This window comes from Herbaspirillum huttiense, assembly GCF_047300815.1.
Classification (GTDB): Bacteria; Pseudomonadota; Gammaproteobacteria; order Burkholderiales; family Burkholderiaceae_D; genus Herbaspirillum; species Herbaspirillum huttiense_A.
In genome coordinates this window covers 4,893,747-4,949,648 of record NZ_CP178608.1, presented here as the reverse complement: position 1 = coordinate 4,949,648, position 55,902 = coordinate 4,893,747, and the positions used below count along the sequence as shown (strand labels likewise).

Below are 55,902 nucleotides of genomic sequence, written 5' to 3'. Positions count from 1 at the left end.
CAGACCAAGGTCATCAAGGGCCTGTCCGGCGGTATCCGTACCGACCTGGCACAGTACCGTGAGCTGGCTGCCTTCGCGCAGTTCGCTTCCGATCTGGACGAAGCCACCCGCAAGCAGCTGGACCGCGGTGCGCGCGTGACCGAACTGTTGAAGCAGGCTCAGTACACCCCGCAATCGATCTCGATCATGGCTGTCACCCTGTTCGCCGTCAACAAGGGCTACATGGACGACGTCGAAGTGAAGAAGATCCTGGCCTTCGAGTCGGCTCTGCACAACTTCATGAAGACCAGCCACGCTGACCTGCTGAAGAAGATCGAAGACACCAAGCAACTGGATAAGGATGCTGAGGCAGCCCTGGCAGCCGCCATCGCTGACTTCAAGAAATCCGGCGCGTACTAATTCTTACTGAAGCTATAAGGAGTCTTACTCATGGCTACAGGTAAAGAGATACGTGGCAAGATCAAGAGCGTAGAAAATACGAAGAAGATCACCAAGGCGATGGAAATGGTCGCGGCATCCAAAATGCGCAAGGCGCAGGACCGGATGCACGCAGCCCGCCCGTACAGCGACAAGATCCGCAACATTGCGGCCAACCTGTCGCAGGCCAATCCGGAGTACGTGCACCCGTTCATGGTTCAGCAGGATACGGCCAAGCGCGTTGGTTTCATCGTCGTCACGACCGACAAGGGTCTGTGCGGCGGCATGAACACCAACTCGCTGCGTCTGTTGACCAACAAGTTCCGTGAACTGGAAGGCCAGGGCAAGGCCATCGAATCCGTCGCCATTGGCAACAAGGGTTTGGGTTTTCTGAATCGCATCGGCGCCCGCGTGGCCGCCAACGTGACGCAACTGGGTGATACGCCGCACCTGGAAAAGCTGATCGGCCCCGTCAAGGTGCTGCTCGACGCTTACCAGGAAGGCAAGCTGGACGCGGTGTACCTGGTGTACACCAAGTTCATCAACACGATGAAGCAGGAAGCCACCCTGCAGCAGCTGCTTCCGCTGACCAGCGACAAGCTCAAGGCTGACGAGGGTGCGCACTCCTGGGACTACATCTATGAGCCCGATGTGCAATCCGTGGTGGACGAACTGCTGGTGCGTTACGTCGAAGCGCTGATTTATCAAGCCGTCGCCGAGAACATGGCCTCCGAGCAATCGGCGCGCATGGTCGCGATGAAGGCCGCCAGCGACAACGCAGGTAGCGTGATCGGTGAGTTGAAGTTGGTCTACAACAAGACTCGCCAGGCCGCCATTACCAAAGAGCTGTCGGAAATCGTCGCCGGTGCGGCTGCGGTCGGCTGATCAGCTGGCGTAGCGTAGCGAAACAGAATTTAAATTTTATCTATTGAAGGAACGAAAATGGCTGATGGCAAAATCGTTCAGTGTATCGGCGCTGTGGTGGACGTGGAGTTTCCGCGCGATGCGATGCCCAAGGTTTACGATGCCTTGAAATTGGAAGGTTCGGATCTGACCCTGGAAGTCCAGCAGCAGCTGGGCGACGGCGTGGTTCGTACCATTGCGCTCGGTTCGTCGGACGGTCTGCGCCGCGGCCTGACCATCTCGAACACCGGCAAGCCGATCACCGTGCCTGTCGGTACTGCGACCCTGGGTCGCATCATGGACGTGCTGGGCAACCCGATCGACGAATGCGGTCCGGTCTCGCACGAGCAAACCGCTTCGATCCACCGCAAGGCTCCCGCGTACGACGAACTGTCGCCCTCGCAAGAGCTGCTGGAAACCGGCATCAAGGTCATTGACCTGGTCTGCCCGTTCGCCAAGGGTGGTAAGGTTGGTCTGTTCGGTGGCGCCGGTGTGGGCAAGACCGTGAACATGATGGAACTGATCAACAACATCGCCAAGGCGCACAGCGGTCTGTCCGTGTTCGCCGGTGTTGGTGAGCGTACCCGTGAAGGTAACGACTTCTACCACGAAATGGCAGAAGCCAAGGTGGTGGACCTGGAAAACCCGACCAACTCCAAGGTCGCCATGGTCTACGGCCAGATGAACGAACCGCCGGGCAACCGTCTGCGCGTGGCGCTGACCGGCCTGACCATCGCGGAAGGTTTCCGTGATGAAGGCAAGGACGTGCTGTTCTTCGTCGACAACATCTACCGTTACACCCTGGCCGGTACCGAAGTGTCCGCGCTGCTGGGCCGTATGCCTTCGGCCGTGGGCTACCAGCCGACGCTGGCCGAAGAAATGGGCCGCCTGCAAGAGCGTATCACCTCGACCAAGACTGGCTCGATCACCTCGATCCAGGCCGTGTACGTCCCTGCGGATGACTTGACCGACCCGTCGCCGGCAACCACCTTCGCCCACTTGGACTCGACCGTCGTTCTGTCGCGTGACATCGCCTCGCTGGGTATCTACCCCGCCGTCGATCCGCTGGACTCGACCTCGCGCCAGCTGGACCCGCAAGTGGTCGGCCAGGAACACTACGAGACCGCTCGTGCGGTCCAGGGTACCCTGCAGCGCTACAAGGAACTGCGCGACATCATCGCCATTCTGGGCATGGACGAACTGGCACCGGAAGACAAGCTGATCGTCGCACGCGCTCGCAAGATGCAACGTTTCCTGTCGCAGCCCTTCCACGTCGCCGAAGTGTTCACCGGTTCCCCGGGCAAGTACGTTTCGCTGAAGGACACGATCAAGGGCTTCAAGATGATCGCCAGCGGCGAACTGGACCACCTGCCGGAACAAGCGTTCTACATGGTCGGTACCATCGACGAAGCAATCGAAAAGGCCAAGAAGATCAACTAAGACTGGCCATGCCGTCGCAGGCAGCGGGTGCATAGCCCTCCGGCGTCGGCAGGTAAGTACACATTGATTCATTGGCGCCGCTCCTGTTCGCAGGAGCGGTCCATCGACTAGGAAACGACATGGCACATACTATTCACGTGGACGTGGTCTCGGCGGAAGAAGAAATCTTCTCCGGCGAGGCAGAATTCGTCGCGTTGCCGGGCGAAGCGGGTGAACTGGGTATCTATCCCCGTCACACCCCGCTGATCACGCGCATCAAGCCAGGTGCTGTCCGTATCAAGGTCGCGGGCCAGGCACACGAGGAATTCGTGTTCGTGGCCGGCGGTCTGCTGGAAGTGCAGCCCGACGCCGTGACCGTGCTGGCCGACACCGCCATCCGTGGTGCCGACCTGGACGAAGCCAAGGCCGCCGAAGCCAAGCGTCTGGCCGAGGAAGCGCTGGTGAACCGTGACTCCAAGATCGACCACGCCGCAGCCCAGGCCGAACTGGCCGCCGCAGTGGCACAGCTGGCCGCGATCCAGAAGTTGCGTCAGAAGCGCTGATCGGCAGCGGCGTTCTTCCTTGCGAAGCACGCCTGGTCCGGTAGCATGGCAGCACAGCATCACCGTAGTAATGCAGTACGTGAAAAGGCAGCTTCGGCTGCCTTTTTTCATGCGCGCTCGGTACGCTCAGACCTGCTTTCCGCTTTCCTTTGTCCCCTCCTCACGAGCTCACAGTCATTGCTGAGCTGACCAAGCCTGCCGGTTTCGTGCACTTAGGAACAATCTGCATCAAACCTTCCCCAATGCCGCGTCCAATGACACTGCGGGCATTGCCATCCTCGGGTAAAGTGCCCGGATGGTGAAGGACAGAACCATTTGCGTCCATCCAAATCATTTATACCATTCGCCCCTTTCAATCCAGCCGGACAGGAGCCCTCATGTCGCCAGCTGTACCCGCATCTTCCGCATCCCCTTCCACGGCCAGCCCGCGCCAGCACGGCAAGCCCATCATCGCCGTGGTCGGTCTCTCCAATCGCCCCGAGCGCGCCAGTTTCGACGTGGCCGCCTACATGCAGTCAGCGGGCTATCGCATCGTGGCCGTCAACCCCATGTACGCGGGCCAGACCATCCTCGGAGAACACTGCCACGCCAGCCTGCAGGACGCCAACGCGGCCTTGGCCAGGGACGGCTTGCGCATCTCCATCGTCGATTGCTTCCGCAAGTCGGCCGACATCCCTCCGGTGGTGGAGGAGGCCATTGCCATCGGTGCCGAATGCGTCTGGATGCAGCTCGACATCGTTCACGAAGAAGCGGCGGCGCGTGCGCGAGCGGCCGGGCTGAAGGTGGTCATGGACAAGTGCATCAAGATCGAACACGCCATGGGCCAATCCCACGGCGTCTTGTAAGACCTCACCGGTGCCAACCGGAAATGATTGATAACGAAAACAGCGAGACAGCATGGCAAAGAAAATCGGCCCGCAATTCATCGTCCATCCCAAGTTCGTCCTCAAGGAAAGTGAAGCCTCCACCAAGCCGCTCTCCAGCGGCGACAAGGAAACCGACCGCGCCACCGTACAGCGCCTGGCAGCCGAGATCGGCCTGCAGCAGCAGATGCTCTACGCCGGCCACAAGCACAAGGTGCTGGTGATCCTGCAGGGCATGGATACCAGCGGCAAGGATGGCACCGTCAATGATGTCTTTGCGGCCGTCAATCCGCAGGGCATCCGCATCGCCAACTTCAAAGGGCCGACGGCCATCGAACTGGCGCACGACTACCTCTGGCGCGTGCATGCGCAGGTACCGGTGGCGGGGGAGATTGCCGTCTTCAACCGCAGCCATTACGAGGATGTGCTCATCACCCGCGTGCACGACTGGATCGACGACAAGGAGTGCAAGCGCCGCTATCGCCAGATCAACGACTTCGAACGCATGCTGTGGGAAACCGGAACGGTGGTGTTGAAATTCTTCCTGCACATTTCCAGGGCCGAGCAGAAATCACGCCTGCAATCACGCATCGATGATCCCAACAAGCACTGGAAATTCGATCCGCAAGACCTGGCCGAGCGCAAGTTCTGGGATGCCTACCAGCAGCGCTACCAGGAGGTGCTGCGCCAGACCAGCGCCCTGCATGCGCCCTGGTATGTGGTGCCGGCCGACTCCAAGACCCATCGCAACCTGCTGGTGGCCAATGTGGTGCTGGAGACGCTGCAGAAGCTCAAGCTGCGCTTCCCCGACCCCAAGCCCGAACTCAAGGATCTCAAGTTCGACTGAGGCCGGGCACGAGTCAACCGGCGCTTACTTGATCACTTCAGCCACTTGTCGAAGATGCGCTGGTATTCGCCGGTGGCCTTGGCCAGGTGCAGCCAGGTATCGACATAGGCCTTGAAGGCGACATCGCCGCGCGGCAGCAGGTAAGCCTTCTCGGCGAACTGCAGCGGCTGGTCAGGCTGCACCGGGCACAGTTCCGGATGCAGCTTGGATTGCCACAGGGTCTCGCTGGCATCGGTGACCATGACGTCGGCCTTGCCATCGATGATCTGCTGGAAGATGGTGACGTTGTCCGGATGCTGGAGCAGGGTCGCATTCTTGTAGCGGGCCTTGGCAAAGCGCTCGTTGGTGCCGCCCGGGTTGACGATGGCGCGCGTGCCGGGCTGGTCGATCATGTCGAAGTTGCGGAACTTGTCCTTGTCGGCACAGCGGATGATGGGCGCTTTTCCGTCCACCATGACCGCCTCGGAAAAGGCCGCCCGGCGGGCGCGATCGAGGGTGATCGAGACGCCGCCCATGGCCACGTCGCACTGGGCGATGAAGTCATTCATCAGGGTGCTCCAGGTGGTCTTGACGAACTGCGCCTCCACGCCCAGCGACTTGGCCAGCGCCTGGCCGAGCTCTACGTCCACGCCTTCGAAGGTCTGGTCGGGACGATAGTAGGTGAAGGGCTTGTAGTCGCCGGTCATGCAGATGCGCAGCTTGCCGGCCTTGATGACCTGGTCCAGGCGTGAGGCAGGGACGGCGTCGTCGGCGCGGGCTGCCGACAGCGTCAGGCAAAGCGACAGGGAGGCCAGGCCTGCGAGCAGGGCGGTGCGGATGATGGACTTCATGGAAGCTCCTCGTGGATGGTGATGATGGACAGGGACGGTGACGCCGGATTCGGTCCGCTTCTTGTTCATTGGACATGCATGGGACCGGCTGGAGACAGCCGCACGATCATAGCAAAACCGCGCGCCACGACCTGCATCAATATCAGCGCACGCTGATAGCGACAATTAGCCGGAAGCCATGCGCGGAGGATGAGATAATGCCGGATTGTCGTCAGACCGCATTGCAGGCCGACCATGTCCTCCTCTTCTTCCATGTCCACCTTCGCTCCGCTCAAAAACGATACTTTCCTGCGTGCGCTGCTGCGCCAGCCCACCGATTACACGCCGCTGTGGCTGATGCGCCAGGCCGGCCGCTACCTGCCGGAATACCGCGCCACGCGCGCCCGTGCCGGTTCCTTCATGGGCCTGGCCACCAATCCCGACTACGCCACCGAGGTCACGCTGCAGCCGCTGGAACGCTACCCGCTGGACGCCGCCATCCTGTTTTCGGACATCCTCACCGTGCCGGACGCCATGGGCCTGGGCCTGTATTTCGCCGATGGCGAAGGCCCCAAGTTCGAACGCCCCTTGCGCGACGAGGCGGCCATCCAGGCCCTGCAGGCCCCCGACCTGGGCAAGCTGGACTACGTCTTCAAGGCCGTCACCCAGATCCGCCGCGAGCTTGATGGCCGCGTGCCCCTGATCGGCTTCTCCGGCAGCCCCTGGACGCTGGCTTGCTACATGGTCGAAGGCGGCGGCTCGGATGATTTCCGCCTGGTCAAGAGCCTGCTCTATCGCCGCCCGGACCTGATGCACCACATCCTCAAGACCAATGCCGATGCCGTGGCCGCCTACCTGAACGCGCAGATCGCCGCCGGTGCGCAGGCCGTGATGATCTTCGACACCTGGGGTGGCGCGCTGGCCGATGGCATCTACCAGCAGTTCTCGCTGGCCTACATGCAGCAGGTGGTCAGCCAGCTGCAGCGCCAGCAGGATGGCCAGCAGATCCCCGTGATCGTCTTCACCAAGGGCGGTGGCCTGTGGCTGGAGCAGATCGCCGCCATCGGCGCCGATGCCGTGGGCCTGGACTGGACCGTCAACCTGGGCGAAGCCCGCCGCCGTGTGGGCGACAAGGTAGCGCTGCAGGGCAACCTCGATCCCAACGTGCTCTTTGCCGGCGACGACGCCATCCGCGCCGAAGTGCGCAAGCTGCTGGAGTCCTTCGGACGCCCCGGTGCCGGCAGCGGACATGTCTTCAACCTGGGCCACGGCATCTCCCAGCACACGCCGCCGGAAGCGGTGGCGACCCTGGCGCAGGCGGTACACGAGATCAGCCGTTCGCTGCGCGCCTGATCGTGCGCATATCTGTCGTTATCTGTTCATATTTGTGCGACTAGCCAAGTCCATATGCACATTCGTGCCGTTGGCAAAGGACTTATACACATACAGGCAGAATTTTTGACTGAGAATCAAATTTATTTGAATATGAAGGTTTGCGTACAGCGGTCACGCGCAAGCCTTTGATTTCATTGGTTTTATTTTTTGGTCGCGCACGCGCCATTTCGTGGGAAACCGCACCGGCCGTGGGTTGCGAGCTTGTCAATAGCCAGTTGCCCACAAAGTTATCCACAGACGCTGTGTATAAGATCCAAAAGCGTTTACAAAACCGTCGCTTATCGAAATCTTTGAAGGTTTACTTTAAGTTTGTAGGACAGTGAGTTGACAGGCTGCAAGATAAACTCGACAAAATTCTGTCGGTCAGGACTTGACAAACGCGGAGCCCATTGCCCCTTGGTGCAGACTTATGCACACAGGAAGCAAGTGGCCCATGCGTAAATCGTCCATGTAAAAATATTTTTCGTGCTTCAAGCCTCTGATGCAAGTCATTGATTTCATTGACTTAATTTTTTGCCCTCGATTTGGGCAATGCATCGCAAGCCGCAGCCAGCCTGCACGGGGCGATGTCAAGTGGCACTTGTCCCCAAAGTTATCCACAGCGTATGTGGATAGGTCCAAAAATGACGATGAAACCGAGGCTTAGCCCGGTTTTTCAGGATTGACTTTAAGTTCGTGGAACAACGCCTGCTCCAGGTGGCGCTCGATACGCCCCTGCATACCGTCTTCGATTACCGCTGGCAGCCGGCCACGCCGGAGGAACCCATGCCGGCCATCGGCCAGCTGGTGGTGGTGCCGTTCGGCCGCCGCGAAGCCGTAGGGGTGGTGGTCGGCCATGCGGACCAGACCGATTTGCAGGCCGACAAGATCAAGGACGTCATTGCCGTGCGCCACCAGTTGCCGCCGATGTCGGCGCACTGGCTGGCGCTGTGCGGCTTCGCGGCCGACTACTACCAGCGCCCGCTGGGCGAGGTGATGCTGCCGGGGCTGCCCAAGAACCTGCGCGCCCTGACCACCGTGGCGCTGGACAAGGCGCTCAAGGCCCTGGGCCGTCTGGTCGCGCCCAAGAAGACCAAGGCGCGCCGCAAGACCCGCGCCGAGGCTGAAGCGATCACCGCCGAAGCAGCAGAACCCGGCCTGCAGGCTGCTCCCGATCCGCTCGAGCTGGGTGAGGCACCACCCCTGAACCCGGCCCAGCAGCAGGCCGTGGACGCCATCGCCGGTGCCACGGGATTCGCGCCGTTGCTGCTGTACGGCGTCACCGGCAGCGGCAAGACCGAGGTCTACCTGCAAGCCGCCGCCGCCATCCTGCGCCGTGCGGCTGATGAGGCGGCACAGGGCAACAAGGAAGCGCCCACCGGCACGGCCGACCCTGGCCAGCCCGCGCCGGCCCCCGCGCAGATCCTGGTGCTGGTGCCCGAAATCAACCTGACCCCGCAACTGGAAGGCAACATCCGCGCGCGCTTCCCGCACCTGAACGTGGTGGCGCTGCACAGCGGACTGGCCGAGGGCGAGCGCGCCCGCAACTGGCTGGCCGCGCACCTGGGCCAGGCCCACATCGTGCTGGGCACGCGGCTGGCGATCCTGTCGTCGCTGCCGTCGTTGAAGCTCATCGTCATCGACGAGGAACACGATCCCTCCTACAAGCAGCAGGAAGGCCTGCGCTATTCCGCGCGCGACCTGGCGGTGTGGCGCGCGCACCAGCTCGGCATTGCCGTGGTGCTGGGCTCGGCCACGCCCTCGCTGGAAACTTGGCATCACGCCCAGGCCGGCCGTTATCGCCGCCTGGAGCTGCGCCAGCGCGCAGCCCAGCAGGCGGTGCTGCCCACCGTCAAGGTGATCGACATGGAGCGCGACAAGCCCGTCGATGGCCTCACCGCCGGCCTGATCGCCGCCGTGCGCAAGCGCCTGGAGCAGGGCGAACAGTCTCTGCTGTTCCTGAACCGCCGCGGCTATGCGCCGGTACTGGCCTGCGATGCCTGCGGCTGGATCAGCAACTGCATGCGCTGCGATGCCTTCATGGTGGTGCACCGGCCCGAGCGCCGCCTGCGCTGCCACCATTGCAGCCTGGAACTGGCCATCCCGCGCGCCTGCCCGACCTGCGGCAACGTCGACCTGCAGCCGCTGGGGCGGGGTACCCAGCGGGTGGAGGAGGGATTGGGGGCGATTTTCCCCGGCGCGCGCGTGTTGCGCATCGATGCCGATTCGACCCGCCTGAAGGGCTCGGCCCAGAGCGCCTTCGACAGCGTGCACCGGGGCGAGGTGGATATCCTGGTCGGCACCCAGATGGTGGCCAAGGGACACGATTTCAAAAAGCTCACGCTGGTGGGCGTGCTCAATCCCGATACGGCGCTGTTCTCGCACGACTACCGCGCCAGCGAACGGCTCTTTGCCCAGTTGATGCAGGTGGCCGGCCGCGCCGGACGGGCCGGGCTGTCCGCCGATGGCAGCTCGGGCGAGGTGCTCATCCAGACCCGCTATCCGCATCACCCGCTGTACCAGGCCGTGATGCGCCACGACTACGACGGCTTTGCCGGCGACCTGCTGGACGAGCGCCGCCAGGCCCATTTCCCGCCCTTCATGTACCAGGCCCTGCTGCGCGCCGAGGCGCGTGAGCTGGAGACGGCCATGGCTTTCCTGAAGGAGGCCGCCGCCCTGTTGGACGCCCCCGCCATCACCATCAACGAACCGATCCCCATGACCATGATGCGGGTGGCCAACGTCGAGCGGGCGCAGTTGCTCATCGAATGTCCATCACGCCCGGCGCTGCAAGGCTTCCTCAAGCACTGGCTGGCCGAGTTGCGGCAACTGAAGACACGGGTGCGCTGGTCGCTTGAGGTCGATCCGGTCGATATATGAAGGCAGCCCGGCGGCAGGCGGGCCCCCGGCGCATCGTGACATGCCGGGTGAAGTTTGTTGCAAAATTGACCGAAGCGCGTCCAAGCGCGGCCGCACGCTTTGTTGTGATTGCGCCATCTTTATGGAACAGAGAGCTTGCCCGTGTGCAAGCTGCTTGCTCGGGCAGCCAACATGGTGCGCCTAGCCGGTATAATCTCGGCTGCTCAACCAATTGCAAGCGATCCCTCCGCGCGGCGCAGCCTGCCAGACCAGCGCCTCGGCCGCTTCCGCTTTACCCCTCATTCCCATGCTCGCACAACAGAAACAACGCATCTCCGACCTGTTCTCGTCCGCCTTGCAGCCGCTGCTGGCTGATAGCGGCCTGACCCCGACCATCACCCTGGAGCGTCCGCGCGATGCCTCGCACGGCGATATTGCCTGCAACATCGCCATGCAGCTGGCCAAGCCGCTCAAGAAGAATCCGCGCGAACTGGCGCAAGCCATCGTGGCCGCCGTCATGGCCGACCCGGCGCGCGAAGGCCTGGTGGAGTCGGTCGAGATCGCCGGCCCCGGCTTCATCAACCTGCGCGTGGCGGCTGCCGCCAAGCAGGCGGTGGTCAAGGTGATCCACGAACAGGGCGAGGCCTTCGGCCGTGGCAGCCTGGGCGCCGGCAAGAAGGTGCTGGTCGAGTTCGTCTCGGCCAACCCCACCGGTCCGCTGCACGTGGGTCATGGCCGCCAGGGCGCGCTGGGTGATGCGCTGTCCTCGCTGCTGGAAGCCCAGGGCTATGACGTGCTGCGCGAGTTCTACTACAACGATGCCGGCGTGCAGATCGCCACGCTGGCCACCTCGGTGCAGGCGCGTGCGCGCGGCTTCAAGCCGGGTGATGCCGAGTGGCCCGAGTCGGCCTACAACGGCGACTACATCGCCGACATCGCCCGCGACTTCCTCGACAAGAAGACCGTCTCGGCCAGCGATGGCGAACCCGTCACCGGCAGCGGCGATGTGGAAGACATGGAATCGATCCGCCGCTTCGCCGTGGCCTACCTGCGCCACGAGCAGGACCTGGACCTGCAGGCCTTCGGCGTGAAGTTCGACAATTACTACCTGGAGTCCTCGCTCTACGCCGACGGCAAGGTGGCCGCCGCCGTGGAGGCGCTCATTGCCGCCGGCAAGACCTACGAGCAGGATGGCGCGCTCTGGCTGCGCACCACCGACTATGGCGACGACAAGGATCGCGTCATGAAGAAGACCGACGGCACCTACACCTACTTCGTGCCGGACGTGGCCTATCACATCAACAAGTGGCAACGCGGCTACGGCAAGGTCATCAACATCCAGGGCAGCGACCACCACGGCACCATCGCCCGCGTGCGCGCCGGCCTGCAGGCCGCCGGCGTGGGCATCCCGCAGGGCTATCCCGACTACGTGCTGCACAAGATGGTCACCGTCATGCGCAATGGCGAAGAGGTCAAGATCTCCAAGCGCGCCGGTTCCTATGTCACCCTGCGCGACCTGATCGAATGGTCGGCCGGCGAAGCGGTCGAGGGCCAGGAACGTGATCTCACGCGCGGGCGCGATGCGGTGCGCTTCTTCCTGATCTCGCGCAAGGCCGATACCGAGTTCGTCTTCGACGTCGACCTGGCCCTGGCGCAGTCCGATGAAAACCCGGTCTACTACGTCCAGTACGCCCACGCCCGCATCTGCACCGTGCTGGGCAAGTCGGGCGTGGATGAAGAAGCGCTCAAGAGCACGGCTGACCTGTCGCTGCTGACCGCCCCGCGCGAAGCGTCGCTCTTGGCCAAGCTGGCCGAGTATCCGGACATGCTGGCCCATGCCCTGCAGGAGCTGGGCCCGCACCAGGTCGCCTTCTACCTGCGCGATCTGGCAGGCGAACTGCATAGCTACTACAATGCGGAACGCGTGCTGGTCGACGATGTCCCAACCAGGTCTGCACGCCTGGCGCTGTTGTCGGCCACCCGCCAGGTGCTGCGCAACGGCCTGGCATTGTTGGGCGTATCGGCTCCGGCCAGAATGTAAAACAAGCAGCTAAAGAGAAACGTGAAACCGTTGAACGCGAAATATCACAAGCAGGCCGGCGGCACGCTGCTCGGCCTGATCCTGGGTTTGATCGTTGGCCTTGGGATCGCCGTGGGTGTGGCACTGATGATCACCAAGTCGCCCATCCCCTTCGTCAACAAGGTGACGCGCCCCGAGCGCGCCGACCCGACGCCGGCCCAGGCGGCCGATCCCAACCGACCGCTCTACGGCAACCGCGACATCGCCCGCGAAGCAGCGCGCGACCAGCAGCAGTCGCAGACGCCGGTGCCACCCAATACGGCGGCTGCGCAACCGGTGCCGCCAGTGGCTCCGACGCCGCAGCCCACCCCGGCACCGTCCAAGCCGGAGACCAGGACGGCTGACGCCAAGCCCTCGGCCACTACGCCTGCGACCCCGGCCGCCAAGAACGACACCAACGACGACAAGTGGACCTACTTCCTGCAGACCGGTGCCTTCCGCGACCAGGCTGATGCCGAAAGTGCCCGCGCCAAGCTGGCCCTGCTGGGCTTCGAGGCCAGGGTCACCGAACGCACGGCAGACAGTGGCGTGCTCTACCGCGTGCGCATCGGCCCCTTCGAGCATGCGGAGTCGATGAACCGTACGCGCAGCAAGCTGTCCGATAACGGGGTCGATGCCGCCATCGTGCGCATCCCCAAATAAGCAGATCGCACCGTGGATGCCGGCGGCAGGGGATAACCGACCGGCACGACGGGCCCGGAACGGCCAGCGGCCGTTCCCACCGACTATCCATCAGAGAGGGTAATACCATGCGTTTCCATCAAAAGCTGCTGGCTGCGGTCAGTTTCGGCGTACTGGCTTTCACCGCCAGCGTTGGCGCTTCGGCCTCGCCGGCCAATCCGCAAGTGGGCAGCGACTACCGTGTGCTGGAGCAGGCCCAGCCGACCGACTCCGGCAACAAGGTCGAAGTCACCGAATTCTTCTGGTTCGACTGCCCGCACTGCGCGGCCTGGGATCCGTCGCTGACGGCGTGGGTCAAGAAGCAGGGCGACAAGATCAGCTTCAAGAAGGTGCCGGTGGCCTTCCGTGACAGCTTCGTGCCGCAGCAGAAGCTCTACTACACGCTGGAAGCCATGGGCAAGGCCGATGAGCTGACCCCCAAGATCTTCCAGGCCATCCACGTGGAAAACCAGCGCATCAACACCGACAAGACCATCCTGGCCTACATCGAAAAGATCGGCCTGGACAAGCAGAAATTCCTCGACTTGTACAATTCCTTCGGCGTGCAGACCAAGGCCCGCCGCGCGGCGCAGCTGCAGGAAGCCTACAAGGTCGACGGCGTGCCCATGATCGCCATCGATGGCCGTTACGTGACCTCGCCGGCCGTGGTCGGCGTGGCCCTGGCCAACCAGCCGGAATCGATGCAGCAAGCCGCCGCCCTGCAGGTGATGGATCACCTGGTGGCCAAGGTCGCTGCCGAAAAGGCCGCTGGCAGCACTCCCGCCAAAAAGAAATAAGTTTCACAAGGTCCACACGGTCCGCGTCCGCAAGGCCGCGGACCGTTGTCATTTGGGCAGCAGAAATTACCTAAACCTTCATCTCACCTCAGGAGCAGGCATGGCCAACCCTCTCGTCGTTGCAGCCCAGGAACGCGTGTTCCTGACCGGCGCCTCCAGCGGTATCGGCATGGCCCTGGCGCAAACCTACGCCCGCCGTGGTGCCATCCTCGGGCTGGTCGCGCGCCGCACCACCGAACTGGAAGCCCTGCGCGCCAGCCTGCCGCATCCGGAACGGCATCGCGTCTATGCCCTTGACGTGACCGACCACGCGGCCCTGGCGGCTGCCGCCGAGGCCTTCCTTGCTGAATTCGGCGGGGCTGACGTAGTCATCGCCAACGCCGGCATCTCGCAAGGCACGCTGACCGAATACCAGGAAGACCTGCTGGCCTTCGAACGCATCCTGGCCGTCAACGTCACGGCCACCTTTGCCACCTTCACGCCCTTCGTGGCGCGCATGAAGGCCGCGCCGCCCGCGCAGCGCCATCGCTGCCGCCTGGTCGGCATCGGCAGCGTGGCCGGCATTCGCGGCCTGCCGGGGGCGGGGGCCTACAGCGCTTCCAAGTCGGCCGTCATCAGCTATTGCGAATCGTTGCGGGTGGAGCTGCGCTCCTCCGGCATCAAGGTCGTGACCATCGCACCGGGCTACATCGATACCCCGATGACCCGCGTCAATACCTATCCCATGCCCTTCCTGATGCCCGTGGAGCGCTTTGCCGAGCGCGCCGTCGAGAGCATTGCCGAGGGCGTGAGCTATCGCGTCATCCCGTGGCAGATGGGGGTGGTGGCCAAGCTGCTGCGGCTGCTGCCGAACTGGCTGTACGATATGGCCTTCGCCCGCGCGCCCCACAAGAAACGCAATCTGTAAATCTGGCGGCTGCGGCCGCCCCTGGAGTTTTTCATGAAGATCATTTTTGCCGGCACGCCGGAATTCGCCGCCGTCGCGCTCGAAGCGCTGTACGCTGCCGGTCACGAGATCACGCTGGTGCTGACCCAGCCCGACCGCCCCGCCGGACGCGGCATGCAGCTGCAGGCCTCACCCGTGAAGCAATGTGCGATCAAGCACGGCACGCCCGTGGCGCAGCCGGTTTCCTTGCGCCTGAACGGCAAGTATCCGGAAGTGGCGCAGGAAGCCCACGCCCTGCTGCAATCGACCCCGCATGACGTGATGGTGGTGGCCGCTTACGGCCTGATCCTGCCGCGCAGCGTGCTCGACATCCCGCGCCTGGGCTGCATCAACATCCACGGCTCGCTGCTGCCGCGCTGGCGCGGTGCGGCCCCCATCCATCGCGCCATCGAGGCCGGTGACGCCGAGACCGGCATCACCATCATGCAGATGGAAGAGGGCCTCGACACCGGCCCCATGATGCTCATCGAAAGCGTCCCCATCGCCGAGGACGACACCACCGGCAGCCTGCATGACAAGCTGGCCGCGCTGGGCGGCAAGATGATCGTGGAGGCGATCGCCAGGCTGGAGCAGGGCACGCTGCCGGCCACGCCGCAGCCGGAAGAGGGCGCCAATTACGCCGCCAAGATCGCCAAGGAAGAGGCCGCGCTCGACTTCACCCAGAGCGCCGAGCAGCTGGCCCGCCGCATCCGCGCCTTCAATCCCTTCCCTGGCGCAACGGGCCGTTTTGGCGACACCGTGGTCAAGCTGTGGCAGGCGCGTCCGGTCAAGGTGGCACAGCCTGGCGAACCGGGCCAGGTACTGTCGGCCGATGCCCAGGCCGGCATCGTGGTGGCTTGCGGTGAAGGCGCATTGCTGCTGACGGAACTGCAGAAGCCGGGCGGCAAGCGCCTGCCGGCGGCAGAATTCCTGAAGGGATTCCCACTGGAAGGCGGCCGCTTCGCCTGAGCGCCGGTACCCCATTCAGGCAGGCATGAGGACTTTGGTTCAGGCGCGAACCAAGTCCTCCCGTCCCGCCTGAATGCCTGCGCGAATCAACGCGCCTGTTCTCCCTCGAACTGCCTGAGCACCAGCGGCAGATGCCGCCAGAACAGTTCCTCGCCCAGATGCACGCGTGCCTGCCAGTCATCGGCCGCATCGTCATCGGCCCCGTCGGTGATGAACTTGAAGGCCCGCCACGGCAAGCCAAAGTGCCGGCACACGCGGGCGATGGCAAACAATTCCATATCCACCAGATCGACCTTCTGTTGCAGCAGCCAGTCATCGGCCGCCGTCACGAAGCTGTCGCCGGTGCCGCACAGTACGCCCGGATAGCCGGACTCCAGGCGCGCCGGCTGTTGCTCCTGGTTCATCAAGGGCGTCACCCCGCGCGGTGCCAGCGGCATGGCCGCCATGTCGCGCTGGATGACGGCCGCCACTTCGAGCAGCCCGTCGTGCCCCGGATCGATCTTGCCGGCCGTGCCGAAATTGATGAGCGCGCGCGGGCGATGGGCCAGGATGGCCTGGGTCGCATGCAGGGCGGCGTTGACCTTGCCTACGCCGCAATAGACCACTTGTACGCCCGCCGGGGCGGCGGCGGCATCGAGTTCACTTTCCAGGGCAGTCAGGATGAGGATGGGTGCGTGATCTGGCATGGGGTTCAATAGTTGATGGTTTGCACGAAGCGCCGCCCGCAAGCCCCGCCGGGAGGTGGGCGCAGGGCGCTTTGGCGTATAATCGGGTTCACATTTTGCCTGTCGAACCGGTCCTTTTCTGGCCGGTTTTTTTATCCGCAGCGCGGCTGTGCGCGGGGCAGGCTTCGCATTGTTACCGTTACCAGAGAAAAACGCCAGATGAAGCCGAACGAACTGTGCCAGACCGAATTGCTGCTGCGCGACCTGATGTCGCAGCGCATCCTCATCCTCGACGGTGCGATGGGCACCATGATCCAGCGCTACAAGCTGACCGAAGAGGATTATCGCGGCCAGCGTTTTGCCGACTTCAGCGTTCCCGGCAAGGACCTCTTCGTCAAGGGCAACAATGAACTGCTCTCGCTGACCCAGCCGCACATCATCCAGGAAATCCACGAGCAATACCTGGCCGCCGGTGCCGACCTGATCGAGACCAATACCTTCGGCGCCACCAGCGTGGCCCAGGACGACTACCACATGGCGCACCTGGTCTACGAGATGAACGTGGAATCGGCGCGCCTGGCGCGTGCGGCCTGCGACAAGTACTCGACCCCGGACAAACCACGCTTCGTGGCCGGCGCCCTCGGCCCCACGCCCAAGACCGCTTCCATCTCGCCGGACGTCAACGACCCGGCCGCACGCAACGTCAGCTTCGATCAACTGGTCGCGGCCTACCTGGAGCAGACCCGCGCGCTGGTCGAAGGCGGCGCCGACGTGCTGCTGGTGGAGACCATCTTCGATACGCTCAACTGCAAGGCGGCTTTGTTCGCCATTGATACTTTCTTCGAAGAGAGCGGCAAGCGCCTGCCCATCATGATCTCGGGCACCGTGACGGACGCGTCCGGACGCATCCTGTCGGGCCAGACCGTGACGGCCTTCTGGAACTCCATCCGCCACGCGCGCCCGCTGACGGTCGGCCTGAACTGCGCACTCGGTGCGGCACTGATGCGCCCCTATGCGGAAGAGCTGTCCAAGATCGCCGACACCTACGTCTGCATCTATCCCAATGCCGGCCTGCCCAATCCGATGAGCGATACCGGCTTTGATGAAACCCCGGATGTCACCTCGGCCCTGTTGAAGGAATTCGCCGAGAGCGGTTTCGTCAACGTCGCCGGTGGCTGCTGCGGCACCACGCCGCCGCACATCAAGGCCATTGCCGAGACGGTGGCTACCATCGCCCCGCGCAAGCTGCCCGAGCCCACGCACGAGATGCGCCTGTCGGGCCTGGAGCCCTTCACCATCAATGACCAGTCGCTCTACGTGAACGTCGGCGAGCGCACCAACGTCACCGGTTCCAAGGCCTTCGCCCGCCTGATCCTGAACGAACAATACGACGAAGCCCTGGCGGTGGCCCGCCAGCAGGTCGAGAACGGCGCGCAGATCATCGACATCAACATGGATGAGGCGATGCTCGATTCGGTCGCCGCCATGACGCGCTTCCTCAACCTGATCGCCTCCGAGCCCGACATCGCACGCGTGCCCATCATGATCGACTCCTCCAAGTGGGAAGTCATCGAAGCGGGCCTGAAGTGCGTGCAGGGCAAGTCCATCGTCAACTCCATCTCGATGAAGGAAGGCGAAGAGAAATTCCTGCGCGAAGCCAAGCTGTGCCGCCGCTATGGCGCGGCCGTCATCGTCATGGCCTTCGACGAAGTGGGCCAGGCCGATACCTTCGCCCGCAAGATCGAGATCTGCGAACGCGCCTATCGCCTGCTGGTGGACAAGCTGGACTTCCCGCCCGAAGACATCATCTTCGACCCCAACATCTTTGCGGTCGCAACCGGCATCGAGGAACACAACAACTACGCGGTCGACTTCATCGAAGCCACCCGCTGGATCCACCAGAACCTGCCCTACGCCAAGATCAGCGGCGGTGTCTCCAACGTGTCCTTCAGCTTCCGCGGCAACGACCCGGCGCGCGAAGCGATTCACACCGTTTTCCTGTATCACGCCATCAAGGCCGGCATGACCATGGGCATCGTCAATGCCGGCATGATCGGCGTCTATGACGACCTGCCGGCCGAGCTGCGCGAGCGCGTGGAAGACGTGGTCCTGAACCGCCGTGAAGACGCCACCGAGCGCATGATCGAATACGCCGCCACGCTCAAGGCCGGCGACAAGAAGGAAGAAGCCACCCTGGAATGGCGCAGCCTGCCGGTGGCCAAGCGCCTCTCGCATGCGCTGGTGCACGGCATCACGCAGTGGATCGTGGAAGACACCGAAGAGGTGCGCCAGCAGGTTGCCGCCGATGGCGGCCGTCCCATCCACGTGATCGAAGGTCCCCTGATGGATGGCATGAACGTGGTCGGTGACCTGTTCGGCCAGGGCAAGATGTTCCTGCCGCAGGTGGTCAAGTCGGCGCGCGTGATGAAGCAGGCCGTGGCGCACCTGATCCCCTTCATCGAGGAAGAGAAGCGCCAGCTCGAAATCGCCACCGGTGAAGTCGCCAAGCCCAAGGGCAAGATCGTCATTGCCACCGTCAAGGGCGACGTGCACGACATCGGCAAGAACATCGTCACCGTCGTCCTCCAGTGCAACAACTTCGAAGTGGTCAACATGGGCGTGATGGTGCCCTGCGCCGAGATCCTGGCCAAGGCCAAGGAAGAGAAGGCCGACATCATCGGCCTCTCCGGCCTCATCACCCCGTCGCTGGAAGAGATGGCGTATGTCGCCAAGGAAATGCAGCGCGACCCGTATTTCGCGGGTCTCAAGATGCCGCTGATGATCGGCGGCGCCACGACCTCGCGCGCCCACACGGCCGTCAAGATCGCCCCCAACTACGAAGGCCCGGTGGTCTACGTGCCGGACGCTTCGCGCGCCGTGTCGGTGGCGCAGTCGCTGCTGGCTGACGAGCAGAAGACGCAGTACGTCGCCGACCTCAACGCCGACTACGAACGCATCCGCGAACAGCACGCCAGCAAGAAGGCCGCGCCCATGCTGCCGCTGGCAGCAGCCCGCGCCAACAAGACCAAGCTGGACTTCGCGCCGGTCAAGCCCAAGTTTATCGGCCGCCGCCTGTTCAAGAATGTGGACCTGGGTTTGCTGGCCAACTACATCGACTGGGGTCCGTTCTTCCAGACCTGGGACCTGGCCGGTCCTTACCCTGCCATCCTCACCGATGAAGTCGTGGGCGAAGCGGCGACCAAGGTCTTCCAGGAAGCCCAGGCGATGCTGAAGAAGATCATCGATGGCCGCTGGCTCACCGCCAATGGCGTCATCTCGCTCTTGCCGGCCAACACCGTCAACGATGACGACATCGAGATCTACACCGACGACAGCCGCAGCCAGGTCGCCTTCACCTATTACGGCTTGCGCCAGCAGACCGAGAAGCCGGTGGTCGATGGCGTGGCGCGTCCCAACCAGTGCCTGTCGGACTTCATCGCGCCCAAGGCATCGGGCGTGCAGGATTACATCGGCATGTTTGCCGTGACCGCCGGCCTGGGGATCGAGAAATACGAAAAGCGCTTCGAGGATGCCCACGACGATTACTCCTCGATCATGCTCAAGGCCCTGGCCGACCGCCTGGCCGAAGCCTTTGCCGAATACCTGCATGAGCGCGTGCGCAAGGACCTGTGGGGCTATGCGGCCGATGAGAACCTGAGCAGCACCGATCTCATCAAGGAAAAATATCTCGGCATCCGTCCCGCCCCCGGCTATCCGGCTTGCCCGGAGCACACGGTGAAGGCTGAGGCTTTCCGCGTCATGCAGTGCGACGAAATCGGCATGCAGTTGACCGAGTCTTACGCCATGTTCCCCGGTGCCTCGGTGTCGGGCTTCTACTTCGCGCATCCGCAGTCGAAGTACTTCGTGGTCGGCAAGATCGGCGAAGACCAGGTCGTGGATATGGCAGAGCGCCGCCATGTGTCCAAGGAAGAAGTGGAGCGCTGGCTGGCGCCGAACCTGTAAATAATTGACGGGATCGCCGTCCGGCCCGGTGCCGGGCGGTTAGTTTCATTTCCGGACTTTTGCCGCTGGTTCTTGTATTCCGTCGCCTTCCTGCTATCATCCACGCCCGCCGTTCCGTAGCCCTGCTTTTGCCATGATCGATTCCGCTGACCACGTCACCCATGCACTGCCCGTGACCGTGGCCACGCGCCTGCACTTCACCGACGGCAAGACGCGCGCCATCTTCACGGTGGACCTGGTGCAGGATCTGCTGGGCGACTGGGTGCTCACCCAGGCCTGGGACGGCATCGAAGGCCGCAGCGCGGTGCGCCGGGTGGTGGTGGCCGGGCATGAGGAGGGTTTGCGGATGCTGCAGAAGATTGCGCGGCACAAGGAGCGACTGGGGTTTCGGCCGGTGCATCTTTATCACGTGGGCTAAGGCTGCCCGCCTTCCGCTCTCACCCGCGATCATTTCGATGGCGCAATTGCTTGCATCCCTTTGGATGACTGAGCCAACACGACGATATTGCCCAGCAACGCGATGCTGGTCCCTGCGATCAATGGCAGCGTCACGGCCACGCCCTCCCTGATGACCGACATGAAGATCGCCACCACCGGGACAAGAACGAAAGAAAATGATGCCCTGGCAGGGCCTGTGCGTTTGATCAGTTCGAAGTAGAGCAGGAAAGCGGCCACCGAGCCGGCCAGGACCAGGTAAGCCAGTCCTCCCAAATAAGACGCCGAGTACGCCGACACGATCGTCGCACCTTCCATCGAAGCGACCACCAGGCAGGTCGCGCCGCTGAACATGAGCCCCCAGCCAACGGTGGCGATACCCCAGATTCCATTGACCCGATTGCGCGCGCCGATGGCCGTTCCCGCTGCCGTCGAGAATGCCGCCATCAGGGCCCAGGCCAGACCGAGCATCAGTTCGTGCCGGAAGGACGGGTCAACGATCAGCGGTCCCATCCCGCCGCCGAAGACAATGAAGATGCCCAGTACGCCGAAGCCCATGCCGACCTTGTCGGTGGTCGTTGGTACGTCTCCCGTCAAGAGGCGAGAGAGAAGTGCCGTGATCATCGGCGAAATCGACAGTACCAAGGCCACCAGGCCGCTGGGGATGTGCAGAACCGCATTGTAAAAGGCCACGTAGGCCAGGCCGAACATGGCGATGCCCTGTACTGCCACCCATGCCACATGGCGGCGCTCAAGATGCAGGCGTTTCCCGCTTCCCCAGGCGATCAACAGCAAAATCACTCCTGCACCCAGCATGCGATGGCCGACCCCGACGATGGGGAGGACTTCCGCATTCTGCGACAGGACCATGGAGGAGCCGAGCCCGACGAGCAGGGCATTGACGAAAAGAAGTAAGGTAGTCATGCGTGCAGAATACGCTCACCGAAGGAGTGAATTTGGCTAAAATCATTGCTGCAAGATGTCGGATGTAGTGAAAAACACCAACCTTATAGTGGCTTTTGGGAGGCACATGACTCTGGATAAATTCAACATACAGATCCTGCGGGCGTTGCAAGAGAATGCGCACCTGACCATCCAGGAATTGTCCGAGCGCGTCGGGCTCTCGCCGACGCCCTGCGCGCGTCGGGTCAAGCAGATGGAAGAGGACGGGATCATCAAGCGATACGTGGCCCTGGTCGATGGTCCTAAAATCGGTCTCGGGCTGACCGCCTTCATTCACGTGCGATTGCGCACCCAAAGCAAGAAGGCGGTGGATGCTTTCGAGGCGGCGATCAGGAACATGTCGGAGATCATGACCTGCCATCTGGTCACGGGAAATTACGACTACCTGCTGATGCTGCGCGTTGAAAGTGTCGACGCTTGCCGCAAGTTCATCCGGGACAGGCTGATCATCATCGACAGCGTTGGCGAAACCGAGACCAGCATTTCGCTGGAAGAAACCAAACTGACGACGGCCCTTCCATTGCCTGGTCCTCACTGAGCGTCTTTTCTCTTTGTCAGCAAGTCGTCAGCAAATGAATGGCGAATCCCCTTAGAATCTGCCCAAAAATAACGATGGGGAATCCATGGGGGCGCTCTTTGCACTTCTCTTTCTTGTTCGTCCGAAGCGTGAGGGCCAAGGCGGTGATCTCCAGTCGATGAACCTGAAAACATTGAAGAGAGCGCCAATGACAAGAAGCACCATCGCCATCATCGCCGCGCTGCTTTGCGGTTGCGCATCCACCGTCAGGAACTACGGTCCGGATGAACACTTTTCCGAGTCGGAAGCACTGTCAGGCGCCAGCTCCACGGCCGAACAATGCGCGCGAACCAGTGACGCAGTATGGGTCACCGGGCCCGGCTTTCAGGAATGCATTCGCTATTTCCCCTCCAAGGATTTCCGCACCGGGGCGGTACGTAGCGCCATTGTCTTCATGGCGGGAGATGTGCTTTCCACCAAGGGCGTCAGTCCCACCTATCAGGCAGGCACTCCGCGCAAGCGCATGGAAAGGGCCGACCAGGAACAACGGCGAGGAGGTACTCCCTACCTGATACTGGCACGCCCGGGGACCGACGGCAGCAGCGGCAACCAGAATCTGAGGCGCACCCGATACGAGACCCTGGTGATGAACGCCGCCCTGGACAAGATCAAGGCGCAATATGGTATCGAAGACTTTGGCCTGGTCGGCCAGTCAGGCGGCGGTGGCCTGGTGGCTGCCTTGATCGCCGAGCGCCAGGACGTTTTGTGCGCCGTGTCCTCGTCAGGGGTGACCGCTGTCAAATACCGGGTGGCTGCCGCAGGACGGTTCAGTGACTACACCGGCAAGTCCGTAGCCGACATCTGGGATCCGGTTGAGCAGCTCGGGCGCGTGCATCCCAGGCCGGGCTTTCGCTTGTTCGTGACCAGCGACAGGGACGATAGCGATGTGAGCTTTGGATCACAGGAACACTATGTCCAGGCGGCCCTGAAAGCGGGCTTGCCGGTCACCCAGTTGATCGTGCGTGCCTCGGGGCCTGCGCATCACCAGACCTACAGCATCGGCAACCGGGTCGTTGAGGACTGCATGCTGGGGCTGCCTACCAGCTACATCGCGGGCACTTACAGCGGGATGGCCAACGACAATCCGAACATGGACGAGCTGGCCAGAAAAGCACGGGCGCAAAGTGCGCTGAGATGATCGTTCACGGACCAGGGCGACTCCGGTATCGTGTCTTGTGCGGCGCTCGCCAGTAGCTCCCATGACCCACCGAAGTCAATATCCGTGAAACAACCACAAGGGCCAGCATGCACGTCCAGACCTTACGCTATTTCATGATGGTCGCCACCACCGGCAGCTTCCTGGCGACGGCACGTCATTTTGAAGTGCCGGCCTCGTCGGTATCGCGTGCCATTTCCTCACTGGAGACGGAACTCGGCCAACAGCTTTTCTACCGCAGCACGCGCGCCGTGCGTCTTACCGAGCAGGGGCAGCGTTACTATGCCAACGTACGGCCGGCGGTAGAACTCCTGGATGCTGCATCGGACCAGTTCGAGGATACGAACAAGGGCATCCGCGGGCTGCTCAAGATCAACGCGCCCGATTCGCTGGGCCGACTGCATATCTCTCACCTCGTCAACCAGTTGCAAGACAAGTATCCGGATCTGCTGGTCGAACTGACGCTGACCAATACCTTCATCGATCCGGTGCTGGAGGGCGCCGACGTGACCATCCGCGTGGGCGGCCTGGTCGACTCCGGCTTGATCGGCAAGACCGTTTGTTCCCTGCACTACGTGCTGGCCGCAAGTCCGCAGTATCTGCAGGAGCGCGGCACGCCGCAAACGCCGGAGGATCTCCTGCAGCACAATTGCTTGCTCTACAAAGGCCTGCGGGAACCGCAGCGATGGCACTTCAGGCGCGCTTCCAACGAAGCATTCGAACCGCTGGTCGTGGGCGGCCCGTTACGCAGCAATAATTCCGAAGTGCTCATCAACGCTGCACTGGCCGGACGTGGCATCGTGCTGATGCCGACATGGCTTTATTCGCCGGCCAGTTTCACCGAAGGACGGCTGGTGGCGCTGCTTCAGGATTGGGAGATATCGGCCTATGCCGACCCGCACTACATCCAGATTCTCTCGCCGGAAAATCGGCTGCGCTCGCAAAAGGTTCGCGAGGTCTCCGCCTTCCTCGTCGATGCAATCGGATCGCCGCCCTATTGGGACCGCATGTTTCCCGCTGCTTAGTTCGGCTTTGCAACTATCGCAGGTTTCTTGATCTCTGCACCACCTTGCCGACCAGGGCGTCAGCGCCCTGCGTGCCGGCCACCGTCCACGTGCACGACTTCGCCGGTGATGAAACCTGCCTCCTCCAGAAACACAATGGCGTCGGCCACTTCGCTCGCTTCACCGATGCGGCCCAGCGGATGGAAGCGCCCCAGCATGGCGTGATCTTTCCCCGCCTGCATCGGCGTGCTGGTGGCTCCCGGTGCCACCGCATTGAAGCGAATGCGCTTTTCTGCATACTCGATCGCCAGGGCCCGCGTGGCCGCATTGAGTCCGCCTTTGGTCAGTGCAGCCAATCCTGAGTAAGCGCCTTTGATGCCGTTGTCGATGCTGCCGGTGACGGTAACGACATGGCCGCCGTCCTGCTTCTCGATTTCGGCCAGGGCCAGCTGGGTGATGTGGAAGAAACCGGCCATGTTGACGTTCATGATGGCGTTGTAGTCGTCCACGGTGTTTTCGATAAAGGGCTTGCCGATGTAGATGCCGGCGTTGTTGACCAGCGTATCGACACGGCCGAAGCGGGCGAGGGCTTCGGCAACCACGCGCTGTGCGGTGGCGCGCTCGCCGATGTCGCCGGCCACCGTCATGACGCCAGCGTCATCGGACGGCTTGATCGAGCGCGAGGTGGCCAGCACGCGATAGCCGAGCTTGCGATAGGCCTTGACGATTTCAGCGCCGATGCCTTGCGATGCGCCGGTCACGATGGCGACCTTTTGTGTTGTGTTCATGATCTGCCTTTCTGGGAATGAATGGAATACGACCGGCCAGTGGCGCGATGCTGGTGCGCGCCGTCAGTCAGGCCGGCTTTCAAACACATCCTTTACGACTGCCAGCGCTGTATAGGCACTTGACCAGCCTGAATAGAATGCAATGTGCGTGAGCAGCTCCGACAGCTCCGCCCGGCTCACGCAGTGATCCAGCGCTCGATTGACATAGAAGGCCAGCTGCGCTGTCTGGGCGGTGGCAATGACCGAGCAGATGGTAATGAGGCAACGGTCGCGCAGCGAGAGCTCCGGGCTGCGCCATACATCCTGAAACAGGACTTCGCTGGTGAGCTGCACCAGGCCGGGCGCAACCTGTCCGAACTTGTGCATGGCCGCAGCATGGCGCCGCTGTTCGAGCTGTTCATCGACCGGATGCGGTCCGGCATCGATGGACGCAAACGGCGTTGCAACCATGCCGCGCCGATGGAAGACCGCGCGCACCACATCGACTGCCGCCATCGCATTGGCCCAGCCGGAATAGAAGGCCAGATGCACCACCATGGCCGAGATTTCACCAGGGGTCACACCGTGATCGAGCGCAACGTTGAGGTAGAACGGCATGTCTGCGCTCTGGTTGCGCGCGATCAGGACCGCGAGGGTGATGACGCTGCGGTCACGTACCGAGAGATGCGGACGCTTCCACAGATCGCCCAGCAGGACCTCATTCGTATATCGTTCGAACGAAGGCGAGACATCCTGTGCGCCGGGCAGCGCAGCTGCGTTCGACAGCAAGCTTGCGTGATCCATGATGGTCAGACTGCCGGGACCAGGCGCATCGCTGGGAAGCCCAGCTTGGCGGCGAAGATCTCCTGGATCAGGACCGCATCGGGCAGCGGACGCCACGCCACCTCGATATGATCGATGAGGCCATTCTCATCGAGGTGGAGATGCTCGTTGCCCTTGACGGTGATTCCCTTGCACGTGAAGATGAAGAACACGGCGACATCGCGCTCCGAGGCGAAGCTCAGGTTGACTTCAAGCGTGTCGATGGTCGCCAGGAAGCCGCTCAGGATCTGTACCACGGCTTGCTTGCCCAGCGTGGGTTCGGGGAAGATCGGTCCGTGCAGGACGATGTCGTCGGACAGGTGCGCAATGATTCCCTGCGCATCCTTGTTGGCCAAGGCCTTGAAATAATCGGTGACGTGTGCGGTGTTCATTTGACGGATTCCTTTTTGAAAAACGGGGCATGTCGGTGGCGATGAAAACGCTCCGGCAGCGCCATGGTGTGATATCGGGCCACGCGCCTGACGCGGGCCCTTGAAGCGGAGGGGCGCTTAGCGGCCGGCGTGCTGGCCGCCGTCCACGTGGATGATTTCACCCGTAATGAATTCGGCGGTTTCCAGGAAGGTGATGGCGCTGGCTACTTCGCTGGCTTCGCCAATGCGGCCCAGCGGATGGTATTTGCCGAAGAACTGGAGATTTTCTTCTGCATGCATCGGCGTCCTGATGACGCCGGGTGCAACGGCGTTGAAGCGGATGCGCTTTTCCGCATACTCGATGGCCAGTGCGCGGGTGGCCGCGTTGAGTCCGCCCTTGGTCAGCCCGGCCAATCCGGTATAGACGCCGCCGCTCATGCCATTGTCGATGCTGCCGGTGACGGTGACGACATGGCCGCCGTCCTGCTTCTCGATCTCGGCCAGGGCCAGCTGGGTGATGTGGAAGAAGCCGGCCATGTTCACGTTCATGATGGCGTTGTAGTCTTCCACGGTATTTTCGGTAAAGGGTTTGCCGATGTAGATGCCGGCGTTGTTGACCAGCGTATCGACACGGCCGAAGCGGGCGAGGGCTTCGGCAACCACGCGCTGTGCGGTGGTGCGGTCGCCGATGTCGCCGGCCACGGTGACGACGTCGGCGTCATCGGACGGCTTGATGGAACGCGAAGTGGCCAGCACGCGATAACCGAGCTGGCGATAGGCCTTGACGATTTCGGCGCCGATGCCTTGCGATGCGCCGGTGACGATGGCGACTTTTTTTGCTGTACTCATGATTGGCCTCTGGAGGAAATGTTGGGATTGAGTCGAACTCGACAGGGAAAATGATAGGAGCGCACCTTCCCGACAACAATCCGCCAGCACGGCAATTCATTTTTGCGAAAACAGCATTTGAGGCCAGCGCCAGCATGCTTGCCACGATGGCCACCCAGCGGCCATCGTGGCTTTTGCTGCTGCGCCGTTGATTACATGGTCAGCACAATTTTCCCGACATTGAGGCCATCCTCCATGCGCTTCTGGGCTTGGCCGGCCTCTGCGAGCGGGAATACGCTGTCGATCACCGGAGCCAGGCCATCGGCACCGAATTGCGACAGCCAGCGTTCCCTGAAGCGGCGGGACATGGCGTGTTTGACGTCCTGGGAGCGCGACTTCATGACCGTGCCCATGATCTGCAGGTGGCGATACAGCAATCGGTCCAGGGGTATCCTGGCATTCTCGATGCCGCCCATGATGCCGATCTGCACCAGGCGCCCGCCGAAGGCCAGCGAATTCACGTTGCGCTCGAAATAGGGTGCGCCGATGAAGTCGAGGATGAGGTTCACGCCGCGGTCCCCGGTCAGCCTGGCGACCGCTTCGGCAAAATCTTCCTTTTCGTAGTCGATGGCATGGTCTGCGCCCATCTTGCGAACCAGCGCATGCGCACGCGACTGCGCGGTGGTAATGACGGTCGCGCCAACGGCATGCGCGAGCTGCACAGCGGCGCCACCCACGCCGCCGGCTCCGGCATGCACCAGCACTGTCTCCCCCGGCTCCAGCTTGCCCAGGTGGATGAGCGCCTCGTGTGCGGTGACGAACACCTCGGTGATGGCGGCCGCCTGGATGTAGTCCAATCCCTCAGGCACCGGCATGGCCATCCGATAATCGATGCGCGCCATCTCGGCGTAGGCGCCGCCGCCCACGATGCCCATGACACGGTCACCGATCTTGTAACCCTGCACGTCAGTACCGACGGCGATGACTTCACCCGCGATCTCCAGGCCCATGATGCTGGAGTCACCGAAGTCCGGCCGGCCGTAGCCGCCGCGACGATGGGTCAGGTCGGCGCGATTGACGCCGGCTGCATGCGTGCGCACCAGCAGATCGGCAGGGCGGATCTCGGGCGTCATGAAGTCGCCCATCCTGAGTACCTCGGGTCCACCAAATTCGTCAAAGGTAATGGCTTTCATTTTGTTTCTCTCATGTTGAATGTAAATGGATGTGTATCTCGCGCGCCGGCGTGGCTTACGCGCCGGTTTCGCCGGCGCGGTCTTCGGCAAATGCCGCATGGGCATAGGCCGAGGCCGTGATGGCCGCAGGAAATCCCGCATAGAAGGCCAGGTGCGTGATGGCTGCACTGAGTTCGGTCTCGGTCAAGCCGTTCTGGATGCCGCGGCGCAAATGGGCCGGCAGCTCATTGGCGTGGTTCATGGCGACAAGGCAGGCGATGGTGATCAGGCTGCGATCACGGGGAGCCAGGTCCTTGTCCTTCCAGACCTGCGAGTAGAGCGGCTCCTCGACGAAGTCGGAGAGCTTCGGGGTGAAGGGGCGCGCAGCAGCGCGGGGGCTGGTGAAGTCGATGGGGTGCATGTCTTGTCCTTGTCTGGTGGGGTGAGGGTGGGATCAGGCCTGGCTGATGAATTTGTTGGTCAGGTAGTGGCCGATTCCCTCGGTGCCGCCCTCTGATCCGTGGCCGCTTTCCTTCATGCCACCGAAGGGAAGTTCGGTCGCCACGATGCGGTACTGGTTGATGCCGATCATGCCTGCCTGCAGCCTGTCGCCCACATCGATGGCGGTGCGCGCGTCGCGTGTGAAGGCGTAGGCCGACAAGGCATAGGGAAGGCGGTTCGCCTCGGCCAGGCCATCGTCGAGCTGGTCGAAGGGGCGCAGCACGGCGATGGGGCCGAACGGCTCTTCATGCATGATGCGTGCGCTCATGGGGACCTCGGCCAGCACGGTCGGCTCGAAGAAGTAACCCGGCCGGTCCATGCGCTTGCCCCCTGCCAGCAATTTGGCGCCTTGCGCCAGGGCGTCGGCAACCAGGGCTTCCATCTTGGCCAACTGGCGCGGATTGGCCAGCGGCCCCACCTGCGTATCCGGAGCCAGGCCGTCGCCCACGACCAGCTCACGGGTCTTTGCCAGGAAGCGCTCCACAAAGCGCTCGTAAGCGTTGCGCTGGATGAGGAAGCGGGTCGAGGAAATGCAAATCTGTCCCGTGCCGCGAAAACGATTGGCGGCGCCCCCGATGGCCGCCGCATCGATATCGGCATCGTCGAAGACCAGCACCGGGCCGTGGCCGCCCAGCTCCAGGGTGATGGGCTTGACACCGGCGGCGGCGCGTTCCGAGAGCAGGCGTCCTACAGGAATGGAGCCGGTGAAGGCGACTTTCCGGATCACCGGGGATGCGATCAGGTGCGCCGAGACCATGTCGGGGACACCGAAGACGATCTGCAGGACTCCCTTGGGCAGGCCTGCATCGTCCAGGCAGCGGGCCAGGGCCAGGGCGGTCGCGGGACTCTCTTCACCGGGCTTGAGGATGACGCTGCAGCCGGCCGCCAGCGCGGCAGACAACTTGCGGGCCGGCGTGATGGCAGGAAAGTTCCAGGGCGTGAAGGCGGCAACCGGGCCAATCGGCTGACGCTTCACCAGCTGCTGGACGCCCGGGCGGTTCGAGGCAACGACGCGTCCGTCGATGCGACGGGCCTCCTCCGCGAACCATTCGAAGTAGTCCGCTGCACGCAGGACTTCGTCGACGCTTTCGCTGAGGGGCTTGCCCTCTTCCAATGTCATCAGAGTGGCAATGTGCACGGAGCGCTTGCGCATCAATTCGGCCGCACCCTTGAGGATGCGGGCGCGCTCGGCGGGCACGGTTTGGCGCCAGGTCTCGAAGGCACGATCGGCGGCCTTCAGCGCAGCATCCAGGTCGGCCGGGGTGGCCAGGGGCAGGCGTCCCAATGTTGCGCCGGTGGCCGGGTTGATCACGGCCGAGGTGTCGCGGCTACCGGCTTCCAGCCAGGCGCCGTCAATGAACAGGTGAAGCGGGTCGTACGTATACTTTTGCATGATGGTCTTCCTTGGGTGAGTTCGGTAGCATGTGCACTGACCGTGGGAAGAAGATTAAAACCATGGGCCGCTGGCGATAAGACATCGCTTCCCCACAATGGCTATGCAAGGAATGCACAAATGCAGTCAGAGAAGTTTGCGGAGTTCCTGGGCGTGTTTGCCGACGTCGCACGGGAAGGGAGTTTTTCCGGTGCCGGCCGCCGGCGCGGAAGAACGCCCTCCTCGATTGGGCGCCAGATCGATACCCTTGAGCAGTATTTGGATACGCCGCTGTTCCTGCGCTCAACGCGCCTGCTGACACTGACCGATGCCGGTGAGGCATTGCTGGTGCGTGCGCGGCAAATCCTGGACTCCCTGGAAGACGCGCAGCAGGAGCTGGCCTCGATGAAAGGGGCCGTTACCGGGACCTTGCGGGTGGCATGCTTCCCGACCTTCGGAAAGCGTTACGTCATTCCTGCCATGGGGGAGCTCGGACGCCAGTACCCGGACCTGCGGCTGGAACTGGATCTGACCGAACGCCTGGCGGACCCGGTGGCAGAACGGCTCGACCTGGTGATACGCATCGGGGACATGGCCGACAGCACCTTGATCGGTACCCGCATTGCCACCCAGACCCGCATCCTCTGCGCGAGCCCTCATTATCTTGCCAAGGCAGGTCTGCCCGCATCGATTGGCGAGCTGTGCGCGCACAGGCTGATCGACAAGATGCACGGAGCGGACCTGCTGGGATGGGCAGATGTCCTGGGCAGCAACACGCGCACGGCAAGCTCGCAAGCCGTGTTCGCCTGCGATGACTTTGAAGCCATGCGCCAGGCTGCCCGGGAGGGGCTTGGCATCGGGTATCTGCCTGATTGGGTGGTCGGTCCTGACGTCAAGGCCGGCCAACTGATCCAGCTGTTCCCCGAATGGTCAGCACAGCCATGCGCGATGACCGGGATTCACGCGCTGCGCGCATTGAGGAAGCCGCCTGCGCGTGTGACGGCATTGCTGGATCAGCTGCGCATGTATATCGGGTCGCCTGAAAGCTGGTCGCTGGGCCACGCGGGCTGCTAGCCGACCCGGTTTCATCGAAGTCCGCAACCGGCCAGAAGCTGTCAACTCAAGGCACGTCACGACTATGACTCCACTTACCATTGAAAGTCTTCCCGATCCAACTGATCCACAGGCCGTATTTGCCTTTGCGATGTCCTTTAATGGGTACGAACATTACGGCTCACTTTCCGCCAGCATGAGGGCTGCGAAGGAGCGCAAGCGGGCAACATTGACTGATGTAAGCAATGAACTATTCGCCTCTGCGCGCGCGTCGAGACCTATGCAAAATGACGGCTATTTGTCAGACTATCGCGAGTTGCTTCCAATACTCCGTACCTTGATTCTCTCAGGTACGTGAGTCCGTTATCTGTCAGCAGCAGTCGTCCGCGATGAATTGAAGTCTGGCTGAAAAATAGCTTTTGTTGTTCAAGTCGGCGTCTGAATACCCTGGCCAACAATCCGAGCTTCTTTATCCCTCCTTGAGAGACCATGACTGCATCATTCAATACGCTTTTGATATATGCCCGCAATCCCGCTGTCACCAGTGCATTCTACAAAGATCATTTTGGATTCAAGACAACCGGCGAGGTACGTGAAGGCCTCATCGAATTGAGTGCGCCAGATGCCGGTATCAATCTTCTGATTCATCAGGCGGCCAAATCTCTAAGATTTGGGCAGGCGGTAGTCAAGCTGGTATTCAGTGTTTCCGATGTTGAAAAATTCAAGGAAGAATCTGCGAAGAAAGGTCTGCATTTTGGCAGTACCCACCAGGCAAATGGGTATCAGTTCGCCAACGCGAAAGATCCTGATGGAAACTCGGTATCGATATCCAGTAGAGAGTATCGTCAGCAAATTGTTTAGAAAATGGCCGCTTTCGACCCGAAACGGACTTTCAACGCCACCGACCAATCCTGTCTATCTATCGACTCATCCAAATGGTCAGATTTTCTGTTTCTGTAATATTGACAGCTTTGTTGTCGCAATTTTTTGCCGGCATCGCCTTGGCCCAAGCGCCCAAAGGGCCCGCTGACTTTGCTTTTGCCAGAGCTGAAAGAGCATATTCAGCATGTGCGGGTAAAAAGATGTCCACGGCAGTCTGGAACACAGCCTTGTCGGTTGATGACGCCGTCAAGAAGGTGCTTGAGAATTGTGAGTCGTTGCTACTCGAAGCTCACACGGCCTATCTGCAAACGTTGCAAAACATGTCAGAGCAAGAGCGAGAGCGTAGAGCTTCCTCTTATGTGGATCATAGGCGTGAAATGGAATGGCGAGTCTCTGCGATGCTGGTATCCCAATTGCGGCATTCTTGCATCACCTTGCGTGAAACCTATGCAATGTGCAAGAAGGATTATGTCCCATGATCCCAAGCTCGATGACCTGGCCCTGATGGAAGCTTTGCGTTCGCCGGCCTTCTATGTCGGCGCTATCGGTTCGCGCGACAACAATGCGCGCCGCCGCGAACGGCTGGCTTTATTCGACCTCACTGCGGAAGATGTCGCGCGTTTGCACGGCCCGGCCGGCTTGCATATAGGCAGCAAGACGCCGGCCGAGATTGCCGTCTCGGTGATTGCCGAAATGACTGCTGTGCGTCATGGGATTGTTATTCTGTCTGCAAAAAAAAAATAGGGAAGCATCCATCACAATGATGCTGCGTATCTTGATTTTGCCGACGGATCAGGGTCAGTTGCCGTGACGCACCATTGTTTTTTTTTGTTAAGATGCCGGACCATTCCTGACATCGATCCGACTACCTATGACCTTGACTGTGAACCAAGCCGCCGGAAGTCTGCGCGTCGCCATCCGCGAAGCCACAGCAGGGCTGGTTGATCGCGAACAGCTTGCCGAACTGATGATTCTTGCTGCCGTCGCACAAGAACATCTTCTGGTGGTAGGGCCTCCAGGTACCGCAAAAAGCGCCGTAGTGCGACGTGTGGCGCAAAGTCTGGGCGGACAGTATTTTGAATATTTGCTGGGCCGCTTTACCGAGCCTTCAGAGCTGTTCGGCCCAGTCAACCTCGGCAAGTTGCGCGAAGGCCTGGTCGAAACGGATGTCGCTGGCATGTTGCCTGAGGCGGAGATCGCGTTTCTCGATGAGGTGTTCCTCGGCTCGACCGCTATTCTCAATACCTTGCTGGGCTTGTTGAACGAACGCCAATTCCGTCGCGGCCACACACGCATTGCTTGCCCATTGCGAGTTTGTGTTGGCGCCGCCAACAGCCTGCCGGAAGACGAAGGTCTGGCCGCGTTTGCCGACCGTTTTCTGCTGCACGTGTTTGTCGAACCGGTAGCCGACCATCGTTTGGAAGATCTGCTGGCCGGCGGCTGGGCGGCAGGCCAAAACAAGGTGACGGCCGCCGCTGAATTGTCCAGTCTCGATGTACTTAATCGCGCGGTGTCGAAAGTCGATTTGGACAGCGTGCACATGCCCTTGGCACAGGCGATCCGACTATTGCGTCAGGCCCATATCCCCTTGTCGGACCGGCGCATTGTCAAAGCCCAGCAACTGATCGCAGCGGCGACGGTGCTGGCAGGGCGTGAGACTGCCAGCCGTGCCGACCTGTGGCCGCTGTTGTATGTGATCCCGACGGCCGCCGGCCAACATAGCGCCCGCGAAGTCTTGCGTGAACTGCTTGCCGAAGCCAGTCATCCCTTGCTGCACGCGGTAGTGGAGCAAGTGGCCCAACAACCATTGGCGCGGCTGTCACGTCTGGCGGAAAGCGCCGATCTGCTGCTGGCCGATGGCAGCTCTGGCGATGCGCGTCCCAAGTTCGAAGCCTTGCTACGCGAGATCGATGCCAACTTTGATCCGGAACAAATGCCGCCAGAACTGGGCGAACGCCGCAAGCGTCTGGTTGCCGCCGTGAGTGGCGTGTGATGCAAGTAGTGGCATGGCAAGCGCGCACCAGTGCGCTGACGCCGGCCGGGCTGGTGGCGGCCGGCGCGTTGCTGCCGGCGCTATTGGCGCAGTTGCGACAATGCAGCGACGAGCAACTGCAAGTATTGTCGGTGGTCGCTACACGCGATTTGCTGGTGGTACTGGGCGTCAATCAGGCGCTGCCCTGGATTGACGGGGCGCGCTACTGCGCGCCTTCACCGCAAGCGCCCAACTTGTGGACGCCTACTCATCTTGAACCTTTGTTGCCGGTCGATCTGCTGCAATCGAATTTGATCGAGCGCGCCGGCAGCAGCCCGGTGCTGCTATGGCATGGGCCGGAACAAATACTGTCGCTTGCCGCTGCGCAAACGCTGACGCCGCAGTTGCTGGACTGGCTGGCAGGGCAGTTGGCATGACCCGGCTACCCGCACCACTGGAGCCATGGGCAGCCTGGCTGACGCTGTTTGCGCCAGACTTGATCCCTGCTGTCGGTGAGCTCTTGCTGCGTCTGCAGCCTTTGATCGGCAAGCTCAGCACCGCCACTCCGGTACGTGGCATTGAACCGGCCGGCATCGGCAATATTGTCCGCCGCGGCAATTATGAGCGCCTGCTGATGACCGAGTGGGTCTATGCGGATGCCGAGCCGGACGAGTTCATTCGTCGCGCCGGTAATGGCGAATTATTATTCAACGGTCCGGAGCCGGCGCTGCACCAGCGCTCCTTGCGCAGCGTTGCTTTGTTCGACGCCGGACTGGCACAGCTGGGGGAGCCGCGCTTGGCGCAGATGGCCTTGTTTATCCTGCTGGCGCGCCGTGCAGAACAAGCCGACGCGCAATTCAGTTGGGGCATTCTGCAGCAACCGGGAATCCTGCATGACGATACCGGTCTAGGTGGCATCCGTAAATTGCTGAAGTCGCGCAGCTTGCTGGCGCCGCCGGCCGATGCGCGCGAACAATGGCAAGCAGTGTTCGATGCAGAACAGACCGATTGCTGGTTTGTCGGTGGTGGTGAAGCGCCGCTGCCAATCGTCAACCGTATCCTTATCCGGCGCGCCTTGAGCGGCAACTTTTTGCAGGTCAGCTTGCAGCAGCGGCACGATCATCGCGCGCTGCAGCTGGAGCTGCCCGACACGCCAACGGCGGTGCGTCTGCTGCGGGCACCGTTCACGCCGGCTGCGCCACTGGGTGTTTTTCATCATCGCGGCAGCCGGCCGTCGCGCGCCCAGGCGCCGCGTTTTTCCAGTGGCGGCAACTGGCTTTGCGTGGCGCAAGTCGGCGGCGGCGCGATCGTCTACAACGTACCGCAATCGGCACAATCCAAACCGGGCAAGCATCGCGTCCAGGCCGCGCCGACCAGTGGCGCTATCCTTGCCGCAGGCGTCTTCAAACCGAATTTGTCTTTCATCACGTCGGTGGACGGCAAGCTGGATTTTCACGGCTTTCCCGGGCCGCTGTTCTCAGGTCAGCGGACCATGTGCGAGCGGCCACCGCAGGATGATTTTCATGCGCCGCCGGGCATGGCGCGCTGGCTGCCGACGTTTTATCTGCTCTCACGCGACCACGCTCATCCGAGCGAAGATGTAGTCGTGCTTGATACCAAAAAACGGCTGGTGTGCTGGCGTGCAGATAAACGCATGAAAAATCAGGCCAATTCTGAGCCGCAATTTCTCCACATCGCCAACGATGTGATCGGTATTCAGCAGGTCAACAACATTTTATTCTTTGCCTCAGCCGATGGCGATGGCATCGATTTATATACCTGGAGCAGTCAACATGTCGTACCGCTTAAGCAAGGGCGACTTGAGCAAGCCGGAAGGCAACTGCTATATGGCGGAAGCAAAGAGCGGCATCGAAATTACAACTTCGGCCTGATGGCAATTCAACGGAGCACCACCAGTTGGTCACTGGGTAAGTCCGGTGTTGGTGAAACGATAGAAGTCGAAGAGGGCGTGACCGTGCTCGGAGTTGTTTTGAGCAAGAAACATGCACAAGCCGGGTTGGTGGTTCTACATCCCGCAAAGCGGCGGATAGAGTTGCGCGTCGGCCAAGCACGCCATGAGCTGGCTGCTACGGCCGAGCCCATCCAGCATGCCTGCATGGACGTTGCCAGTAGCCGGATTGCGTGGATTACAGCAAAAACCAGCACCGTCGTCGTGCGTGCCATTGACGACGATCAGCCGCTGCTGCAAATTTCCCACGATGGAGGTCTGGATGAGTCATAAAATCCGGCGCCCGCTGTATGAGGGCATGCAGATGGTGCATGCGCTGTGGTTTGACCTGGCCCTTCTCGGTGAGACTGAAGCCCGGCGCCGGGTGTTGAAGCATTGGACGCCGGGCGCGCGGCTGCATCTGGTGCAAGACGGTTATTTGCTGATGCTGGCGGCACCCCGCTACGGCCATTGTGCGATGTTGGACGGCCTGCCTTTGTGTGAGCAGTCAGGTATTCTCAGCAGCGCGCCACTTGCGCCGGATGAACGCGCCGCGACGCCCACCACCAGTATCTGGCTGGTACGTGCGGCACAAGTACAACTGATCAGTCTGGTTACAGCGCCACGTATCAATCCCGCAGCCTGGTTGGATCTCAGCGCGATTACCTTGCATGTGCCGTTGCTGCCGCCGCGAGGTGAGGCGGTTGGTGTGGAGCCGCTGACGGTGACGCCGGTGCGCAGCATCTTCGCTGGCGCGATCCCTTCGCCCAGTGCCCAACGTGAGGACTTTTTTAAGCGCGTGGAGCAGGTGCAGCGCAAGGGACTCAACAGAATGCCGGGGACCGCCGTGGCGCAAGCTACGGTTGGGCTGGCGGCTATGCTGCTGGGAGGCATCCCGTTGATCCTGCGCAAGCTACTCGGTGGTGGCTCCCAACAGACTGTGCGGCAGGAGCAAACATCACCGCGCTCCACAAACGCAGCAGGGGCATCGACACTGGCGCAGCTTCTGCGCGCCATGGCGGAAAAACTGGCGATCATCACGCGTGCCTCAAAAGTTATTGGTTGGCGTCAGGCAGCCTATCTGCGCAAGATGATGGAATTGCTGGAAAAAGGTGATATGCAGGAAGCTCTGCGCTATGCCATCCCCCTCGATGCATTGTCGAAAGTCAGTCGACCAGCTTTTGGTACGCCGCGTCCGCGTGCAGGCCTGGATATCACCGGCCCGCAGTCGGTGAGTAACGCCATCGGTCTGGGCGCCGAGCTGGAAAATTATTTACGCAATAAATACCGTAGCACCTTCGAACGCCTGGACCGGGAAGGCAATATCGACGAAGCCACCTTTGTGCTGGCCGAATTGCTCAAATGTGGTGGCGAAGCGGTCGACTATCTTGAGCGCAAAGGTCGCATCAAGCAAGCTGCGCAACTGGCCGAAACGATGGAGCTGGCGCCTGAGATTGCGGTACGACTGTGGTGCCTGGAAGGCAACATTGAGCGGGCGCTGCAACTGGCTCAACTCGGGCAGGCGTTTGCTGCCGCGGTGCAGTTGCTGGAGCGCCGCCAGAGTCCCCAGGCAGCCACGCTGCGGCTGCTGTGGGCGCAGGATCTTGCCTTGCGCGCTCACCTGAGCGAAGCCGCTGAAGTCATCTGGCCGCTTGCCGATCAGCGTGACCAGGCATTGACTTGGCTGTTGCAGGCGGAGCGTGCCGGCGGCACGATGGGCTTGCGTGCACTGCTTAAAAAGCTGACCCTGTTGCCGGACAGCCTGGCCAGCAGTGAGAGCAGCATCCTGCAGTTGCTCGCCGATCAGAGTGAGCCGGGTGCACAACAGCGTGCCCGCTTGGGAAGGGAATTGAAGACCATGGCGCAGCATTCGTTTGCTACCAGGCGTCTGGCTGCAGAACTGATACGGCCATTGCTGGCGGACCGGATGACGGGGCGCAATAGCTTCGACCAAAAGTCGTTCGCGCAACTGTTGAAGCTATCCGAGGACCATGTATTGAAAGCGGATTTGCCGCCGCTCAACATTTCCAACGCGGAGCCGCCACAAACGCTAGGGGCGCGTAGACAGACATTGCCTGTGCATCTGACAGAGCGTGGTCTGCTGCCGATACACGATGCCCGTTGTTTGTCAGATGGTCACTATCTGCTTGCACTGGGCGAGGCGGGCGTTGTTCGCATCGACCGCTATGGCCGCCAACTGATGCAATTCCCCGTTCCGGCAACACGCCTGGTCATTGCCGCAGGAGGGCAACGCGCGCTGGCCCTGGCGCCCCGTGACCGCATGTGGCGAGTCAGTCGGATCGACCTGCTGGCAGGCAAGGTAGCGGATTGGATCGTGCAGCCACTGCGTTTCTGGGCGGATGATTATGATGGCTTGATCTGGAATGCGGTGATCGACAATCGACTGGTCGCCATTGACACCAGCAAGGAGCAATTGGCGGTGAGTTGGCAAGTCGCAGACTTGCCGGGACAGATTTTTGCCTTTCAAGAAGAGTCGGGCACGCAAACACTGTTGCTATCCGGCGCTGACGAAATACAGCAATGGCGTTATCAATTGCCTTCGCGCCGACTCCTGCAACGTGACAGCTTCCCTCGTCCGGGTGAGCAGGTTTGGCAGTTATTACCGAACAGCACCCGCGACACGCCGACGGTGCTTCGACTTCCGTCGAACGCGCCTTTTTCGCCGTTGTTGGTGCACAGCCGTGATATCTCCGCTTCGGTAGAGTGTTGATTTGCTCGCAGATTTGACCCTCTCCATTTGACCCACCTTCCATTGCCTGCTGAAGGCAGCCACCCGGTCATACGACCCCTCGTATCCCAGCTCTCTTAAGTCCAGGAACATCTGTTTCAGGGTCCTTCTTTGCTTCCGAGATTTGACCGCCTCTGCGCTGAGCCAAGCGGAGAGCCTGGCGGTGAAGTCATCGAGCGAGCTTGGCGAACGCCTTGCTGGATAAGCAGGTTCGCTGACATCGGATCGGATGTAGCGGCGAACTGTGTTGCGGGATATGTCGAGCCTGCGGGCGATTTCCCGAATTGAGATGCGGTCTCTGATGTACCAGCGTCGAATAATTCCAAGTAGGGCCACGTCTATCACTCCGTTCTCCCGCTCGCTGTCATGAGCAGGATTGTGGTCTAAACATGGGTCAACTTTGGATGCAAATTTCCTGGGAAATGGAGTGAACCCCTCGGGCTGGACCAAGGTTGGTCGAGAAACTAAGCCGCTTGCCGAGCAAGTTGTGCTTCGAACTGGTTAGGTGATTGATAGCCCAGCGCCGAGTGCATACGCCGTTCGTTGTAAATCTCTTCGATGAAGTATGGCAGTCTCGCTGCCACGTCGTCGAATTTCTCATATCCGGCCAGATAAACCTCTTCGACCTTAAGCGTCTTCATGAAGCTTTCCGCCTGGGCGTTGTGATATGGATTGGCTGGAGCACTCATCGATCCTATCAGACCAAATTCCTCCAAAGAATCCCGGTATAAGGCACTGGCATATTGGCACCCACGATCCGTATGGTGAATGCAGGTGCCGGGCGCCGGCTTGCGAATTCTGTAGGCGGCCGTCAGCGCGGCCAGGGCCAAAGGCGTGTCTATCCGCTTAGATAAAGCGTAGCCGATTACCTTGCGGCTGCAAGCATCCAAAACAACGGCCAGGTAGATAAAGCCGGATGCTATTCGGATGTAGGTGATATCGGCAATCCAGACACGATCTGGCTCCGTTGGAATGATGTTCTGATAGTGATTAGGAAAGACGGCGACGTCGGTTTCAGTGCCGGCCGCCGGCTTGAACCTGCGCCGATGATGGCCGTATACCTCATGCTCACGCATGATCCTGGCTACGCGCTTGTGATTGACCACATGCCCGCGTGCCCTCAATTCCAACGTGATTCGACGATAGCCATAGCCCGGGAATACATCGTGGATGTCTTCTATCAGATGGGCCAGCTCAGCATCACCGAGTACGGCAGTAGCCGGCCTGGGCTGATAATAGTAGGTGCTACGCGGCAGATCGATCATTTGGCATCCTCGTCGGATGGAGCAGGCTTGGGGCCGCTGATGATCGATGAGTTCTCGCTGTTGCTGACGAGTCGTAGCCGTGGCGTTTTTTTGAGGAGATCCAACTCCATCGTCAGCTGGCCTACCTTCCGTTCCAACGCGGCAATATGTGCTTCGTACTCTGCAACCGTCGACGCAGCAGCATCTTCTGCATCCAGCTCACCGCGATCAAACTGCCCTAGCCACATCTGCATGAGATTGGCCGACAAGTTATGAGTCTTGAGCGCCTCGCGTCGCCCTATCTTGCCGCTGCGAATATCGCTGCATATCTGTATCTTGAATTGCGGGCTGTGCCGCCGATATGGACCTCGTGATGCCATGATGTCGCTCCTCCTGAGAAGGCTCGACAAGCGTATCACTTCATCTCCTAGCCTTGGTCCAGCCCGAGGGTTCACTCCAAAAGTGGGTCAGTTTTCAATGCAAATCAACAGTCACGGCCGGCATCGGCGGCACCATCTTCTTCACCATTTGTTCGGGGCTCGCCATTCTGTTCCTGGCAAAGGTGAATGACAAACTCCAGCAAGTCCGGTCAGCTCTTCGTTATCTCAGCCAAATCCTGATGTTGATGGGATTGGCAGGCGTGTTGGTATTTTGGGGAATGATCTTTTCTGCGATCGTTCTGCTTGTGAATCGATGAAGGTGGCTGGTATCAGTGAGGAATTGGCGCTGGTCGCTGGATTACGCGAGATTGAATCGTCCAGAGTCTCAATCCACCTATACCGATAAAGACCATCTGAACGGGAAATCTGATGTCATGAAAAAGCAAGAACCGGATCCCTCTGCCTATCAGTACGTTATTTCGCTTCGGATTTGGCATCCGGCTATGCCTCACGAAGAGATTTCAAAAACGATAGGGCGCACGCCCCGTCGCAGTTGGACTGTGGGGAGTCCTCGCTTCTCCATTCATGGAAAGCCTTTGGGCGGCGTCCATGATTTTTCCTACTGGAGCGAAAGACTGACAAAAGAAACAGTGCTCTCCGATTCCATTTTGGTAGAAGAGGAGACCACGCGGCAAATCGAATTGCTTTCCGAACTCGCTTCTTTTTTCAGGAAGGTTCGCGCAGAAGGAGGAAGGGCCGAATTGTTTGTCGGGCTCTTCAGTGATTTCAATATTGTCGTTGAGCTTGAACCTGCATTGATGGGACGCCTTGCCGAAGCAAGCCTGGGAATCTGCATCGATTACTATCCTTATAAAAAAGATGAGAATCAAGGCTGACCGGATCAAGTTCATTGTTCGCAATCGGCCAGAGACACCGTAATGGCAGTTCATCTGTGCATTGTTCCTCGCAGCGCAATTGGAAATTGCCTCCGAGCCCAAGCACACACTGTTGACCACATAAAAAAATGAACCCGGAGACCCCCATGCCCCCTTCCTCCCCCGCGCTGTCCGCGGCCACCGACCGTCATCAGGTCGATTCCTCCTATGCCGTGCTGCGCCTGTGCATCACCCTGGTCCTCATGATCGTGGGCGCCAGCGGCATGTACGTGATGGCGGTGGTGCTGCCGGCGGTGCAGGCGCATTTCCAGGTAGATCGCGGACTGGCCTCCATGCCCTATACCCTCACCATGCTGGGCGTGGGCGTCGGCGGCCTCTTCATGGGTCGCATGGCCGACCGCTACGGCATCATGCGCCCGCTGCTGCTGGGCGGGGCCTGCCTGGGCGCAGGCTTCATCGCGGCCGCGCTGGCACCCAACATCTGGTGCTTCATGGCCGCCCATTGCCTGCTGATCGGCTTGCTGGGCACCGCCTGTACCTTCTCGCCGCTGGTGGCCGATACCTCGCTGTGGTTCCGCAAGCGGCGCGGCATCGCCGTCGCGGTCTGCGCCAGCGGCAACTACCTGGGCGGCGCACTGTGGCCGCCCATCATCCAGCACTTCGTCGACAGCGTCGGCTGGCAGCACACCTACATCGGCATGGGCATCGCCTGCAGCCTCATCATGTGCAGCCTGGCCCTGCTCATGCGCGCCCGGCCGCCGCTGCAGGACAGCGGACCGGCCAGCCCCCGCGCCGGCGGCGGCCCGCGCCCCTTCGGCCTGGCACCGGGCTCCGCCCAGCTGCTTCTGTGCGTGGCCGGTGTCGCCTGTTGCGTGGCCATGGCCATGCCCCAGGTCCACATCGTGGCCTACTGCGGCGACCTCGGCTACGGCCCGGCGCGCGGCGCCCAGATGCTCTCGCTGATGCTGGCCTGTGGGGTGGTCAGCCGCCTGGTCTCCGGGGCCATCTGCGACCGCATCGGCGGCCTGCGCACGCTACTGCTGGGCTCGACCCTGCAGGGCCTGTCGCTGCTGCTGTTCATCCCCTTCGACAGCCTGGCCTCGCTCTACCTCATCTCGGCCCTGTTCGGGTTGTTCCAGGGCGGCATCGTGCCGTCCTACGCCATCATCGTGCGCGAATACTTCCCGGCTGCCGAAGCCGGCCAGCGCGTGGGCGCGGTCATCATGGCCACCATGTTCGGCATGGCGCTGGGCGGCTGGATGTCGGGCAAGATCTTCGACCTTACCGGCAACTACCATGCCGCCTTCGCCAACGGCATCGCCTGGAACCTGCTGAACCTGGCCGTGGCGCTGCTGCTCCTGACCCGCGTGCGCGGCATGCGCCTGCGGGCCGCCTGAGGGAATAGGGCGCAAGCGCGCAACGGCAGATGCGGCCGTGGTTGGCAGCGTAGCGGGTTTCAGCTACGCTGCCGGGTCAACCTTCAATGCCGATTATTCGCCGTTTATTTCTGATTGCGCCATGTTCATCCTTTTCCTCAAGGCGGTCGTGCTGATTCCGGTCACGCTCTTGCCCATCCTCAATCCCCTGGGCATCGCGCCGGTCTTCGCCAACCTGCTGGGCAACGTCAGCCGCAGCACCGAAAAGCGCATCGCGCGCCAGGTCGCCATCAATTGCTGGTTCATGCTGGTGGCGGCCATCTTCATCGGCTCGCACGTGCTGACCTTCTTCGGCATCTCGCTGCCCATCGTGCGCGTGGGCGGCGGCTTGCTGGTGGCGGTCTCCGGCTGGAAGCTGCTCAACGACAACAGCCAGGACAGCTCCATCCCCACGCAAGTGGCCAAGTCCTATGACGAAGACCTGCCCGACGACGAAATCAAGGCACGCAGCTTCTATCCGATGAGCTTCCCCCTGACCGTCGGCCCTGGCACCATCGCCGCTTCCATCACGTTAGGCGCCAATACGCCGACCCGCCTGCTGGATTGGGTCATCTCGGTCGGCAGTGCCGCCCTGGGCGCAGCGCTCACGGCGCTGGTGATCTTCCTTTGCTACAACTATGCGCACAAGCTGGTGTTGCTGATGGGGCGCCTGGGCACCATGGTGGTGCTGCGCCTGTCGGCCTTCATCCTGCTGTGTATCGGGATCCAGATCTTCTGGTCGGGGATGTCGGCGCTGCTGGCCGAGGCGGGGATCAGCGGCGTGGCGCCGTGACGGGAACGAAGTAATTTCAGTAAATCTGAAGCGGGATAGTTAGTTGCAATATGGAAATAACTGACTATTTCAGCCAGCCCAGCTCATCCAGTGCATCCTGCACCAGCTCCAGCCGCAACAAGGGATTGTCCAGCGCCAGCAGGCTCTGCTTGAGGTTCACGGAGATGGGCATCATCTCGGCCCAGCGGTTGGCCACCCAGCCGCAATCGTCCAGCCGGTAAGGCGCGGCGATGGGCACTTCGCTATCCGGCAGGCCCTGGCGCAATACCGATTGCAGCAGGTTGTCCAGCGCCTGCGAGGTATTGCGCAGCTCTTCAGGAATCGTCACCGCACGGTCCGCTTCCATCATCTCTACCTGCGCCGTCCATAGTCCATGTTTCTGCTGCTCGGCCTGCACGATGCGGAAACGCTCGCTGCCCAGGCAGGCGATGCGCATGAGGCCGGGGGAGGGCGTGCTCCATTCCTGGATGCGCGCCAGCGTGCCCACGCCGACGAAGCGTTCGCTCTGGCCGGGCCGCCGCACTTCCGATCCTTCCGTCAGGGCCACCACGCCGAAGCTGCTGCCCTCGGCGATGCACTTGCCGATCATGTCCAGATAACGCACCTCGAAGATCTGCAGCGGCAGCCGCCCTTCCGGGAAGAGCGTGCTGGCCAGCGGAAACAGCGGGATGGTTTGGGCCGAGATCGGCGGGCGCGGGGTAGCGGGGGCGGCGGGCATGGTCACTCCTGGCAGCGGTCACTCACGAACGCAGAGCATACCGGTTCTCGGCCACGCATTCATAGCGCTGCACGATGTAGCCGTTGTCGTCCACGCTTTCCAGATAGACGTCGAACTGCCACAGCCGCGCCATGTGGCGCAGCACCTCGTTGGTGCTGTCGCCGAGCGAACGGCCGTCACTGCGGAAGTGGCGCAGCGTGAGGCTGCGGTTGCCGCGCGTGTTGACCGACCAGACCTGGATGTTGGGTTCGCGGTGGTTGATGTCGTACTGCCGGGACAGCGCCTGGCGCACGTACTGGAAGCCGCGCTCGTTGTGGATGGCCGAGACCTCGATCTCGCTGCGCGCCTCGTCATCGAGCACGGCGAACATGCGCATGTCGCGCATGAGCTTGGGCGAGAGATATTGGGCGATGAAGCTCTCGTCCTTGTAGTTGCGCATCACGTATTGCAGGGTGTCGAGCCAGTTGCTCCCGGCGATGTCGGGGAACCACTCGCGGTCCTCATTGGTGGGGTTCTCGCAGATGCGGCGGATGTCGCTCATCATCGAGAAGCCCAGTGCATACGGATTGATGCCGTTGTAATACGGCTTGGTGATGGGCGGCTGGAACACCACATTGCTGTGCGAATGCAGGAATTCCATCATGAAGCCATCGGTCAGCCGGCCCTGGTCATACAGCGTATTCAACAGCGTGTAATGCCAGAAGGTGGCCCAGCCTTCGTTCATCACCTGGGTCTGGCGCTGGGGATAGAAATACTGCCCGACCTTGCGCACGATGCGGATTACCTCGCGTTCCCAGGGCTCCAGCAGGGGCGCGTTCTTCTCGGCGAAATACAGCAGGTTCTCCTGTGGTTCGGAGGGAAAGCGGCCTTCCACGGCGGCGGCGGCCGTTTCCTTCTTGGCCGGCAGGGTGCGCCACAGTTCGTTGACCTGCGACTGCATGTAGGCCTCGCGCTCGCGCTGGCGCGCCTTCTCCTGCGCCAGCGACAGGCGTTGCGGACGCTTGTAGCGGTCCACCCCGTAGTTCATCAGCGCATGGCAGGAGTCCAGCAATTCTTCCACGCGTTCGAAGCCGTGGCGTTCTTCGCACTCGGCAATGTAATTGCGGGCATACACCAGGTAATCGATGATGGCGCTGGCGTCGGTCCACAACTGGAACAGGTAATTGCCCTTGAAGAAGGAGTTGTGGCCATAGGCCGCATGCGCGATGACCAGGGCCTGCATGGTCATCGTGTTCTCTTCCATCAGGTAGGCGATGCAGGGATCGGAATTGATCACGATCTCATAGGCCAGGCCCATCTGCCCGCGTTTGTAGTCGCGTTCGGTCAGCATGAAATGCTTGCCGTAGGACCAGTGGCGATAGTTGACCGGCATGCCGTGCGAGGCATAGGCATCCATCATCTGTTCGGCCGAGATGATCTCCAGCTGGATGGGATAGATGTCCAGCTCGTACCCCTTGGCCACGCGTGCGATTTCCTCGTTGTAGCGTTCGATGAGATCAAAGCTCCAGTCCGAGGGGCAAGGCAGCGGGTCATGCTTGAAGCGGCTGTTCATGCGTGCACCTGCTTTTCAAAGAGTTCGCGGAAGACCGGGTAGATCTCGGCGGCCGATTGCACCTTCTTCATGGCGAAGTGCGGATGCGATTCGATCAGCTGCATGTACTCGGTCCACAGGTTCTGTTCCGGCTCGGCCACCTGGATGTAGGCGAAGTAGCGCGTCAGCGGCAGGATGGATGACTCCAGCAGTTCACGGCACTTGGGGGAATCATCGTTCCAGTTGTCGCCATCCGAGGCTTGCGCGCCATAGATGTTCCACTCGCTGGGCGAGTAGCGCTTGGTGATGATGTCGTGCATCAGCTCCAGCGCGCTGGAGACCACCGTGCCGCCGCTTTCCTGCGAATGGAAGAAGGTGTTTTCATCCACTTCATCGGCGCGGGTGTGATGGCGGATGAAGACCACTTCGATGTGTTCGTAATTGCGCGTCAGGAAGAGATACAGCAGGATGAAGAAGCGCTTCGACAGATCCTTGCGCTGCTCATCCATCGAACCCGATACGTCCATCACGCAGAACATCACGGCGCGGCTGGAGGGCTGCGGCTGGCGCACTCTGTTCACATAGCGCAGGTCGAAGGGGTCGATGAAGGGGATGCGCAGGATGCGGGCGCGCAAATGCTTCACTTCCTCCTCCAGCAGCGGGATGTCGGCGCTGTGCTCCTCGGGTTTGCGCTTCATCTCGGCCAGCGTTTCTTCGGCCACGTCGAGCTGGCGCTGCAGCGGTCCGCCCAGGGCGATGCGGCGGCCCAGCGAGGAACGCAGCGAACGCACCACGTCGATGTTGTTGGGCGAACCGTCCACCGAATAACCGGCGCGCTGGTTCTTCCAGTTCGGTACCTGGAGCAGGTTGGTTTCCACCAGGCGCGGCAGTTCCAGGTCCTCGAAGAAGTAATGCATGAATTCTTCGCGGGTCAGTTCGAAGGTGAAATCGTCCTGTCCTTCGCCGTCGTTGCTGGCGCTGCTGCCGCCACCGCCGCCGCTGCCGCCGTTCTGGCGCGGGATGCGGTCACCCTGCAGGTAATCCTGGTTGCCCGGATGCACGGCTTCGCGCTTGCCGCCCTTGCCGTGATGGAAGAAGGGCTCCGAGACATCCTTGCGCGGGATGCTGATGCTCTTCGATTTTTCGAGATCGGTGATGCTGCGGTCGCGCACGGCGTCCGCCACCGAACGTTGGATATGCCCCTTGAAGCGCCGCAGGAAGCGCTCCCTGTTGGCGATGCTCTTGTTCTTGCCAGCCAGCCTGCGGTCGATGATCTGATGCAGCACTCGGTTCTCCTGCTAGTGGTCGGCGGTGCGCCAGGCGCACGGCGCCGAAGGGTCGCCGCGCGCATCGCCACGCGCTCTGCGGGCGATGCGCAACAGCGGCGCTTACGAGGACTTGCGCACGCGCAGGTACCATTCGCACAGCAGGCGCACCTGCTTGGGCGTGTATCCCTTGCTGACCATGCGATTGACGAAGTCTTCGTGTTTCTGCATTTCCTCGGTGGAGCCCTTGGCGTTGAAGGAAATCACCGGCAGCAGGTCTTCGGTGTTGGAGAACATCTTCTTCTCGATCACCACGCGCAGTTTTTCGTAACTGGTCCACAGCGGATTCTTGCCACCGTTGTTGACCCGCGCACGCAGCACGAAGTTGACGATCTCGTTGCGGAAGTCCTTGGGGTTGCTGATGCCGGCCGGCTTCTCGATCTTTTCCAGTTCCGCATTCAGGGCCGCACGGTCGAAGCTCTCGCCGGTATCGTGATCGCGGTATTCCTGGTCCTGGATCCAGAAGTCGGCATAGGTCACGTAACGGTCGAAGACGTTCTGGCCATATTCCGAATACGACTCCAGGTAGGCCGTCTGGATTTCCTTGCCGATGAATTCGGCGTAGCGCGAGGCCAGCGTGTCTTTCACGAAGGAGAGATATTTCTGCTCGGTCTCCTGCGGGAATTGTTCGCGCTCGATCTGCTGTTCCAGCACGTACATCAGGTGCACCGGATTGGCCGCTACCTCGGTGGTATCAAAGTTGAACACCCGCGACAGAATCTTGAAGGCGAAGCGCGTGGAGATGCCGTTCATGCCTTCATCCACCCCGGCATAGTCGCGGTACTCCTGGTAGGACTTGGCCTTGGGGTCGGTGTCCTTGAGGTTCTCGCCGTCATAGACCTGCATCTTGGAGAAGAGGCTGGAATTTTCCGGTTCCTTCAGGCGCGTGAGCACCGAGAACTGCGCCATCATCTTCAGCGTGCCGGGCGCGCAAGTGGCCTTGCCCAGCGAAGAGCTGCGGATCAGCTTTTCGTAGATCTTGATTTCTTCCGAGACGCGCAGGCAGTACGGCACCTTGACGATGAAGATACGGTCCAGCAGCGCTTCATTGTTCTTGTTGTTGCGGAAGGCCTTCCATTCCGATTCGTTGGAGTGGGCCAGGATGACGCCGTCGAAGGGGATCGCACCGAAACCTTCGGTGCCCTTGAAGTTGCCTTCCTGGGTGGCCGTCAACAGCGGGTGCAGCACCTTGATGGGGGCCTTGAACATTTCCACGAATTCCAGCAGGCCCTGGTTGGACAGGCACAGGCCGCCCGAGTAGCTGTAAGCGTCGGCATCGTCCTGCGAATATTGTTCCAGCTTGCGGATGTCGACCTTGCCGACCAGGGTGGAAATGTCCTGGTTGTTTTCATCGCCCGGCTCGGTCTTGGAAATGCCGATCTGGCGCAGGATGGACGGATAGCGCTTGACCACACGGAACTGGCGGATGTCGCCGTTGTACTCGTGCAGGCGCTTGACCGCCCAGGGGCTCAGGATGGGTTTGAGATAGCGGCGCGGGATGCCGTATTGCTCTTCGAGGATGGGGCCGTCTTCGTCGTAATCGAACAGGCCCAGCGGGGATTCATTGACCGGCGAACCCTTGATGGAATAGAAGGGCACCTGCTCCATCAACTGCTTCAGGCGTTCGGCAATGGAGGACTTGCCGCCACCGACCGGGCCCAGCAGATAGAGGATCTGCTTCTTCTCTTCCAGGCCTTGCGCGGCATGGCGGAAATACGAAACAACCTGCTCGATCACTTCTTCCGCGCCATAGAACTCCTTGAAGGCGGGATAGACCTTGATGACCTTGTTGGCGAAGATGCGCGAGAGGCGCGGATCTTCCCGGGTGTCGACCTTCTCCGGTTCGCCGATGGCCATCAGCATCCGTTCGGCAGCCGATGCATAGACTGCCGGGTCGTTCTTGCAAAGATTCAGATACTCTTCAAGCGATAATTCTTCTTCTCTGGTCTTGTCGAACCGGCTTGCAAAGCTGCTGTAGATATCCATACCACCTCCGTCGCTCTCAAAAAAGTACGAAACAGATTCATATGTCTGGACTTGCCATCTGCGGTTATCGAAGAACGCGTCGGTGACTCTGCACTGCGTCATTGCCGGTGTGTTCTTTGAAAGCCGTAGCTTCTACAGCGTGATGCGGAGATCTTTTCAGATCCTGCAGTTCATTCTATTCCTTTTTTTGCTTCTGCTTGATGATCCCTATGGTGCAGATTCATTCAGCAGGCGCTGGATTTTTTTGCGCTTTCCCGCGCATCGGGGTGAAGCGTTGATCCCCTTGCGTGCGCTGGGACATTCGCAGCTTCATTCACATCATGCTCTTTCAATGTGCGGATTGCTTCAGCGGTTGACCTCACGGTGCGCTATTTTCGCGCAACGCGCCATCGTGAAAACCCTGATAGCCGGCGGGAGGGAACAGGCGGACAATGCCTTTCGGGCGGTTGCGCGGGCCAGCGGCTGCGGCCTGGCGATGCTGCCGATCTCCTCCTGCCGGTGCAATTCCTGGGTGTCTGGGCGCCGGTCTCTTTGCTTCATCTCCCCTTATAGCTGGAATCGTGCCAGGCATGTTTGTCATCTTGCAGGGCGCAGCTGGCATGACGCATCTTTTTTGTAACAGGACGATTGTGCTGCGCCTCTGTTGCTGATCTGCCTCATCCGCCTCCCATGGGCCAGCCCGGCGTACCGATGTCCAGCGCCACTGAAAAAATGCTTTAGATGATTTACGGATTTGTTCATGCGCGGGCCGCATGGGGTGTCTGCGTTTTCTGCATGCCTTGACGCCATCAGGTGAAGGCTTGGGCTGAATTCGGGGTGATGTCCTGCAAGCAACTTCATATCGCCTTTTTGCCGGCCGGCTGGGGGCAGGTAGCGGCCGATTTTGGCCAAATGCGGCAATTCCGCCACGCCTTGAACCCAAACTCGGCTGTTGAGCGGCCGGGGAGGGCGCAAAGGCGCATAAGTCATTGACAGCCAAGGGGAAAATGCAGTCTAATTCAGGGTTCACCATCTGAAGAATTGCGCGCGGTGCCGACGCAGTGCTGTTTCAGTTGTCCCCCGGTCGATTACCCAGTGATCACACCGGGAGGCGGCAGAGGCCAACAGAGTTAATGGTGTCAGCGATGCAGGGTTGCCGGCTCAGACAGGCGGCAGGGCATCGGTGATGCGGAACAGGCACACCGAAAGCGGTTCCAGAATTCCGATTTATTTTTGCTGTTTGCTCCAAGGCAGCCCAACTTAGCGAGTCCAACATGAAACGTACTTACCAACCTTCCGTCGTGCGTCGCAAGCGTACCCATGGTTTCCGTGCCCGTATGGCCACCCGTGGCGGCCGTGCCGTGATCAACGCCCGTCGCGCCAAGGGCCGCAAGCGTCTGGCTGCAGTTTAAGCCGGGGCTTTGCGCTGCCGTTTCGTGTGACGGACGTCCGTACACCGCTTCCAGCACGTCAAGCAGGCGACTTCCCACGCGATCGGCGAATCGTTAAAACGGATGAGTTTTCATCCGTTTTTCGTTTGCGCCCCGTGTATCGTACCGAGCATTTCGTGTTGTACGCACGCCGCAACAGCCTGCCGCAAGCCCGTCTGGGCGTGGTGGCGGCCAAGCGGCTGGCACCCCGTGCGGTCACCCGCAACACGATCAAGCGGGCCACGCGCGAGCTGTTTCGCCAGGCTGAACTGCCTGCCGTGGACTGCATCGTGCGCCTCTCGCGCCCGGTCAATACCAGGAAGGATCCTGCCCGCAGTGCGTCCGTGAAGGCCACGCTGCGCGCCGAACTGATGCAATTGTTCGCCTTCCTCCCGAGCGCCCCCGCGTTCGCCAGGAAATAGCCAGGAAAACAGGAAGTGATGAAGACCCCTCTGCTCCTGCTGTTACGTGCCTACAAGCTGGGAGTGAGCCCTTTCCTGGGGCAGAATTGCCGTTTCTATCCCAGTTGTTCCGACTACGCTGCCGAGGCGGTGCGTCTGCATGGCGCGCTCAAGGGCAGTGTCCTGGCCGGCAAGCGCCTCTGCAAATGCCATCCCTGGCATGCCGGCGGCCTGGACTTCGTGCCCGGCTCGGCCGAGGCGCAAGCCCATGCCCAGGCGCAGGCGAACAGCCCGTCTTCTTCCGTCGTTCCCGATTCCCCGACCTCTGCGCTGCCGTCTTCGGTAGCGCGGCTGTCTCCCCCTGTGGCCGCTGACGGTTGCAGCCACTCCTGAACTCATCAATACGCATATGGATATCAAACGTACCGTCCTGTGGGTTGTATTCTCCTTCTCCCTGCTGCTGCTGTGGGATGGCTGGATGCGCCATAACGGACATCAGTCGATGTTCTTCCCGTCGGCCACCCCGACTCAGGAGCAAGCCGCCGCCAATCCGGCCGCGCCCACCGCCAGCCCGACCGGTTCGCCCGTGCCGCAGGCTGGCACGCCGGCAGCGGCACCTGGCGCTGTCCCCGGTGCTGAGGTGGCTGCCGCCACCAAGGGCGAAACCATCACCATCACCACCGACCTGGTCAAGGCCAGCATCGATACCGTGGGCGGTGAGCTGAAGCGCCTGGAACTGCTGAAGCAACCCGACGTGGTCGATCCGACCAAGAACGTCGTGCTGTTCGATTCCGAACCCGGCCACATGTACCTGGCGGAGTCGGGCCTGATCGGCGGTCCCTTCCCCAACCACAAGACCATCTTCACCGCCCAGCCCGGCGCCCGTGCGCTGGACAACGGCAATGAAGTGCAGCTGGTGCTGGTGGCCGAGCAGGGCGGCGTGAAGCTGACCAAGACCTACACCTTCAAGCGCGACAGCTACCTGATCGACGTCAAGCACACCGTGACCAACACCACCGGTGCGGCGATCAATCCTTCGCTGTACCTGCAGCTGGTGCGCGACGGCAACAAGCCGGGCGGCGAATCGCACTTCTACAGCACCTTCACCGGTCCTGCCGTCTACAGCAGCACCGAGCACTTCGAAAAGCTGGACTTCGAGAAGATCGCCAACGGCAAGCAGCAGCACGTCAACAAGGCGGACAATGGCTGGATCGCCATGGTGCAGCACTACTTCGTCTCGGCCTTCATCCCGCCGCAGAACGCGCAGCGCGACATCTTCAGCAAGAAGGTCGGCGACAACCTGTACGCGGTCGGTTCCATCCTGCCGCTGGGCAGCGTGGCCCCGAACGCCAGCGTGACCATGGACAGCCAGCTGTATTCCGGCCCCACCGTCTCCAAGACCCTGCAGGCGATTGCCCCGGGCCTGGACCTGGTGCGTGACTATGGCCACCTGACCGTGATCGCCGAGCCGATCTTCTGGCTGATGACCCACATCCACAATCTGGTGGGCAACTGGGGCTGGACCATCATCCTGCTGACCGTGCTGATCAAGCTGGTGTTCTTCCCGCTGTCGGCCGCAAGCTATCGCAGCATGGCCAAGATGAAGGCGGTCTCGCCCAAGATGCAAGCCATCCGCGAACGCCACAAGGGTGATCCGCAGGCCATGAACCGCGAGATGATGGCGCTCTACAAGACCGAGAAGATCAATCCGCTGGGTGGCTGCCTGCCCATCGTGATCCAGATCCCGGTGTTCATTGCGCTGTACTCGGTGCTGCTGGCCTCGGTGGAAATGCGCGGCGCGCCGTGGCTGGGCTGGGTGCATGACCTGACCGCCCCGGACCGCCTGTTCGGCACCATCCCTTACTTCAACATGCCCATCGGTTTGCTGCCGATCATCATGGCCGCTTCGATGTTCCTGCAGACCAAGCTGAACCCGACGCCGCCGGATCCGGTCCAGGCCAAGGTGATGATGTTCATGCCGCTGGTGTTCTCGTTCATGTTCTTCTTCTTCCCGTCCGGCCTGGTGCTGTACTGGGTGACGAACAACATCCTGTCGATCGCGCAGCAATGGGTGATCACCCGCAACATCGAGAGCGGCAAGACCAAGTAAGCCGGTTCTTGCAGGCCATCAAAGGAAAAACCCGTGGAATCCACGGGTTTTTTTTCGGTCGTAGAACGCAAGCAGGGTTAACATGGCTTGACGCCGGTGCTCCGAGGGGGATGCAGCGGCGGGCTCACCTCAACACAACAACAAGTATTCGCAGATGACTTTCGATTCTTCTCCCATTGCCGCCATCGCCACCGCACCCGGACGCGGGGGCATCGGCGTGGTCCGCATTTCCGGCAAGAACCTGGCCCCGGTGATCCGCGCCGTCTGCGGCCGCGACAGCCTGGCGCCACGTCACGCCACCTATCTGCCCTTCCTCAACGAAGACGGCAGCCCGATTGACCAGGGCCTGGCGATCCACTTCCCGGCCCCGCATTCCTACACCGGCGAGGATGTGCTGGAACTGCAGGGCCACGGCGGCCCGGTGGTGATGCAGATGCTGCTGGCGCGCTGCGTGCAGGCGGGTCACGAGATCGGCCTGCGCCTGGCTGAGCCGGGCGAATTCACCCAGCGCGCCTTCTTGAACGACAAGATCGACCTGGCCCAGGCCGAGGCCGTGGCCGACCTGATCGAAGCAACCACCGAGGCGGCGGCCAAGTCGGCCTCCGAATCGCTCTCGGGTGCGTTCTCCAAGGTGATCCACGAGCTGGTGGACCAGGTCACGCGCCTGCGCATGCTGGTGGAGGCGACGCTGGACTTCCCCGAGGAAGAAATCGATTTCCTCAAACAGAGCGACGCGCGCGGCCAGCTGACCACCATCCGCAGCACGCTGGAAGAGGTGTTCAAGCATGCTGCGCAAGGGGCCTTGCTGCGTGATGGCCTGAATGCGGTGCTGGCCGGCAAGCCCAACGTGGGCAAGTCTTCTCTGCTCAACGTGCTGGCCGGATCGGATGTGGCCATCGTCACGCCGATCGCCGGCACGACCCGCGACAAGGTGACGCAGACGATACAAATCGAAGGCATGCCGCTCAACATCATCGATACGGCCGGCATTCGCGAGGCCGGTGAAGATGGCAGCGGTCCGGACGAAGTCGAGCGCATCGGCATCGAGCGCACCTGGGCTGAGGTTGCCAAGGCGGACGTGATCCTGCACATGCTGGATGCGGACCGTGGCCCGACGCTCGAAGATGAAAAGATCACCGCGCGCTTCCCCGAAAACGTGCCCATCATCCGCATCTGGAACAAGATCGACCGTTCGGGTCACAAGCCGGCGGTGGATCCGATGCCTGACGCCACGCACGTCTATCTGTCGGCCGCCGAGGGGCAGGGCGTGGACCTGCTGCGTGCGGAACTGCTGCGCATTGCCGGCTGGCAGCAGACGGTGGAATCGCGCTACCTCGCGCGCGAGCGGCATTTGCTGGCACTGAAGGCGGCCGATGAGCACCTGGCCCATGCGGCGGCGCATGCGGCGCTGGACAATGAGGCTGGCGAGCATGCACTGGATCTGTTTGCGGAAGAGCTGCGACTGGCGCAGGAGCGCTTGTCCAGCATCACGGGCAAGTTCACGCCGGATGATTTGCTGGGGGTGATTTTCTCGCGCTTCTGTATCGGGAAATGAACCGGATGCGGCGTAAAGCCGCGACGGCTGTGGATGACCGGGAAAACGCCATTCCTGACAGTTTCCCCACAGTCCACTGCTCAATTGCAACGGATGTTACAGCGTGTAAAAACGTTGGAGGCGCGAGAGGGCCATCGTTATTCTGAAGTTCCTCCCCCTCCAATTCATCACCCCTGAGAATTGGATTTAACCCGCCGCCGCAAGGTGCGCGGGTTTTTTTATGGCTGCGCGGCGGGCTCAGCAGGAAAGAGGCGGCGCTGCTAAGATGCCTGCTGCCTGAATTCATCCACCTTCATCAACACAGGAAAAGAGCATGTCCGCCAATCCGCGCAACGCCGACCATCCCATCGATCCGCAATTCCTGAACCGCTGGTCCCCGCGCGCCTTCAACGGCGCCGAGATCTCCGAAGAGACCGTCCTGACCTTCCTCGAAGCCGCCCGCTGGGCGCCCTCGGCCTACAATGCGCAGCCCTGGCGCTTCGTCTATGCACGCCGTGGTACGCCCGCGTGGGACAGCCTGCTTGGCCTGTTGAATGAATTCAACCGTTCTTGGGCGGCTACTGCATCGGCCCTGTTCGTGGTGCTGTCGCGTACCGTGATGGTGCCGCCGGGTGCGACCGAGGCGGTGCCTGCGCCGACCCATTCCTTCGACACCGGTTCGGCCTGGGGTTACCTGGCGCTGCAGGCGTCGCTGTCCGGCTGGCATGCACATGGCATGGCCGGCTTTGACAAGGACAAGGCCCGTACCGAGCTCAACGTCCCGGCCGAGTTCTCGGTGGAGGCGATGGTGGTGGTGGGCAAGCTGGGTGACAAGTCCATCCTGCCGGAAGGCCTGCAGGCACGTGAAGTGCCGAGCCCGCGTGAGCCGCTGTCCAAGCTGGCGTTTGAGGGCAAGTTCAAGGCTTGATGCCGGGCCGTAAAATATTTCGCAATTATTTTTAAAAAGGGCTGGCTTTTTGAAAAAGCCTCTCCTATAATAGCGATCTTTCAGCAAGCAACGACAGCTGAAACGGTTTTAGGAGTGGTAGTTCAGTTGGTTAGAATACCGGCCTGTCACGCCGGGGGTCGCGGGTTCGAGCCCCGTCCGCTCCGCCAAATAAAACGCCCCGTTCGCAAGAACGGGGCGTTTTTGTTTTTGCGCAGCAAAAACCTGCGGAGCGGAGGGAGCCGCCTGCGCGGCTCCCGGCGGGGCGAGAAGGGAATCGCTTGCAAGCGATTCCGCGGCCTGCGCTTGTGTAGGAGAGCCCCGTCCGCTCCGCCAAATAAAACGCCTCATTCGAAAGAATGGGGCGTTTTTGTTTTTGCGGATTCTTTCCGGATTGTTTACCTAAAGTTAAAAAAAGCCGATGCACCCCAAGATGCATCGGCTTCCTTATACAGCCAGCAGCTAGCAGCCAGCAGGGCCAATCAACCCTTGCCCTTGCTCCCCGACAACTGCTCCACCACCTGCCTCG

The 55,902-nt window shown here is 61.4% G+C and carries 54 protein-coding genes, 1 tRNA gene and 1 pseudogene (2 of these 56 running past the window's edge); 37 read left to right on the top strand and 19 right to left on the bottom strand.

The genetic code is table 11. From position 1 onward, the window contains the following. From atpA to ACLRDN_RS22650, 6 genes are all read left to right on the top strand, one after another. On the top strand, nucleotides 1-399 hold the end of the coding sequence (atpA, locus tag ACLRDN_RS22675; RefSeq protein WP_017449813.1) for a F0F1 ATP synthase subunit alpha. 1,143 nt of this gene lie to the left of the window's left edge; only the last 399 of its 1,542 coding nucleotides appear in the window; its start codon lies off the left edge, out of view; it ends in the stop codon at nucleotides 397-399. Nucleotides 400-429: 30 nt separating this feature from the next. Then, the gene (gene atpG, locus ACLRDN_RS22670; RefSeq protein ID WP_413458102.1) at nucleotides 430-1,302 is read left to right on the top strand and encodes a F0F1 ATP synthase subunit gamma; all 873 of its coding nucleotides are present in this window, start codon (nucleotides 430-432) and stop codon (nucleotides 1,300-1,302) included. 57 nt (nucleotides 1,303-1,359) lie between these two features. Further along, on the top strand, nucleotides 1,360-2,760 hold the full coding sequence (gene atpD / locus ACLRDN_RS22665; RefSeq protein ID WP_008332979.1) for a F0F1 ATP synthase subunit beta: 1,401 nt from the start codon (nucleotides 1,360-1,362) through the stop codon (nucleotides 2,758-2,760). 119 nt (nucleotides 2,761-2,879) lie between these two features. Further along, the gene (locus ACLRDN_RS22660) at nucleotides 2,880-3,302 is read left to right on the top strand and encodes a F0F1 ATP synthase subunit epsilon (RefSeq protein ID WP_008332978.1); all 423 of its coding nucleotides are present in this window, start codon (nucleotides 2,880-2,882) and stop codon (nucleotides 3,300-3,302) included. A gap of 377 nt (nucleotides 3,303-3,679) precedes the next feature. Then, the gene (locus tag ACLRDN_RS22655; RefSeq protein WP_413458101.1) at nucleotides 3,680-4,147 is read left to right on the top strand and encodes a CoA-binding protein; all 468 of its coding nucleotides are present in this window, start codon (nucleotides 3,680-3,682) and stop codon (nucleotides 4,145-4,147) included. A 52-nt stretch (nucleotides 4,148-4,199) separates the two neighbouring features. Beyond that, nucleotides 4,200-5,012: a polyphosphate kinase 2 family protein gene (locus tag ACLRDN_RS22650; RefSeq protein WP_413458100.1), complete on the top strand. Its 813-nt coding sequence runs from the start codon at nucleotides 4,200-4,202 to the stop codon at nucleotides 5,010-5,012. Nucleotides 5,013-5,044: 32 nt separating this feature from the next. On the opposite strand, the gene ACLRDN_RS22645 is transcribed toward ACLRDN_RS22650, so the two are convergent. Continuing rightward, nucleotides 5,045-5,842, bottom strand: a complete 798-nt coding sequence (locus tag ACLRDN_RS22645; protein ID WP_413458099.1) for a transporter substrate-binding domain-containing protein — start codon at nucleotides 5,840-5,842, stop codon at nucleotides 5,045-5,047. 65 nt (nucleotides 5,843-5,907) lie between these two features. Next, complete coding sequence (locus ACLRDN_RS22640) at nucleotides 5,908-6,096, bottom strand: hypothetical protein (RefSeq protein ID WP_151201150.1); 189 nt, start codon at nucleotides 6,094-6,096, stop codon at nucleotides 5,908-5,910. On the opposite strand from ACLRDN_RS22640, the gene hemE reads away from it, so the two are divergent. From hemE to fmt, 7 genes are all read left to right on the top strand, one after another. Continuing rightward, the gene (gene hemE / locus ACLRDN_RS22635; protein WP_413458098.1) at nucleotides 6,077-7,174 is read left to right on the top strand and encodes a uroporphyrinogen decarboxylase; all 1,098 of its coding nucleotides are present in this window, start codon (nucleotides 6,077-6,079) and stop codon (nucleotides 7,172-7,174) included. The two genes, ACLRDN_RS22640 and hemE, sit on opposite strands and share 20 nt — an antisense overlap. A 717-nt stretch (nucleotides 7,175-7,891) precedes the next feature. Next, nucleotides 7,892-10,075: a primosomal protein N' gene (locus tag ACLRDN_RS22630; protein ID WP_413458097.1), complete on the top strand. Its 2,184-nt coding sequence runs from the start codon at nucleotides 7,892-7,894 to the stop codon at nucleotides 10,073-10,075. Between the two features lie 286 nt (nucleotides 10,076-10,361). Beyond that, nucleotides 10,362-12,095 (top strand): arginine--tRNA ligase, encoded by a 1,734-nt coding sequence (gene argS, locus ACLRDN_RS22625; protein WP_413458096.1) that lies wholly within the window; start codon nucleotides 10,362-10,364, stop codon nucleotides 12,093-12,095. A 21-nt stretch (nucleotides 12,096-12,116) separates the two neighbouring features. Then, nucleotides 12,117-12,776, top strand: a complete 660-nt coding sequence (locus tag ACLRDN_RS22620) for an SPOR domain-containing protein (RefSeq protein WP_413458095.1) — start codon at nucleotides 12,117-12,119, stop codon at nucleotides 12,774-12,776. A gap of 107 nt (nucleotides 12,777-12,883) precedes the next feature. Next, nucleotides 12,884-13,591: a thiol:disulfide interchange protein DsbA/DsbL gene (locus ACLRDN_RS22615; protein ID WP_121040732.1), complete on the top strand. Its 708-nt coding sequence runs from the start codon at nucleotides 12,884-12,886 to the stop codon at nucleotides 13,589-13,591. A 100-nt stretch (nucleotides 13,592-13,691) separates the two neighbouring features. Next, nucleotides 13,692-14,498 (top strand): SDR family oxidoreductase, encoded by an 807-nt coding sequence (locus ACLRDN_RS22610; protein ID WP_413458094.1) that lies wholly within the window; start codon nucleotides 13,692-13,694, stop codon nucleotides 14,496-14,498. A gap of 33 nt (nucleotides 14,499-14,531) precedes the next feature. Continuing rightward, on the top strand, nucleotides 14,532-15,485 hold the full coding sequence (gene fmt, locus ACLRDN_RS22605; RefSeq protein WP_413458093.1) for a methionyl-tRNA formyltransferase: 954 nt from the start codon (nucleotides 14,532-14,534) through the stop codon (nucleotides 15,483-15,485). Between the two features lie 86 nt (nucleotides 15,486-15,571). Here fmt and ACLRDN_RS22600 read toward each other — a convergent pair whose 3' ends face one another. Beyond that, entirely contained in the window at nucleotides 15,572-16,171 is a 600-nt protein-coding gene (locus ACLRDN_RS22600) for a 5'-methylthioadenosine nucleosidase (protein WP_413458092.1), read from the bottom strand. 198 nt (nucleotides 16,172-16,369) lie between these two features. On the opposite strand from ACLRDN_RS22600, the gene metH reads away from it, so the two are divergent. Beyond that, nucleotides 16,370-20,113: a methionine synthase gene (metH, locus tag ACLRDN_RS22595; protein WP_413458091.1), complete on the top strand. Its 3,744-nt coding sequence runs from the start codon at nucleotides 16,370-16,372 to the stop codon at nucleotides 20,111-20,113. Nucleotides 20,114-20,246: 133 nt separating this feature from the next. Beyond that, complete coding sequence (locus ACLRDN_RS22590; RefSeq protein WP_034336458.1) at nucleotides 20,247-20,531, top strand: WGR domain-containing protein; 285 nt, start codon at nucleotides 20,247-20,249, stop codon at nucleotides 20,529-20,531. A 29-nt stretch (nucleotides 20,532-20,560) separates the two neighbouring features. Here ACLRDN_RS22590 and ACLRDN_RS22585 read toward each other — a convergent pair whose 3' ends face one another. Beyond that, nucleotides 20,561-21,472 (bottom strand): DMT family transporter, encoded by a 912-nt coding sequence (locus tag ACLRDN_RS22585; RefSeq protein ID WP_413458090.1) that lies wholly within the window; start codon nucleotides 21,470-21,472, stop codon nucleotides 20,561-20,563. Between the two features lie 106 nt (nucleotides 21,473-21,578). Here ACLRDN_RS22585 and ACLRDN_RS22580 point away from each other — a divergent pair, with 106 nt between their 5' ends. From ACLRDN_RS22580 to ACLRDN_RS22570, 3 genes are all read left to right on the top strand, one after another. Beyond that, nucleotides 21,579-22,049, top strand: coding sequence for an Lrp/AsnC family transcriptional regulator (locus ACLRDN_RS22580; RefSeq protein ID WP_413458089.1), 471 nt, complete (start codon nucleotides 21,579-21,581; stop codon nucleotides 22,047-22,049). A gap of 85 nt (nucleotides 22,050-22,134) precedes the next feature. Then, complete coding sequence (locus ACLRDN_RS22575; protein ID WP_413458088.1) at nucleotides 22,135-23,226, top strand: alpha/beta fold hydrolase; 1,092 nt, start codon at nucleotides 22,135-22,137, stop codon at nucleotides 23,224-23,226. Nucleotides 23,227-23,333: 107 nt separating this feature from the next. After that, nucleotides 23,334-24,269, top strand: coding sequence for a LysR substrate-binding domain-containing protein (locus ACLRDN_RS22570; RefSeq protein WP_413458087.1), 936 nt, complete (start codon nucleotides 23,334-23,336; stop codon nucleotides 24,267-24,269). 59 nt (nucleotides 24,270-24,328) lie between these two features. Here the strand turns inward: ACLRDN_RS22570 and ACLRDN_RS22565 are convergent, their stop codons facing one another. The 7 genes from ACLRDN_RS22565 to ACLRDN_RS22535 form a co-directional block, all read right to left on the bottom strand. After that, a complete protein-coding gene (locus ACLRDN_RS22565) occupies nucleotides 24,329-25,036 on the bottom strand; it encodes an SDR family NAD(P)-dependent oxidoreductase (protein WP_413458086.1) in 708 nt (235 codons plus the stop codon). Between the two features lie 63 nt (nucleotides 25,037-25,099). Continuing rightward, nucleotides 25,100-25,819, bottom strand: coding sequence for a carboxymuconolactone decarboxylase family protein (locus tag ACLRDN_RS22560; RefSeq protein WP_413458085.1), 720 nt, complete (start codon nucleotides 25,817-25,819; stop codon nucleotides 25,100-25,102). A gap of 5 nt (nucleotides 25,820-25,824) precedes the next feature. Continuing rightward, complete coding sequence (locus ACLRDN_RS22555; RefSeq protein ID WP_413458084.1) at nucleotides 25,825-26,229, bottom strand: nuclear transport factor 2 family protein; 405 nt, start codon at nucleotides 26,227-26,229, stop codon at nucleotides 25,825-25,827. Between the two features lie 117 nt (nucleotides 26,230-26,346). Continuing rightward, a complete protein-coding gene (locus tag ACLRDN_RS22550; protein ID WP_413458083.1) occupies nucleotides 26,347-27,057 on the bottom strand; it encodes an SDR family NAD(P)-dependent oxidoreductase in 711 nt (236 codons plus the stop codon). Between the two features lie 191 nt (nucleotides 27,058-27,248). Further along, nucleotides 27,249-28,229, bottom strand: a complete 981-nt coding sequence (locus ACLRDN_RS22545; RefSeq protein WP_413458082.1) for an NAD(P)H-quinone oxidoreductase — start codon at nucleotides 28,227-28,229, stop codon at nucleotides 27,249-27,251. A 55-nt stretch (nucleotides 28,230-28,284) separates the two neighbouring features. Beyond that, the gene (locus ACLRDN_RS22540) at nucleotides 28,285-28,629 is read right to left on the bottom strand and encodes a carboxymuconolactone decarboxylase family protein (protein ID WP_413458081.1); all 345 of its coding nucleotides are present in this window, start codon (nucleotides 28,627-28,629) and stop codon (nucleotides 28,285-28,287) included. 33 nt (nucleotides 28,630-28,662) lie between these two features. Beyond that, nucleotides 28,663-30,102: an NAD-dependent succinate-semialdehyde dehydrogenase gene (locus tag ACLRDN_RS22535; protein WP_413458080.1), complete on the bottom strand. Its 1,440-nt coding sequence runs from the start codon at nucleotides 30,100-30,102 to the stop codon at nucleotides 28,663-28,665. Nucleotides 30,103-30,222: 120 nt separating this feature from the next. Between ACLRDN_RS22535 and ACLRDN_RS22530 the strand changes: the two genes are divergently transcribed. The 8 genes and pseudogenes from ACLRDN_RS22530 (at nucleotide 30,223) to ACLRDN_RS22495 (ending at nucleotide 38,667) form a co-directional block, all read left to right on the top strand. Further along, complete coding sequence (locus tag ACLRDN_RS22530; protein ID WP_413458079.1) at nucleotides 30,223-31,155, top strand: LysR substrate-binding domain-containing protein; 933 nt, start codon at nucleotides 30,223-30,225, stop codon at nucleotides 31,153-31,155. Between the two features lie 468 nt (nucleotides 31,156-31,623). Beyond that, nucleotides 31,624-31,995 (top strand): VOC family protein, encoded by a 372-nt coding sequence (locus ACLRDN_RS22525; RefSeq protein WP_413458078.1) that lies wholly within the window; start codon nucleotides 31,624-31,626, stop codon nucleotides 31,993-31,995. A gap of 74 nt (nucleotides 31,996-32,069) precedes the next feature. Then, complete coding sequence (locus tag ACLRDN_RS22520) at nucleotides 32,070-32,495, top strand: hypothetical protein (RefSeq protein ID WP_413458077.1); 426 nt, start codon at nucleotides 32,070-32,072, stop codon at nucleotides 32,493-32,495. After that, nucleotides 32,485-32,760: pseudogene (locus ACLRDN_RS22515) on the top strand (XdhC family protein); the annotation flags it as partial. The gene ACLRDN_RS22520 and the pseudogene ACLRDN_RS22515, both read left to right, overlap by 11 nt. 127 nt (nucleotides 32,761-32,887) lie before the next feature. Further along, nucleotides 32,888-34,009: an AAA family ATPase gene (locus tag ACLRDN_RS22510; protein ID WP_034336441.1), complete on the top strand. Its 1,122-nt coding sequence runs from the start codon at nucleotides 32,888-32,890 to the stop codon at nucleotides 34,007-34,009. Next, the gene (locus ACLRDN_RS22505; protein WP_034336438.1) at nucleotides 34,009-34,425 is read left to right on the top strand and encodes a hypothetical protein; all 417 of its coding nucleotides are present in this window, start codon (nucleotides 34,009-34,011) and stop codon (nucleotides 34,423-34,425) included. Before ACLRDN_RS22510 ends, ACLRDN_RS22505 begins: the two co-directional genes overlap by 1 nt. Next, a complete protein-coding gene (locus ACLRDN_RS22500) occupies nucleotides 34,422-36,230 on the top strand; it encodes a hypothetical protein (RefSeq protein ID WP_413458076.1) in 1,809 nt (602 codons plus the stop codon). Before ACLRDN_RS22505 ends, ACLRDN_RS22500 begins: the two co-directional genes overlap by 4 nt. Then, nucleotides 36,220-38,667: a bpX6 domain-containing protein gene (locus tag ACLRDN_RS22495; protein WP_413458075.1), complete on the top strand. Its 2,448-nt coding sequence runs from the start codon at nucleotides 36,220-36,222 to the stop codon at nucleotides 38,665-38,667. The genes ACLRDN_RS22500 and ACLRDN_RS22495 overlap by 11 nt, the downstream gene beginning before the upstream one ends. Here ACLRDN_RS22495 and ACLRDN_RS22490 read toward each other — a convergent pair. From ACLRDN_RS22490 to ACLRDN_RS22480, 3 genes are all read right to left on the bottom strand, one after another. Further along, nucleotides 38,557-39,021, bottom strand: a complete 465-nt coding sequence (locus ACLRDN_RS22490) for a winged helix-turn-helix transcriptional regulator (RefSeq protein ID WP_413460437.1) — start codon at nucleotides 39,019-39,021, stop codon at nucleotides 38,557-38,559. The two genes, ACLRDN_RS22495 and ACLRDN_RS22490, sit on opposite strands and share 111 nt — an antisense overlap. Nucleotides 39,022-39,149: 128 nt before the next feature. Then, entirely contained in the window at nucleotides 39,150-39,968 is an 819-nt protein-coding gene (locus ACLRDN_RS22485) for an IS3 family transposase (RefSeq protein WP_413460389.1), read from the bottom strand. Continuing rightward, on the bottom strand, nucleotides 39,947-40,309 hold the full coding sequence (locus ACLRDN_RS22480) for a transposase (RefSeq protein ID WP_209568292.1): 363 nt from the start codon (nucleotides 40,307-40,309) through the stop codon (nucleotides 39,947-39,949). The genes ACLRDN_RS22485 and ACLRDN_RS22480 overlap by 22 nt, the downstream gene beginning before the upstream one ends. Before the next feature lie 434 nt (nucleotides 40,310-40,743). On the opposite strand from ACLRDN_RS22480, the gene ACLRDN_RS22475 reads away from it, so the two are divergent. The 3 genes from ACLRDN_RS22475 to ACLRDN_RS22465 all read left to right on the top strand — a co-directional run bounded on the left by ACLRDN_RS22475 (nucleotide 40,744) and on the right by ACLRDN_RS22465 (nucleotide 43,413). Continuing rightward, nucleotides 40,744-41,205 (top strand): hypothetical protein, encoded by a 462-nt coding sequence (locus tag ACLRDN_RS22475; protein WP_413458074.1) that lies wholly within the window; start codon nucleotides 40,744-40,746, stop codon nucleotides 41,203-41,205. Between the two features lie 146 nt (nucleotides 41,206-41,351). Next, entirely contained in the window at nucleotides 41,352-42,602 is a 1,251-nt protein-coding gene (locus ACLRDN_RS22470; protein WP_413458073.1) for an MFS transporter, read from the top strand. Nucleotides 42,603-42,723: 121 nt separating this feature from the next. After that, entirely contained in the window at nucleotides 42,724-43,413 is a 690-nt protein-coding gene (locus tag ACLRDN_RS22465; protein ID WP_413458072.1) for a MarC family protein, read from the top strand. A gap of 64 nt (nucleotides 43,414-43,477) precedes the next feature. On the opposite strand, the gene ACLRDN_RS22460 is transcribed toward ACLRDN_RS22465, so the two are convergent. The 4 genes from ACLRDN_RS22460 to ACLRDN_RS22445 all read right to left on the bottom strand — a co-directional run bounded on the left by ACLRDN_RS22460 (nucleotide 43,478) and on the right by ACLRDN_RS22445 (nucleotide 48,973). Beyond that, nucleotides 43,478-44,131, bottom strand: coding sequence for an LON peptidase substrate-binding domain-containing protein (locus tag ACLRDN_RS22460; protein WP_039783570.1), 654 nt, complete (start codon nucleotides 44,129-44,131; stop codon nucleotides 43,478-43,480). Between the two features lie 22 nt (nucleotides 44,132-44,153). After that, on the bottom strand, nucleotides 44,154-45,683 hold the full coding sequence (locus tag ACLRDN_RS22455) for a SpoVR family protein (protein WP_413458071.1): 1,530 nt from the start codon (nucleotides 45,681-45,683) through the stop codon (nucleotides 44,154-44,156). Next, nucleotides 45,680-46,948, bottom strand: a complete 1,269-nt coding sequence (locus ACLRDN_RS22450; RefSeq protein WP_034336397.1) for a YeaH/YhbH family protein — start codon at nucleotides 46,946-46,948, stop codon at nucleotides 45,680-45,682. The genes ACLRDN_RS22455 and ACLRDN_RS22450 overlap by 4 nt, the downstream gene beginning before the upstream one ends. 102 nt (nucleotides 46,949-47,050) lie before the next feature. Beyond that, complete coding sequence (locus ACLRDN_RS22445; RefSeq protein ID WP_013236263.1) at nucleotides 47,051-48,973, bottom strand: PrkA family serine protein kinase; 1,923 nt, start codon at nucleotides 48,971-48,973, stop codon at nucleotides 47,051-47,053. 82 nt (nucleotides 48,974-49,055) lie between these two features. Here ACLRDN_RS22445 and ACLRDN_RS22440 point away from each other — a divergent pair, with 82 nt between their 5' ends. From ACLRDN_RS22440 to ACLRDN_RS22405, 8 genes are all read left to right on the top strand, one after another. After that, nucleotides 49,056-49,592: a hypothetical protein gene (locus ACLRDN_RS22440; RefSeq protein ID WP_413458070.1), complete on the top strand. Its 537-nt coding sequence runs from the start codon at nucleotides 49,056-49,058 to the stop codon at nucleotides 49,590-49,592. 634 nt (nucleotides 49,593-50,226) lie between these two features. Then, complete coding sequence (gene rpmH, locus ACLRDN_RS22435) at nucleotides 50,227-50,364, top strand: 50S ribosomal protein L34 (RefSeq protein WP_006461360.1); 138 nt, start codon at nucleotides 50,227-50,229, stop codon at nucleotides 50,362-50,364. Nucleotides 50,365-50,390: 26 nt separating this feature from the next. Continuing rightward, a complete protein-coding gene (rnpA, locus tag ACLRDN_RS22430; protein WP_088755113.1) occupies nucleotides 50,391-50,804 on the top strand; it encodes a ribonuclease P protein component in 414 nt (137 codons plus the stop codon). A gap of 18 nt (nucleotides 50,805-50,822) precedes the next feature. Then, nucleotides 50,823-51,176, top strand: a complete 354-nt coding sequence (gene yidD / locus ACLRDN_RS22425; RefSeq protein ID WP_413458069.1) for a membrane protein insertion efficiency factor YidD — start codon at nucleotides 50,823-50,825, stop codon at nucleotides 51,174-51,176. Between the two features lie 16 nt (nucleotides 51,177-51,192). Next, a complete protein-coding gene (gene yidC, locus ACLRDN_RS22420; RefSeq protein ID WP_413458068.1) occupies nucleotides 51,193-52,893 on the top strand; it encodes a membrane protein insertase YidC in 1,701 nt (566 codons plus the stop codon). A gap of 154 nt (nucleotides 52,894-53,047) precedes the next feature. Continuing rightward, entirely contained in the window at nucleotides 53,048-54,448 is a 1,401-nt protein-coding gene (gene mnmE, locus ACLRDN_RS22415; protein WP_413458067.1) for a tRNA uridine-5-carboxymethylaminomethyl(34) synthesis GTPase MnmE, read from the top strand. Nucleotides 54,449-54,761: 313 nt separating this feature from the next. After that, nucleotides 54,762-55,355, top strand: a complete 594-nt coding sequence (locus ACLRDN_RS22410) for a nitroreductase family protein (protein ID WP_413458066.1) — start codon at nucleotides 54,762-54,764, stop codon at nucleotides 55,353-55,355. A 111-nt stretch (nucleotides 55,356-55,466) separates the two neighbouring features. After that, nucleotides 55,467-55,543: transfer RNA gene (locus ACLRDN_RS22405), tRNA-Asp, on the top strand. Between the two features lie 312 nt (nucleotides 55,544-55,855). On the opposite strand, the gene fusA is transcribed toward ACLRDN_RS22405, so the two are convergent. Beyond that, on the bottom strand, nucleotides 55,856-55,902 hold the 3' end of the coding sequence (gene fusA / locus ACLRDN_RS22400; protein ID WP_413458065.1) for an elongation factor G. 2,059 nt of this gene lie beyond the right edge of the window; 47 of the gene's 2,106 nt are visible here — the last part of the coding sequence; the start codon falls outside the window, past its right edge; the stop codon is at nucleotides 55,856-55,858.

Bases quoted from the DNA above. Each gene is read 5' to 3' on its own strand.
- ACLRDN_RS22570 (WP_413458087.1), top strand. From the start codon at position 23,334: ATGCACGTCCAGACCTTACGCTATTTCATGATGGTCGCCACCACCGGC.
- ACLRDN_RS22540 (WP_413458081.1), bottom strand. From the start codon at position 28,629: ATGCACCCCATCGACTTCACCAGCCCCCGCGCTGCTGCGCGCCCCTTC.
- ACLRDN_RS22550 (WP_413458083.1), bottom strand. From the start codon at position 27,057: ATGAGTACAGCAAAAAAAGTCGCCATCGTCACCGGCGCATCGCAAGGC.
- ACLRDN_RS22555 (WP_413458084.1), bottom strand. From the start codon at position 26,229: ATGAACACCGCACACGTCACCGATTATTTCAAGGCCTTGGCCAACAAG.
- ACLRDN_RS22505 (WP_034336438.1), top strand. From the start codon at position 34,009: ATGCAAGTAGTGGCATGGCAAGCGCGCACCAGTGCGCTGACGCCGGCC.
- rpmH (WP_006461360.1), top strand. From the start codon at position 50,227: ATGAAACGTACTTACCAACCTTCCGTCGTGCGTCGCAAGCGTACCCAT.
- ACLRDN_RS22525 (WP_413458078.1), top strand. From the start codon at position 31,624: ATGACTGCATCATTCAATACGCTTTTGATATATGCCCGCAATCCCGCT.
- ACLRDN_RS22560 (WP_413458085.1), bottom strand. From the start codon at position 25,819: ATGGATCACGCAAGCTTGCTGTCGAACGCAGCTGCGCTGCCCGGCGCA.
- mnmE (WP_413458067.1), top strand. From the start codon at position 53,048: ATGACTTTCGATTCTTCTCCCATTGCCGCCATCGCCACCGCACCCGGA.
- ACLRDN_RS22520 (WP_413458077.1), top strand. From the start codon at position 32,070: ATGGTCAGATTTTCTGTTTCTGTAATATTGACAGCTTTGTTGTCGCAA.
- atpD (WP_008332979.1), top strand. From the start codon at position 1,360: ATGGCTGATGGCAAAATCGTTCAGTGTATCGGCGCTGTGGTGGACGTG.
- ACLRDN_RS22645 (WP_413458099.1), bottom strand. From the start codon at position 5,842: ATGAAGTCCATCATCCGCACCGCCCTGCTCGCAGGCCTGGCCTCCCTG.
- ACLRDN_RS22585 (WP_413458090.1), bottom strand. From the start codon at position 21,472: ATGACTACCTTACTTCTTTTCGTCAATGCCCTGCTCGTCGGGCTCGGC.
- hemE (WP_413458098.1), top strand. From the start codon at position 6,077: ATGTCCTCCTCTTCTTCCATGTCCACCTTCGCTCCGCTCAAAAACGAT.
- ACLRDN_RS22530 (WP_413458079.1), top strand. From the start codon at position 30,223: ATGCAGTCAGAGAAGTTTGCGGAGTTCCTGGGCGTGTTTGCCGACGTC.
- ACLRDN_RS22610 (WP_413458094.1), top strand. From the start codon at position 13,692: ATGGCCAACCCTCTCGTCGTTGCAGCCCAGGAACGCGTGTTCCTGACC.
- ACLRDN_RS22545 (WP_413458082.1), bottom strand. From the start codon at position 28,229: ATGAAAGCCATTACCTTTGACGAATTTGGTGGACCCGAGGTACTCAGG.
- argS (WP_413458096.1), top strand. From the start codon at position 10,362: ATGCTCGCACAACAGAAACAACGCATCTCCGACCTGTTCTCGTCCGCC.
- ACLRDN_RS22480 (WP_209568292.1), bottom strand. From the start codon at position 40,309: ATGGCATCACGAGGTCCATATCGGCGGCACAGCCCGCAATTCAAGATA.
- ACLRDN_RS22475 (WP_413458074.1), top strand. From the start codon at position 40,744: ATGAAAAAGCAAGAACCGGATCCCTCTGCCTATCAGTACGTTATTTCG.
- ACLRDN_RS22500 (WP_413458076.1), top strand. From the start codon at position 34,422: ATGACCCGGCTACCCGCACCACTGGAGCCATGGGCAGCCTGGCTGACG.
- ACLRDN_RS22510 (WP_034336441.1), top strand. From the start codon at position 32,888: ATGACCTTGACTGTGAACCAAGCCGCCGGAAGTCTGCGCGTCGCCATC.
- ACLRDN_RS22615 (WP_121040732.1), top strand. From the start codon at position 12,884: ATGCGTTTCCATCAAAAGCTGCTGGCTGCGGTCAGTTTCGGCGTACTG.
- ACLRDN_RS22650 (WP_413458100.1), top strand. From the start codon at position 4,200: ATGGCAAAGAAAATCGGCCCGCAATTCATCGTCCATCCCAAGTTCGTC.
- ACLRDN_RS22470 (WP_413458073.1), top strand. From the start codon at position 41,352: ATGCCCCCTTCCTCCCCCGCGCTGTCCGCGGCCACCGACCGTCATCAG.
- ACLRDN_RS22445 (WP_013236263.1), bottom strand. From the start codon at position 48,973: ATGGATATCTACAGCAGCTTTGCAAGCCGGTTCGACAAGACCAGAGAA.
- ACLRDN_RS22410 (WP_413458066.1), top strand. From the start codon at position 54,762: ATGTCCGCCAATCCGCGCAACGCCGACCATCCCATCGATCCGCAATTC.
- ACLRDN_RS22660 (WP_008332978.1), top strand. From the start codon at position 2,880: ATGGCACATACTATTCACGTGGACGTGGTCTCGGCGGAAGAAGAAATC.
- ACLRDN_RS22580 (WP_413458089.1), top strand. From the start codon at position 21,579: ATGACTCTGGATAAATTCAACATACAGATCCTGCGGGCGTTGCAAGAG.
- ACLRDN_RS22565 (WP_413458086.1), bottom strand. From the start codon at position 25,036: ATGAACACAACACAAAAGGTCGCCATCGTGACCGGCGCATCGCAAGGC.
- ACLRDN_RS22600 (WP_413458092.1), bottom strand. From the start codon at position 16,171: ATGCCAGATCACGCACCCATCCTCATCCTGACTGCCCTGGAAAGTGAA.
- fmt (WP_413458093.1), top strand. From the start codon at position 14,532: ATGAAGATCATTTTTGCCGGCACGCCGGAATTCGCCGCCGTCGCGCTC.
- ACLRDN_RS22575 (WP_413458088.1), top strand. From the start codon at position 22,135: ATGGGGGCGCTCTTTGCACTTCTCTTTCTTGTTCGTCCGAAGCGTGAG.
- ACLRDN_RS22640 (WP_151201150.1), bottom strand. From the start codon at position 6,096: ATGGAAGAAGAGGAGGACATGGTCGGCCTGCAATGCGGTCTGACGACA.
- yidD (WP_413458069.1), top strand. From the start codon at position 50,823: ATGAAGACCCCTCTGCTCCTGCTGTTACGTGCCTACAAGCTGGGAGTG.
- ACLRDN_RS22535 (WP_413458080.1), bottom strand. From the start codon at position 30,102: ATGCAAAAGTATACGTACGACCCGCTTCACCTGTTCATTGACGGCGCC.
- ACLRDN_RS22495 (WP_413458075.1), top strand. From the start codon at position 36,220: ATGAGTCATAAAATCCGGCGCCCGCTGTATGAGGGCATGCAGATGGTG.
- atpG (WP_413458102.1), top strand. From the start codon at position 430: ATGGCTACAGGTAAAGAGATACGTGGCAAGATCAAGAGCGTAGAAAAT.
- ACLRDN_RS22455 (WP_413458071.1), bottom strand. From the start codon at position 45,683: ATGAACAGCCGCTTCAAGCATGACCCGCTGCCTTGCCCCTCGGACTGG.
- ACLRDN_RS22465 (WP_413458072.1), top strand. From the start codon at position 42,724: ATGTTCATCCTTTTCCTCAAGGCGGTCGTGCTGATTCCGGTCACGCTC.
- yidC (WP_413458068.1), top strand. From the start codon at position 51,193: ATGGATATCAAACGTACCGTCCTGTGGGTTGTATTCTCCTTCTCCCTG.
- ACLRDN_RS22655 (WP_413458101.1), top strand. From the start codon at position 3,680: ATGTCGCCAGCTGTACCCGCATCTTCCGCATCCCCTTCCACGGCCAGC.
- ACLRDN_RS22460 (WP_039783570.1), bottom strand. From the start codon at position 44,131: ATGCCCGCCGCCCCCGCTACCCCGCGCCCGCCGATCTCGGCCCAAACC.
- metH (WP_413458091.1), top strand. From the start codon at position 16,370: ATGAAGCCGAACGAACTGTGCCAGACCGAATTGCTGCTGCGCGACCTG.
- ACLRDN_RS22590 (WP_034336458.1), top strand. From the start codon at position 20,247: ATGATCGATTCCGCTGACCACGTCACCCATGCACTGCCCGTGACCGTG.